53 protein-coding genes and 1 pseudogene (2 of these 54 cut by a window edge) are annotated in these 57,059 nt (G+C 71.2%); 41 read left to right on the forward strand and 13 right to left on the reverse strand.

Annotated elements, in window-relative coordinates:
• Positions 1-157 carry the 5' portion of an SDR family oxidoreductase gene (locus tag IEY86_RS16125; RefSeq protein ID WP_189132390.1) on the reverse strand. It extends 686 nt beyond the left edge of the window, so the window shows 157 of its 843 coding nt (coding positions 1-157); its start codon is at positions 155-157; its stop codon lies beyond the left edge, outside the window.
• A 96-nt stretch (positions 158-253) separates the two neighbouring features.
• Here IEY86_RS16125 and IEY86_RS16130 point away from each other — a divergent pair, with 96 nt between their 5' ends.
• A complete protein-coding gene (locus tag IEY86_RS16130) occupies positions 254-718 on the forward strand; it encodes a MarR family winged helix-turn-helix transcriptional regulator (RefSeq protein WP_189132391.1) in 465 nt (154 codons plus the stop codon).
• A gap of 121 nt (positions 719-839) precedes the next feature.
• Positions 840-2,210, forward strand: coding sequence for an esterase-like activity of phytase family protein (locus IEY86_RS16135; RefSeq protein ID WP_189132392.1), 1,371 nt, complete (start codon positions 840-842; stop codon positions 2,208-2,210).
• On the opposite strand, the gene IEY86_RS16140 is transcribed toward IEY86_RS16135, so the two are convergent.
• Positions 2,191-3,048, reverse strand: a complete 858-nt coding sequence (locus tag IEY86_RS16140; RefSeq protein WP_189132393.1) for an SDR family oxidoreductase — start codon at positions 3,046-3,048, stop codon at positions 2,191-2,193. The genes IEY86_RS16135 and IEY86_RS16140 overlap by 20 nt on opposite strands.
• A gap of 336 nt (positions 3,049-3,384) precedes the next feature.
• On the opposite strand from IEY86_RS16140, the gene IEY86_RS16145 reads away from it, so the two are divergent.
• The gene (locus tag IEY86_RS16145; protein WP_189132524.1) at positions 3,385-4,647 is read left to right on the forward strand and encodes a carbohydrate-binding protein; all 1,263 of its coding nucleotides are present in this window, start codon (positions 3,385-3,387) and stop codon (positions 4,645-4,647) included.
• Between the two features lie 237 nt (positions 4,648-4,884).
• Here IEY86_RS16145 and IEY86_RS16150 read toward each other — a convergent pair whose 3' ends face one another.
• Positions 4,885-5,895, reverse strand: coding sequence for a pirin family protein (locus IEY86_RS16150; protein ID WP_189132394.1), 1,011 nt, complete (start codon positions 5,893-5,895; stop codon positions 4,885-4,887).
• 146 nt (positions 5,896-6,041) lie between these two features.
• Between IEY86_RS16150 and IEY86_RS16155 the strand changes: the two genes are divergently transcribed.
• On the forward strand, positions 6,042-6,668 hold the full coding sequence (locus tag IEY86_RS16155) for a YceI family protein (RefSeq protein ID WP_189132395.1): 627 nt from the start codon (positions 6,042-6,044) through the stop codon (positions 6,666-6,668).
• 209 nt (positions 6,669-6,877) lie between these two features.
• Here IEY86_RS16155 and IEY86_RS16160 read toward each other — a convergent pair whose 3' ends face one another.
• The 4 genes and pseudogenes from IEY86_RS16160 to IEY86_RS16175 all read right to left on the reverse strand — a co-directional run.
• Positions 6,878-7,051, reverse strand: a complete 174-nt coding sequence (locus tag IEY86_RS16160) for a CsbD family protein (protein WP_189132396.1) — start codon at positions 7,049-7,051, stop codon at positions 6,878-6,880.
• Positions 7,052-7,187: 136 nt separating this feature from the next.
• Positions 7,188-8,420: an alginate lyase family protein gene (locus tag IEY86_RS16165; protein WP_189132397.1), complete on the reverse strand. Its 1,233-nt coding sequence runs from the start codon at positions 8,418-8,420 to the stop codon at positions 7,188-7,190.
• Between the two features lie 305 nt (positions 8,421-8,725).
• Positions 8,726-8,926: a hypothetical protein gene (locus tag IEY86_RS16170; protein ID WP_189132398.1), complete on the reverse strand. Its 201-nt coding sequence runs from the start codon at positions 8,924-8,926 to the stop codon at positions 8,726-8,728.
• Positions 8,927-8,997: 71 nt separating this feature from the next.
• A pseudogene (locus tag IEY86_RS16175) lies at positions 8,998-9,294 on the reverse strand (serine protease); the annotation flags it as partial.
• A 574-nt stretch (positions 9,295-9,868) separates the two neighbouring features.
• Between IEY86_RS16175 and IEY86_RS16180 the strand changes: the two are divergent.
• The 6 genes from IEY86_RS16180 to IEY86_RS16200 all read left to right on the forward strand — a co-directional run bounded on the left by IEY86_RS16180 (position 9,869) and on the right by IEY86_RS16200 (position 16,717).
• Complete coding sequence (locus tag IEY86_RS16180) at positions 9,869-10,930, forward strand: glycoside hydrolase family 6 protein (protein WP_229698479.1); 1,062 nt, start codon at positions 9,869-9,871, stop codon at positions 10,928-10,930.
• Positions 10,931-10,973: 43 nt separating this feature from the next.
• Positions 10,974-11,753 carry a hypothetical protein gene (locus tag IEY86_RS16185; protein ID WP_189132400.1) on the forward strand — a complete coding sequence of 260 codons (780 nt, stop codon included), beginning with the start codon at positions 10,974-10,976 and terminating at the stop codon, positions 11,751-11,753.
• A gap of 151 nt (positions 11,754-11,904) precedes the next feature.
• A complete protein-coding gene (locus tag IEY86_RS16190; RefSeq protein WP_189132526.1) occupies positions 11,905-12,897 on the forward strand; it encodes a hypothetical protein in 993 nt (330 codons plus the stop codon).
• A 125-nt stretch (positions 12,898-13,022) separates the two neighbouring features.
• A complete protein-coding gene (locus IEY86_RS16195) occupies positions 13,023-13,799 on the forward strand; it encodes a MerR family transcriptional regulator (RefSeq protein ID WP_189132401.1) in 777 nt (258 codons plus the stop codon).
• A gap of 378 nt (positions 13,800-14,177) precedes the next feature.
• On the forward strand, positions 14,178-14,978 hold the full coding sequence (locus tag IEY86_RS36490; protein WP_229698480.1) for a DedA family protein: 801 nt from the start codon (positions 14,178-14,180) through the stop codon (positions 14,976-14,978).
• Positions 14,979-15,079: 101 nt separating this feature from the next.
• Positions 15,080-16,717 (forward strand): threonine/serine exporter family protein, encoded by a 1,638-nt coding sequence (locus tag IEY86_RS16200; protein ID WP_229698481.1) that lies wholly within the window; start codon positions 15,080-15,082, stop codon positions 16,715-16,717.
• 100 nt (positions 16,718-16,817) lie between these two features.
• Here the strand turns inward: IEY86_RS16200 and IEY86_RS16205 are convergent, their stop codons facing one another.
• Positions 16,818-17,312: an inorganic diphosphatase gene (locus IEY86_RS16205; RefSeq protein ID WP_189132402.1), complete on the reverse strand. Its 495-nt coding sequence runs from the start codon at positions 17,310-17,312 to the stop codon at positions 16,818-16,820.
• Between the two features lie 229 nt (positions 17,313-17,541).
• Positions 17,542-20,715, reverse strand: coding sequence for an NACHT domain-containing protein (locus tag IEY86_RS37555; RefSeq protein ID WP_189132403.1), 3,174 nt, complete (start codon positions 20,713-20,715; stop codon positions 17,542-17,544).
• 173 nt (positions 20,716-20,888) lie between these two features.
• Between IEY86_RS37555 and dacB the strand changes: the two genes are divergently transcribed.
• The 11 genes from dacB (at position 20,889) to IEY86_RS16265 (ending at position 31,719) form a co-directional block, all read left to right on the forward strand.
• A complete protein-coding gene (gene dacB, locus IEY86_RS16215; protein WP_229698482.1) occupies positions 20,889-22,271 on the forward strand; it encodes a D-alanyl-D-alanine carboxypeptidase/D-alanyl-D-alanine endopeptidase in 1,383 nt (460 codons plus the stop codon).
• Between the two features lie 176 nt (positions 22,272-22,447).
• Positions 22,448-23,614: an Rv3626c family coenzyme F420 biosynthesis-associated protein gene (locus IEY86_RS16220; protein ID WP_189132405.1), complete on the forward strand. Its 1,167-nt coding sequence runs from the start codon at positions 22,448-22,450 to the stop codon at positions 23,612-23,614.
• Between the two features lie 232 nt (positions 23,615-23,846).
• Positions 23,847-24,938, forward strand: coding sequence for a tRNA lysidine(34) synthetase TilS (tilS, locus tag IEY86_RS16225; RefSeq protein WP_189132406.1), 1,092 nt, complete (start codon positions 23,847-23,849; stop codon positions 24,936-24,938).
• Between the two features lie 27 nt (positions 24,939-24,965).
• Positions 24,966-25,505, forward strand: a complete 540-nt coding sequence (gene hpt / locus IEY86_RS16230; protein WP_189132528.1) for a hypoxanthine phosphoribosyltransferase — start codon at positions 24,966-24,968, stop codon at positions 25,503-25,505.
• Between the two features lie 255 nt (positions 25,506-25,760).
• Positions 25,761-27,797 carry an ATP-dependent zinc metalloprotease FtsH gene (gene ftsH, locus IEY86_RS16235; RefSeq protein WP_189132407.1) on the forward strand — a complete coding sequence of 679 codons (2,037 nt, stop codon included), beginning with the start codon at positions 25,761-25,763 and terminating at the stop codon, positions 27,795-27,797.
• A gap of 161 nt (positions 27,798-27,958) precedes the next feature.
• Complete coding sequence (folE, locus tag IEY86_RS16240; RefSeq protein WP_189132408.1) at positions 27,959-28,567, forward strand: GTP cyclohydrolase I FolE; 609 nt, start codon at positions 27,959-27,961, stop codon at positions 28,565-28,567.
• Between the two features lie 44 nt (positions 28,568-28,611).
• A complete protein-coding gene (folP, locus tag IEY86_RS16245) occupies positions 28,612-29,466 on the forward strand; it encodes a dihydropteroate synthase (RefSeq protein ID WP_189132409.1) in 855 nt (284 codons plus the stop codon).
• Entirely contained in the window at positions 29,463-29,918 is a 456-nt protein-coding gene (locus IEY86_RS16250) for a nuclear transport factor 2 family protein (RefSeq protein WP_189132410.1), read from the forward strand. Before folP ends, IEY86_RS16250 begins: the two co-directional genes overlap by 4 nt.
• A gap of 328 nt (positions 29,919-30,246) precedes the next feature.
• Positions 30,247-30,606 carry a dihydroneopterin aldolase gene (gene folB / locus IEY86_RS16255; RefSeq protein ID WP_189132411.1) on the forward strand — a complete coding sequence of 120 codons (360 nt, stop codon included), beginning with the start codon at positions 30,247-30,249 and terminating at the stop codon, positions 30,604-30,606.
• The gene (gene folK, locus IEY86_RS16260; RefSeq protein WP_229698483.1) at positions 30,603-31,187 is read left to right on the forward strand and encodes a 2-amino-4-hydroxy-6-hydroxymethyldihydropteridine diphosphokinase; all 585 of its coding nucleotides are present in this window, start codon (positions 30,603-30,605) and stop codon (positions 31,185-31,187) included. The genes folB and folK overlap by 4 nt, the downstream gene beginning before the upstream one ends.
• 43 nt (positions 31,188-31,230) lie before the next feature.
• Positions 31,231-31,719, forward strand: coding sequence for a DUF3180 domain-containing protein (locus tag IEY86_RS16265; RefSeq protein ID WP_189132413.1), 489 nt, complete (start codon positions 31,231-31,233; stop codon positions 31,717-31,719).
• A gap of 36 nt (positions 31,720-31,755) precedes the next feature.
• On the opposite strand, the gene IEY86_RS16270 is transcribed toward IEY86_RS16265, so the two are convergent.
• Positions 31,756-32,916, reverse strand: coding sequence for an ABC transporter ATP-binding protein (locus IEY86_RS16270; protein ID WP_189132414.1), 1,161 nt, complete (start codon positions 32,914-32,916; stop codon positions 31,756-31,758).
• Positions 32,917-33,063: 147 nt separating this feature from the next.
• Here IEY86_RS16270 and IEY86_RS16275 point away from each other — a divergent pair, with 147 nt between their 5' ends.
• The 4 genes from IEY86_RS16275 (at position 33,064) to IEY86_RS16290 (ending at position 36,949) form a co-directional block, all read left to right on the forward strand.
• Positions 33,064-33,813 (forward strand): ABC transporter permease, encoded by a 750-nt coding sequence (locus IEY86_RS16275; RefSeq protein WP_189132415.1) that lies wholly within the window; start codon positions 33,064-33,066, stop codon positions 33,811-33,813.
• Entirely contained in the window at positions 33,810-34,532 is a 723-nt protein-coding gene (locus IEY86_RS16280) for an ABC transporter permease (RefSeq protein ID WP_189132416.1), read from the forward strand. Before IEY86_RS16275 ends, IEY86_RS16280 begins: the two co-directional genes overlap by 4 nt.
• Before the next feature lie 148 nt (positions 34,533-34,680).
• Positions 34,681-35,655, forward strand: a complete 975-nt coding sequence (locus tag IEY86_RS16285) for an ABC transporter substrate-binding protein (protein WP_189132417.1) — start codon at positions 34,681-34,683, stop codon at positions 35,653-35,655.
• A 238-nt stretch (positions 35,656-35,893) separates the two neighbouring features.
• Positions 35,894-36,949 (forward strand): hypothetical protein, encoded by a 1,056-nt coding sequence (locus tag IEY86_RS16290; protein WP_189132418.1) that lies wholly within the window; start codon positions 35,894-35,896, stop codon positions 36,947-36,949.
• A 148-nt stretch (positions 36,950-37,097) separates the two neighbouring features.
• On the opposite strand, the gene IEY86_RS16295 is transcribed toward IEY86_RS16290, so the two are convergent.
• On the reverse strand, positions 37,098-38,240 hold the full coding sequence (locus IEY86_RS16295; protein WP_189132419.1) for an NADH-quinone oxidoreductase subunit D: 1,143 nt from the start codon (positions 38,238-38,240) through the stop codon (positions 37,098-37,100).
• Positions 38,241-38,285: 45 nt separating this feature from the next.
• Here IEY86_RS16295 and IEY86_RS16300 point away from each other — a divergent pair, with 45 nt between their 5' ends.
• Both IEY86_RS16300 and IEY86_RS16305 read left to right on the forward strand, forming a co-directional pair.
• Positions 38,286-38,771 (forward strand): PH domain-containing protein, encoded by a 486-nt coding sequence (locus tag IEY86_RS16300; RefSeq protein WP_189132420.1) that lies wholly within the window; start codon positions 38,286-38,288, stop codon positions 38,769-38,771.
• Positions 38,771-40,156: a PH domain-containing protein gene (locus tag IEY86_RS16305; protein WP_189132421.1), complete on the forward strand. Its 1,386-nt coding sequence runs from the start codon at positions 38,771-38,773 to the stop codon at positions 40,154-40,156. The genes IEY86_RS16300 and IEY86_RS16305 overlap by 1 nt, the downstream gene beginning before the upstream one ends.
• An 84-nt stretch (positions 40,157-40,240) precedes the next feature.
• Here IEY86_RS16305 and IEY86_RS16310 read toward each other — a convergent pair whose 3' ends face one another.
• Complete coding sequence (locus tag IEY86_RS16310; protein ID WP_189132422.1) at positions 40,241-41,242, reverse strand: SAM-dependent methyltransferase; 1,002 nt, start codon at positions 41,240-41,242, stop codon at positions 40,241-40,243.
• Between the two features lie 103 nt (positions 41,243-41,345).
• On the opposite strand from IEY86_RS16310, the gene IEY86_RS16315 reads away from it, so the two are divergent.
• The 13 genes from IEY86_RS16315 (at position 41,346) to IEY86_RS16375 (ending at position 53,794) form a co-directional block, all read left to right on the forward strand.
• Positions 41,346-42,554 (forward strand): sensor histidine kinase, encoded by a 1,209-nt coding sequence (locus IEY86_RS16315; RefSeq protein ID WP_189132423.1) that lies wholly within the window; start codon positions 41,346-41,348, stop codon positions 42,552-42,554.
• 73 nt (positions 42,555-42,627) lie between these two features.
• Positions 42,628-43,314, forward strand: coding sequence for a response regulator (locus tag IEY86_RS16320; RefSeq protein ID WP_189132424.1), 687 nt, complete (start codon positions 42,628-42,630; stop codon positions 43,312-43,314).
• A 104-nt stretch (positions 43,315-43,418) separates the two neighbouring features.
• On the forward strand, positions 43,419-44,360 hold the full coding sequence (locus IEY86_RS16325) for a Rossmann-like and DUF2520 domain-containing protein (RefSeq protein ID WP_229698484.1): 942 nt from the start codon (positions 43,419-43,421) through the stop codon (positions 44,358-44,360).
• Complete coding sequence (panC, locus tag IEY86_RS16330; protein WP_189132425.1) at positions 44,360-45,298, forward strand: pantoate--beta-alanine ligase; 939 nt, start codon at positions 44,360-44,362, stop codon at positions 45,296-45,298. The genes IEY86_RS16325 and panC overlap by 1 nt, the downstream gene beginning before the upstream one ends.
• Complete coding sequence (locus IEY86_RS16335; protein ID WP_189132426.1) at positions 45,291-47,063, forward strand: L-aspartate oxidase; 1,773 nt, start codon at positions 45,291-45,293, stop codon at positions 47,061-47,063. The genes panC and IEY86_RS16335 overlap by 8 nt, the downstream gene beginning before the upstream one ends.
• On the forward strand, positions 47,060-48,085 hold the full coding sequence (gene nadC, locus IEY86_RS16340) for a carboxylating nicotinate-nucleotide diphosphorylase (RefSeq protein WP_189132427.1): 1,026 nt from the start codon (positions 47,060-47,062) through the stop codon (positions 48,083-48,085). The genes IEY86_RS16335 and nadC overlap by 4 nt, the downstream gene beginning before the upstream one ends.
• 212 nt (positions 48,086-48,297) lie before the next feature.
• Positions 48,298-49,095 (forward strand): type III pantothenate kinase, encoded by a 798-nt coding sequence (locus IEY86_RS16345; RefSeq protein ID WP_189132428.1) that lies wholly within the window; start codon positions 48,298-48,300, stop codon positions 49,093-49,095.
• Positions 49,096-49,320: 225 nt separating this feature from the next.
• Positions 49,321-50,133, forward strand: coding sequence for a hypothetical protein (locus IEY86_RS16350; protein ID WP_229698485.1), 813 nt, complete (start codon positions 49,321-49,323; stop codon positions 50,131-50,133).
• Positions 50,134-50,446: 313 nt separating this feature from the next.
• Positions 50,447-52,021, forward strand: a complete 1,575-nt coding sequence (gene lysX / locus IEY86_RS16355) for a bifunctional lysylphosphatidylglycerol synthetase/lysine--tRNA ligase LysX (RefSeq protein WP_189132429.1) — start codon at positions 50,447-50,449, stop codon at positions 52,019-52,021.
• A gap of 5 nt (positions 52,022-52,026) precedes the next feature.
• Positions 52,027-52,200: a hypothetical protein gene (locus IEY86_RS16360; protein ID WP_189132430.1), complete on the forward strand. Its 174-nt coding sequence runs from the start codon at positions 52,027-52,029 to the stop codon at positions 52,198-52,200.
• Between the two features lie 174 nt (positions 52,201-52,374).
• Positions 52,375-52,779, forward strand: a complete 405-nt coding sequence (locus IEY86_RS16365; protein ID WP_189132431.1) for a BlaI/MecI/CopY family transcriptional regulator — start codon at positions 52,375-52,377, stop codon at positions 52,777-52,779.
• Between the two features lie 9 nt (positions 52,780-52,788).
• Positions 52,789-53,292 carry an amino-acid N-acetyltransferase gene (locus IEY86_RS16370; protein WP_189132432.1) on the forward strand — a complete coding sequence of 168 codons (504 nt, stop codon included), beginning with the start codon at positions 52,789-52,791 and terminating at the stop codon, positions 53,290-53,292.
• 157 nt (positions 53,293-53,449) lie between these two features.
• Positions 53,450-53,794, forward strand: coding sequence for a histone-like nucleoid-structuring protein Lsr2 (locus IEY86_RS16375; RefSeq protein ID WP_189132433.1), 345 nt, complete (start codon positions 53,450-53,452; stop codon positions 53,792-53,794).
• Here IEY86_RS16375 and IEY86_RS16380 read toward each other — a convergent pair.
• On the reverse strand, positions 53,773-54,510 hold the full coding sequence (locus tag IEY86_RS16380) for an SCO3374 family protein (protein ID WP_189132434.1): 738 nt from the start codon (positions 54,508-54,510) through the stop codon (positions 53,773-53,775). The two genes, IEY86_RS16375 and IEY86_RS16380, sit on opposite strands and share 22 nt — an antisense overlap.
• A 381-nt stretch (positions 54,511-54,891) precedes the next feature.
• Here IEY86_RS16380 and IEY86_RS16385 point away from each other — a divergent pair, with 381 nt between their 5' ends.
• Positions 54,892-57,059 carry the 5' portion of an ATP-dependent Clp protease ATP-binding subunit gene (locus tag IEY86_RS16385; RefSeq protein WP_189132435.1) on the forward strand. 349 nt of this gene lie beyond the right edge of the window, so only the first 2,168 of its 2,517 coding nucleotides appear in the window; its start codon is at positions 54,892-54,894; the stop codon falls past the right edge of the window.

The raw sequence follows: 57,059 nt of genomic DNA on the forward strand, positions 1-57,059 counted from the left end.
GATCGGCCAGGGAGCACTTCACGGTTGGCACCGCGTCGGGCAGGGACAGTTCTTCGGGGGAGCCCGATGCCGCGCGGACATCGAGACCGCGGCTGTGCAGGAGGGTGACGAGGGAGCGGCCGACGCGGCCGCGGCTTCCGGTGACGAGGATGGTCATGGACGAGGTGGTCCTTCCCTAGAATGCGATCGTCGCGCATTCATTGCGCCACGCGGACATTGCGTCGCGCAAGTATTTAAAAGGGAAGGTGGCTCAATGCCGGACCGGTCAGCGCTGCTCGAGAGCGTCATCGCGGAGAGCCGGCAGCACTACGCGGCCTGGACGCTGTTCAACCAGGCCATGGCCGACCGCCTGGGCCTGCACCCCACCGACCTGCAGTGCCTCGGCCTGCTCGACCTCCAGCCGGAACCCCTCGGCACCGGAGAGATCGCCAAACTGACCGGTCTGACCCCGGGGTCCGCGACACGCCTCGTCGACCGCCTGGAGAAGGCCGGGATGGTGGTCCGCGCGGCCGACCCCGACGACCGCAGACGCGCCCTCGTCGCCCTGGCGCCCGGATCCCTGGCCGGGGTCGAGCAGGCCTGGGAGGGCCCGGGAAGGGCTTTCGGCGAGGTCCTGGAGCGCTACACCGACGACGAACTCACCGTCATCGGCGACTACTTGCGCCGGGTGTCCGCGGTGGGCCGCGAACAGGCCGCCCTGCTTGCACGCGAACGCTGACCACCCGCCGGAGTTCGCCTGCGCGTTACCCGCCGTACCGCCGAAGAACACGCGGTGCTCAGGCGTCGGCTCGAAGGTGAGGCTGGCCGGCCCGCGGCCCAAACCCTGAGGAGTCCGGTAGATGAGCACGTCGTCGTCCACCTCCACGCGCCGTCGCACCCTGATGGCGAGCACCGCCGCCGCAGCGGCGCTGACCGCCGCCGCCGTCACCGTCGTCGTCACCGCCCCCAGCGCCTTCGCGGACCGCGGTCCCACCGTGCCCGAGCACGAGGCGACCTACACCTACCGCGACCCCGCCGCGCTCGGCGGAGGCTCGGAGCTGAAGCTCGGCGGATTCAGCGACCTCTTCCCCGCGGACGACTCCGGCAAGGAGTTCTGGACGGTGACCGACCGCGGCCCGAACGCGGACGCGGCGGACGACAGCCACAAGGTCTTCCTCAAGCCCGACTACACCCCGCGCATCCTGCGGATCCGGCTCAAGGACCACGGGGACCGGATCGTCGTTAAGCAGGAGATCCCGCTGCGCACCCCCGCCGGGGTCGTGGATCCGGTGACCGGCGGCCGTGGCATCACCGGTCTGCCCCCGGCGTCGTTGACCGGCGAGGGCCCGGTCGACGTGCACGGCCGGCCGCTGCCGAACGACCCCTACGGCGTGGACTCCGAGGGCGTCGTGCGCGGCCGCGACGGCTCGTTCTGGATCTCCAGCGAGTACGGCTCGACGATCCTGCACGTGAGCCCCCACGGCACGATCCGCGAGGTGCTCGCCCCGGCCGGCTCCACCTACGAGGCGCCGGGTGTGAAGGTGCTCAAGGTGCTCCCGGCCATCGAGGCCAAGCAGAAGAACAACCGCGGTCTCGAGGGCCTGACCGTCTCCGCCGACGGCCGCACCCTCTACGCGGCCCAGCAGAGCCCGCTGGCCAACCCCAACCCCAAGGCCGGCAAGAAGTCCCGCAACCTGCGGATCTTCAAGATCGACGTCAGCCGCCCAGGTGCTCCCGCGGTGGCGGCGGAGTTCGTCAACGTCCGTGACGCGGACAGCGCCACCGACGGCGACTGGGGCACCTCCGCCCTGGTGTGGCTGGGCGAGGACCGGCTGCTGGTCGAGGAGCGGGACGGCAAGCTGCCGACCGTGAACACCAAGCTCTACGAGGTGGACCTCGGCGAGGCCACCGACATCCTGGGCTCGGCGTGGGACAACCCGTCGAGCACCCCGCTGGAGAGCGTCGCTCCGGAGAACCTGGCCGCCGCCGGTGTCGTCCCCGGCGGCAAGCGCCTCGTCTTCGACGCCGCCGCGAACGGCCTGGACAACGGCAAGGTCGAGGGCCTGTCCCTGCTGCCCGCCCGGCACGGCACCGTCCGCCTGTACCTGGCCAACGACAACGACTTCGGTGTCGCGGGAGTCGAGAACGGCGAGGTCGTCCCCAACGACGTGGCGACCCGCCTGGACGTCTACACCCTGCCGAAGGGCTCGGTCAGCCTCGACCGGCGGTGAGGGACCGGCCGCGCACCGCGGCCACCTTGCGGTCGAACCGGCGGTTCAGCACCGGGGCCAGCACACTGCCCCAGCGGGCCAGGGCCCGGGTCGCCGGGTCGGGGCAGATGAGGAACCGCCGGGACGCGATGCCGGAGACGATGGCCTCGGCCACCTTCTGCGGCGTCAGCGGTTTGACGGTGCCGCTGACGGCGAAGGTCTCGGCGGGCTTCCAGCGGTTCTCCTCGGCCAGTTGAGGGGTGTCCACGTCGGGCGGGAAGACCACGCCCGCGTGGACCCCCAGTGGGGCCAGTTCCGCGCGCACCGACTCCATCAGCCCCCGGACGGCGAACTTGGCCGGGCCGTAGGCGCTGTAGCCGAAGATGCCGAGCAGGCCCGCCGCCGACGAGACGGCCACCACGCTTCCCCGCCGCCGCTCGGCCATGCCAGGAAGGACGGCCCGCAGCGCGTACAGCGTGCCGAAGTAGTCGACCTCCATCATCTGCCGGAACACCTCGTCGGGCAGGTCGAGGAAGTGCCCGGGCCGGGCCAGGCCCGCCGACGCGACCAGGATGTCGCAGGGGCCCTGCTCCGTGACGAGACGGTCCAGCGCGGCCGTGAGCGCTGCGCGGTCGGAGACATCGGCCGGAGCGACCGCGACCTCGGCTCCCATCTCCGCCAACTCCGCGGCGGCGGACTCCAGCCGCTCGCTCCCCCTGGCGACGAGGGAGAGCCGAGTGCCGCGCCGCGCCAGTTCCCTGGCGGTGGCCAGCCCTATCCCGCTGGAGCCGCCCGTCACGACGGCATGGGCGTGCCCGAAGTCGACCCGTGGGCCCTTCGGTGAACCGAGACCGAGCATGCTTCTCCCCACCCGCGTCGCCCCGCGCGCCCCCAATGGGCGCCCCGGCGCACGACATTGTGCTCCGCGCACGCGGCTCGCGCATCAGGGCGACGAGAGACCGGGCGAGGGGACCCGTCGGAGCGGCGTTGGAGCGGCGAAGGGGTGCCTCAGGGCCGAGCGGCGGTGTCTTTCAGTGATTGGTCTAGCCCTAGGTCTAGTCCAATGTATTGACGGGCGCATGGCAGGCCGGTATTCCGGGATCAGGCGTTCGCAAGCCCCCCACCGCTCATGGAGGTCCCCGTGCCCGAATCCCCCCACACACCACCCCGTAGGCGCAGATCACGCCTGGTGGGAATGGTCGCGGCGCTCGCCTCGGCCGTCCTCGCCGGAGGCGGCCTGCTGGCGTCGTTCGCTCCGGAGAGCTCGGCCGCCCCGTCCGCCGCGGCGGCGGTCGGCAACAACTGGTATGCCGCGGCGCCGTATCTGATGCCGCGGGACAACAACCCGCCCGATGCCACCGAGATCATGAACGCCACCGGCCTGAAGGCCTTCCAGCTCGCGTTCATCCTCGCCCCCAACGGCGGTGGCTGTTCGCCCACATGGGACGGCACCGCCGCCGTCTCCAGCGACACCCAGGTGGCCGGTGCCATCAGGTCCATCCGCGCCGCGGGAGGCGACGTCTCCGTCTCCATCGGCGGCTACGGCGGCACCAAGCTCGGCCAGACCTGCGGCAGCCCCGAGGCCACGGCCGCCGCCTACCAGCAGGTGATCGACAAGTACTCGCTCAAGGCGATCGACTTCGACCTCGAGGAGCCCGAGTACGAGAACGCGGCCGCCATCCACAACGAGATCGGCGCCGCCAAGATCCTCCAGGGCGACAATCCCGGCCTCTATGTCTCCGTCACCACGGCCGCGACCGCCGACGGCACCGGCTGGTTCGGCAAGCAGATGCTGAACGAGGCCAAGTCGCAGGGCTTCACGCCCAACAACTTCTCCATCATGCCGTTCGACGGAGGCTTCAACGGCGCCTCCGCGCAGACCTCGGCCCTGGAGAACTTCAACTCGATCCTGCGCAGCACCTTTGGATGGGACGCGGCCACCGCCTACGCCCACGAGGGTGTCTCGATGATGAACGGCCGCAGCGACACCGGTGAGTACTTCCGGCAGGCCGACTTCCAGACGGTGCTCGACTACGCCACCTCGCACAAGCTGGCGCGCTACACCTTCTGGTCGCTCAACCGCGACCGGCAGTGCAGCCCGCCGGACAACAACGGCCAGACGTCCGGCACCTGCAGCAGCGTCACCCAGGCCTCGTGGGACTTCGCCAAGTACTCGGTGAAGTTCGCCGGAGCCACCCCGCCGGACGGCGGCACCACCGGCGGCACCACGGGGGGAACGACCGGTGGCACCACCGGCGGGACGACCGGTGGCACCACCGGCGGGACCACGGGCGGCGGTGGGCAGTGCTCCGGCCTGTCCCCCTGGAACAGCCAGACCGCCTACGTCGGAGGGCAGTCGGTGAGCTACAACGGCCACAAGTGGACCGCCAAGTGGTGGACCCAGGCGGACACCCCCGGCGGCGCCGCCGGTGTGTGGACCGACAACGGCGCCTGCTGACCCGGCCGCAGGACGGCTGCCCCGCCCACGGGCGCGGGCGGGGCAGCCTTTGCGCTTCCTCCGGCAGCTGTCCCGCCGCGGCCCCCGCCGAGGCCCTCTTCCAGCCATGACGGGGCTTTATGTGAAAACGAATGTCGTTCCGCTACGCTGGGGTCGCCCAAAGGCGGTTGGTGAGGAACTGCTGGAGGCGCAAGAAGATGCTGCGCGCAGCCGGCGCGCAGCATCTTCCCGTGTCCCTCACTCGGCCGAGCGCGCGTCTCCCGGAGCGGAAGCGCCGTCATGAGGAACCGCGGACGTGGCGGGTACGGATCCGAGCCGTCCGGCCCGGTAGTCGTCCATCGCCTGCGCGATCTCCGCCCTGGTGTTCATCACGAACGGCCCGTACTGCACCACCGGTTCCCGGATCGGCTCCCCGCCCAGGAGCAGCACTTCCAGGCCGTGTGCGCGGCCGGCCCGCCCGGCGTCGGCCGCCACCGTGAGTGAGCCTCCCTCGCCGAACACCGCGAGCTGCCCGCTCCTGACCGGCCGCCCCCGCGGCCCCACGCTGCCCTCCCCGGCGAGAACGTAGGCCAGCGCGTTGAAGTCGGTGCGCCAGGGCATGCGCAGCCTCGCGCCCGGACTGAGCGTCGCGTGGACCATGGTCATGGGGGTGAAGGTCGCCCCGGGACCGTCGTGCCCCGCCACGTTTCCGGCGATCACCCGAACCAGTGCCCCGCCGTCGTCGGAGGTCAGCAGCTTCTCCTGCCCGCCCCGGATGTCCTGGTAGCGCGGCGGGTTCCATTTGTTGGCCATGGGCAGGTTCACCCAGAGCTGGATGCCGTGGAACAGGCCCCCGGAGGCGACCAGGTGCTCCGGTGGAGCCTCGATGTGGAGGATGCCGGCCCCGGCGGTCATCCACTGCGTGTCGCCGTCGGTGATGCGACCGCCGCCGCCGTTGGAGTCCTGGTGCTCGAAGATCCCGTCGATGATGTAGGTGACCGTCTCGAACCCCCTGTGGGGATGCCACGGGGTGCCCTTCGCCTCGCCGGGGGCGTAGTCCACCTCACCCATCTGGTCCATGTGGACGAAGGGATCGAGGTCCCGCAGATCGACTCCGGCGAAGGCCCGCCGGACGGGGAATCCCTCGCCCTCGAGTCCGCTGGGAGCTGTCGTCACCGAGCGGACGGGCCGCTGGGCGGCCGTCTCGGTGTCGGAAAGGGGCGGCACCCGCGGAAGAGTGAGCGGGTTGTCCACGGTCACGGCAGGCATGGTGGCTCTCCTCGGATCGCCGTGCGGTGCACTCAAGACCACCGTACGCTCGGCATCGAAAGAAGTGGTTGAAAATCGGACCACCATCGTCTATCTTGGAAGTAGTTTAATTCTGAATCACTTTCTCCGTGCCCCCAGGAGGAGCCATGGGACTGTTCAACCGCACCAGGACCTCGGACGGGACCGCTTCCGCGAAGGCCTCCGCGCAGACGGCTGTCACTGCGAGGGCCGATCTCGCGGCGCTGACCGGCGACTACACGATCGACCCCACGCACAGTCGGATCGGTTTCTCCGTGCGTCACGCGATGGTCACCACGGTCCGCGGCGAGTTCACCGAGTACGAGGGCAGGCTGCACCTCGACGGCGAGGACCCGACCCGTTCCACCGCCGAGCTGGACATCAGGGTCGACAGCATCGACACCCATCAGGCCCAGCGCGACGAGCACCTGCGCACCGGTGACTTCTTCGACGCGCCGACCCACCCCGCCATCACCTTCCGCAGCACCTCCGCGGAGCAGCTGGGCGAGGACTCCTTCCGGATCGTCGGAGACCTGACCATCAAGGGCGTCAGCCGCCCGGTCACCCTCGACCTGGACTTCAACGGCGCGGCCACCGACCTCTACGGCAACCAGCGCGTCGGCTTCGAGGGCTCCACCACGATCGACCGCACCGACTGGGGCCTGACCTACAACGCCGCCCTCGAGACCGGTGGCGTGCTGATCGGCGAGAAGGTCAGGCTGCACTTCGACATCTCGGCCATCAAGGACGCGTGACCCGCCGCCGAGCGCCTCGGCGCCCACGGCGACCAGGCACGGCGAGCGCGAACGCGCCGGGGCCGACCACATCGTGTGGTCGGCCCCGGCGTGTTGTCTCCCTCCGGGCGCCGGTGTCCCGTCGGCGTTCGACGAGGCCGGCGTTGGAAGTGGTTCAGTCTTCTCCGATGACGTCGGTGTTCGTTCTGTGATGTCAGTGTTTGAAGACGTCAGTGTTTGAAGACGTCCTTGGCCTTCTCCTTCGCCTGGCGCGCGTCCCCCTTGGCCTGCTCGGTACGGCCCTCGGCTTCGAGGCGCTCGTCGTCCGTCATCCGGCCGACGGCCTCCTTCACCTTGCCCTTGGCCTGCGCGGCCTTGGCCTTGCTCTTCTTCTCGGTGCTCACGGGGGAGCTCCTCTCCGATCCGATGAGGGGCTCGGATCTTCGGCTAAGAGGGCGCGTGCCCGGCGATCGGGCCCGGAAACGTCATAAAACGCGACCCGGCCCTTTCGGGGGAACGCGGCTCACCCCCCCTTCCGGATCAGTACCGGTTGCCCGCGTGCGTGAGCGTCTCCCAGGCCACGAACAGGTTGTCCGTGCCCGCGGGCCGCTGCCGCATGGTCAGCCGCTTGGCGTCCGGAAGGGTGAGGCCGAGCCGCTTGTGCAGGTGGTGGTAGAGCACCTCGGTGTCGGGACCGAGCCCCAGTTCCGGCTTGCCGCCGCACAGCCACTGCGGCGCCGGAGCGCCGAGCTCGTAGTGGGCATGGAAGCCGAGCGCCTGGCGCAGCCGCTCCTTGACCCCGGAGTACAGGTCCACGCCCTGGTGCCAGGCGGTCTCCGCGATGTGGGAGGTGGCGGCGAGCGAGTAGCCGACGTGGGTGAAGTTGCGGCAGGTCTCCTGGGCGAGCCCGTTGGCGAAGGTGCGCTGCCCGAACCAGTACGTGGTCATCTGGTCGCGCGTCGTGACGCCCGAGCCCTTGCGCGTCTTCGGCCGGCTTCCGTCCTTCTTGAGGTAGAAGTACGCGGGCACCCGGGCGCGGAAGGTGGACACCGCCTTGTTGAAGGCCGACCGGTCGTTGAGGAAGACCGCGATGCCCATCGTGGCGTCGGTCATCGCCAGTTCCCAGTTGCCGTTGTACTTGGGGTTGCCCTTGCGCACGACCGGCAGGTAGCCGCGGCGCAGCATGGTGGAGAAACGGCGGACGTGGGAGGGGGACCAGCCCTTGTAGGTGTAACGCATGATCTCGGCTGCCCGTGCCCAGGTGGACCCCGCCCAGGCGGCCTGCAGGCTGGCGTTGTCCGAGGTGTGGTTCTTCAGCACGTCCGACCACGCGTCCATGATCGAGACGGCCTTGCGCGCGTAGGCGCGGTCCCGGCTGATCGACCAGACCAGCGCGTCGGTGTAGGCGGCGAGAGCGTCCTGGCGCTCCTCGACGCAGCCGTGGCCCGGCGCTTCGCCGAACGGGCAGTGCACGACGGCGCTCGGCGCCGGGTGGTACGCGAGGGAGGCGTACCTGCTCTCCCGCATCGCTCGGTAGGCGTTCTTCCACGGCTGGGCGCCCTTGTTGACCCGCCCGCGGACGAAGTTGAGCTGTCTCCCGCTCACCAGGACGCCGGGGTGCTTGAACGCGGGCGCGGCGTGGCGCACCCGCGCGGCGCTTTGGGCCCCTGCGGCGGAGGACGACGCGGGCCCTCCGGCCACGAGCAGCGGCACCACGACCGCGACGGTGGCGGTGGCGGCTGCCAACCCCTTGGAAACGCGTGCTCCGGGCATCGTTGGATCTCCTCGCGGCCGCGCGCTCGTAGGACCGCCGGCGGCTGGCTGGAAGGGACTACGGCTGACTGGCACTGACTACCAGCAGCCGCCGCGATATCCGGTGAGGGTCGGCCCGACGTGCCGCGGCCGCGCGGACTTTTGCGCCAATCGGCGCTGTCCGGCGCCCTGCGGGCAATGCTCGGAAACGTGCGGCGAGGCGGCTCTCGACGAGGCGGCTCACGGCGAGGCGGCCAACGGCGGCGAGACGGCTCACGGCGAGGCGGCCGGGAGCGCCCCGCGAGGAGGGCTCGGCTCGGCCGTGCCTACGTGCGCGGCGGCGGCCAGCGGTCGCCGCCCTCCCAGACCACCTGGTCGGGGTCGTCGAGGTCCACACCCCACTGGGCGGCCAGCCGCTCGAGCTCGGCGCGGTCGTGCACCACCTGGTGGGACTCGTCCGGCAGCATGACCAGGCGGTAGGGGTTGTGGCCGTCCCAGGCGTAGACGACGTAGGGATGCGCGCTCATACCCTCAGCATCCGTCATCGCACGTGGCGGCGCCCCCGGAGGGGAGTCCGGGGACGCCTGTCGTCCAGCGGTTACGAGATCGCGGACGGCTTGGGCAGAACGCACCCGGGCAGGCCGAGGCCGATCTTGTTCCCACTGCCGACGCACTTGGTGATCAGGTAGGTCTGCTGGGCGTAATTGAAGCCCCTGCGGACGGTGATGTCGCCGCTCTCGTCGATCTCGCACGGGTTGTTGACCGTGCGGCGCCGGCCGTCCTCGTCGCCCGTGCTGTCGATCGCCACGAGCCTGCCGGTCCTGCTGTCGCTCACGGGGGAGCCGGACGTCCCGCCGATGGTGTCGCAGGTGGAGGTGTAGCGCGGCGAGTCCTTCGGGGCATGCGCGGTCCTCGGGGCCTTCGTGGTGTGCCCGGCGGCGGACGCCGGGGCGGCGCTGACGCCCGCGACCGCGGCACCGGTCGGCAAAGCGGTCGTGAGCACACCGACGAGAGGTCGTTTCATGCGAGGAGTCCTCTCCGTGCAGAAGATCGTTCTTCCGGATTCGCCTTGCGAGGTGCTGGGCCCCCGCCCGTCGGCCGTGGTGAGGCGGCCGGGCGCTGTGCGGACGTGCTAAGGACGGGGAGGATCGTGGCAGCGAGACAGCGTCCGCAACAGACTTCGGGCGCGACTTGACCAAACTTTGCCCGATAGTGGCCATTTGACGTCCGGAAAGCGAACGGGGCCGACCTCGACTGGATCTCGGGGCCGATCTTCTGGCGGATCTTTGGGCGGATCTTTGGGCGGATCTTTGGGCGGGTCCCGGACGGCCGGGCGGATCTGCCGGCAAGGCGGCAGCGGGGCAGAGGGCGACACGCGGGTCCGAGGGGGGCGGGCAGCCTGAACTGACACCGCCTCATATGCCAGGATTGCGGCGACTGGTCCAGTTCGACCGCCCGAGGGGGAGTGGATGCCCGGCACAGGCGCCGCCGTCCGTGTGCCCGCCTGCCTGTGCGCGCTCGCCTGCGCCATGGCGGTGCTTGTGTCCGTCGGCGGCTGCGGTTCCTCCGCGAACCGGCCCGATCGCGGAGGCCGTGCGAAGCCGGCCGAGTCCTTCTGGGTGAACCCGCAGGGGACGGCTGCCCGGCAGGTCAGGCAGTGGCAGCGCCAGGGACGTGTGCGCGAGGCCGAGTCGATCAAGCGGATCGCGGACCACCCCGTGGCGGAGTGGTTCGCCCGTCCCCGTCCCGGACCGCGGGCGAGGGCTCTGGTCGAGGCGGCGGCACGGCAGCGCCGGACCGCGTTGTTCGTCGCCTACGAGATCCCGCACCGCGACTGCGGGCAGTACTCGACGGGCGGCGCCCCCGACGCCGTCGCCTACCGCCGATGGATCGACGAACTGGCGGCCGGCATCGGCGACCACAGCGCCACCGTCGTCCTCGAACCCGACGCCGTGGCCCACATGGTCGACGGCTGCACCCATGCCGCGTTCCACGAGGAGCGCTACGAACTCCTCGCCTACGCCGTGCGGCGGCTGAAGCGGCAGCCCGCGACCAAGGTCTACCTGGACGCGGCCAACTCGAGCTGGATCCCCGATCCCGACCGGATGGTGGGCCCCCTGCAGCGGGCGGGGGTCGCGGACGCGGACGGATTCGCCGTCAACGTCGCCAACTTCGAGACCACGGAGGCGAGCCGGAGCTACGGCCACCTGCTCTCCGGGGCGCTGGACGGAGCCCACTTCGTGATCGACACCAGCCGCAACGGCAATGGGCCCGCTCCCAGGTCGCGTCTGCGGGAGGCGTGGTGCAATCCGCCGGGCCGGGCGCTGGGCACCCCGCCGACGACCGACACGGGTGACCCGCTCGTCGACGCCTTTCTGTGGATCAAGCGGCCCGGTGACTCGGACGGGCAGTGCCGGGGCGGACCCCCGGCAGGACAGTGGTGGCCGGACTACGCATTGGGGCTGACACGTGACGCCAGGAACGGGAAGAGCGAGCAGGACGGCAGCAGCGGGCGTGCCGAGGCGGGCTGAAAGGGGCGGCGGCCGGAAGCCGGGGGGAGCGGGCGGCGCCCGGATGCGGACCGGAAGGGACGGCGGAGCGTGGAAGGCGGTCCTCCTCGGCCTGGCCGTCGCCTCGTTCGCCGTGGCCTCCGCGGCCGCTGAGGCCCCCTCACCGGCCCCCGCGCCGACGGCCCTCACCCGCTGCGCGCCCGGCACCCCGGTCGAGGACGCGGTGGTCGGCACCTGCGTGGAGACCGACGGCGCCTTCATGACCGTCTCCACGCCGGCCCACTGCAGCACCGCGTGCGACACCTCGGGGACCTGGCGGATGACCAGGAACGGGGAGGCGGTCGCCTCGGGCGTCCTCGCCGCGCGCGCGGAGTACCCCGGGCCGGGGACGTACGAGATCGTGGGCACGGTGCGGGTACGCACGGCCGACTCCGAACTGGCCGGCACCACCCGGCGCACGGTCACCCTCACCGCGCCCAAGCCGAGGCCCGGCTACCGCATCGACGTCGCCCGGGGCCGCGGGAGCCTGACCTACACCGTCGCCCGCGAGAGCACCGACGGTGACGGGAATCTGCGGTTCGGCCTGGTCGGGGAGGAGGGGACCGAGCTGAGGTCCTCCGATCCGCGCTGCGCCAACCCCCTGGCGAGCCCCGACTCCGCCACGAAGCGGCACGGGCACGCGTTGAACTGCACCTTCAACGACGTCCGGCCCGCGAAGCCGGTGAAGGTGAAGGTCGGCGTCCACGGGCACGGGTCCGTCGTCTCCAAGCTCGGCTACTGGGTGCCGAGGGGCCAGGAGATCTACACCGGGCGGATGCAGCAGGGGCCGACGGTCACCCTCTGAAAACGCCCTGTGAGAGCCCTGCGGGAAGCGACGCGACCCCATAACGGGAGGGCCGAAACACTAGCCGTGGGGATACACGGCTGAATATGGTGCCCGCCAGTGGCCGCAGGGAGCGGACATGGACCGCGGGCGGGGGCAGGGGAGGCAGGCAATGGTGGCGGATGCGGCGCGGGCGGCGGGACCCGCCGAACCGGACGACGACGAGTTCTACGTGCTCACCGCGGTGATGCTCACCCCCGCGCAGTTCCCCGCCGTGCTCGCCGACGACTACCCCGCGGCGTGCGAAGTGCTCGGTCTGGACCCGCACCCGGAGGGCTACGGGCTGGTGCTCGGGCAGGACGCCGACGGTGCCCGCTGGACGGTGGCCGTCACCGACACCGCGCTGGTCGCGTGCGCCGTGGCGGCCTGGGACTGCGGTCTGGACTACGACCTGTCGCCGCCCGAGAGGTCCGTCGTCGGAGCGCTGCCCGGCTGGCCCCTGGCCGTGGCGGTCGCCGCCCCGAACCTCGCCGCTCCCCATGACCCGGCCGACTGCGGCATCCCCGCGCTGCGGCCCCCGGACGCGAACAGCTGGAACTCCGCGGTGCGGCGGCTGGGCGCCGACGAGATAGCCCTCCAGTGGGCGCAGTTCCGTGCGCAGGTCGACGCCGATGTCACCTTCGTTGCCAAGGGCGGGAGCACGCAGGAGGAGAGCGGAGAGGGCGCCGCGAAGGGCGAGGCGGCGGCAGGCGCTGCCGAGGCCGGAGCGAGTGGGGCCGCCTCCGGTGTTTCCGGCGGAGCCCACGCCGGTGAGGCGGGTGAGGCGGGTGACGCCGGTGCGGTCGACGAGGCCGACGAGGCCGACGAGGCCGACGGCGGTGGGGCCGCCGGTGAAGGCGAGCCGGTCAGCGGGGTCAAGCGGGCGCTGCTCGACGCCGAGGAGTACATCAGGACGCCGCCTCCGCCCGGGCGGGTGCGCTCCTCCTTCGCCCCCGACGGCGCCAGGACCGTCAGGGCCGACGGCCCCGGCTGGAGCCTGGTGGGACGCACCGACGACATCGCCTTCGTGCTGCTCGACGACCGGCCCGGCGAGATCCTGCCGGTCGGGCGCGGGCCCGATCTGCCGAGGCTGCTGAGCGGGCTGGACGAGGTCGCCCGCCGGTAGGAGGCCGCCGGGCGAGCCGCGCCCGCCCGCAAATCCGTTCGCCACCTCTGCTTGCACCTCACGCGACGTGAGGACGCAGCCTGTTTCCCGTACCCGAAAACGAGAGGGAGCGGGGAGCACGCACCATGGAGTACTCCGTCGGACAGGTGGCCGCGTTCGCCGGGATCACCGTGCGCACGCTGCACCACTACGACGAGGTCGGCCTGCTCTCGCCGAGCACGCGCAGCCGAGCGGGACACCGGCGCTACAGCGACGCCGACCTGACCCGGCTCCAGCAGATCCTGTTCTACCGGGAGCTCGGCTTCTCCCTCGACGAGGTCGCGGCCGTCCTCGACGACCCGGTTGCCGACCCGGTGGCGCATTTGCGGCGGCAGCACGCGTTGCTGACCGAGCGCATCGAGCGCCTGCGGGAGATGGCCGCGGCCGTGGAGCGAGCGATGGAGGCGGAAAGAGTGGGCATCGATCTCACCCCCGAGGAGCGGTTCGAGGTCTTCGGCGACTTCGACCCCGACCAGTACGCGGAGGAGGCCGAGAGGCGCTGGGGCGGCACCGACGCCTACCGGCAGTCGCAGCGCAGGGTCTGCGGCTACGGCAAGGATGACTGGCTGCGCCACCGGGCCGAGCAGGCCGACTGGGGCGAGCGGCTGGCCGCCCTCTTCGACAGCGGCGCACCCGCCGACAGCGAGGCGGCGATGGACCTCGCCGAGGAGCACCGCCGGCAGATCACCCGGTGGTTCTACGACTGCTCCTACGAGATCCACACCGGGCTCGGCGAGATGTACGTGGCCGACCCGCGTTTCACGGCGTACTACGAGAAGATCAAGCCCGGGGTGGCCACGTATGTGAGGGACGCGATCCTGGCCAACGCCGTGCGGCACCTCGACGAGCCCGATCGGACGTAGGTCCTCCGGAAGGGCCGTCACCGGCGGGGCGGCGGGCTCGTGGACCATGGGACCTACGGAGTTACGGAGCTACGGACTTGGGGGCTGCGGGGCTGCGGGGCCCACTGCACCGGGGAGACCCGCGCGGCCGTCCCGTGTCCGCCGCCGCAATCGTCGATGCTCATGAGCGCATCGTGACTCCGCGCCGCGCCGCCCGCATGGGGGCGAGTCCTGCGGGCGCGGGCGGCGCTGCCGCGACGAAGCGCGCCTGTGGGCCGCGACGAAAGCGGGGCCTGCGGCCGGTGGGGACGACGGGAACCGAGGGCCGATCGCAGCCGTTGGTACGTTGGCCGTGTTGACCGAGCTGCCCCCCACCCGCCCCACAGGAGCGACCGACCCGTGACCACCCTTGCCCTCGGTACCAGCTGGCTGGATCCGAACTACCTGATTTCCCAGTTCGGGTTGATCGGCATCCTGGCCATCGTCTTCGCCGAGTCCGGGCTCCTGATCGGGTTCTTCCTCCCCGGCGACTCCCTGCTGTTCACCACCGGTCTGCTGTGCGCGGACCACACGTTCATCAAGCAGCCGCTGTGGGTGGTGCTGACGGGGGTGGCGGTCGCCGCCATCGCGGGTGACCAGGTGGGCTACCTCTTCGGCCGCAAGGTCGGGCCCTCGCTGTTCGGACGGCAGGACTCCAAGCTGTTCAAGCAGGAGAACGTCGAGAAGGCACACGACTTCTTCGAGAAGTACGGCCCGCGCTCCATCATCCTCGCCCGCTTCGTGCCCATCGTGCGCACCTTCACGCCCATCGTCGCGGGCGTCAGCCGCATGAACTACCGCACCTTCGTCGTCTACAACGTCATCGGCGGCATCCTGTGGGGCTGCGGTGTCACGGTCGCCGGGTACTTCCTCGGGCAGGTGGACGCCGTCCGGGCGCATGTGGAGCTGATCCTCGTCGGCATCGTGGCGGTCTCCGTGATCCCGGTCGTGATCGAGGTGCTGCGTGCCCGCCGCAAGGGCAAGGGCGCGAAGGCCGCCAACGGCGCAACGGGCAGCGCGGGCGGCCCGGCCGAGGGAACCGAGCGAACCGGGCGGGCCGAGGGCAGCCACCACACCGCGGACCACGGGGGCGAGGCCGACGGCCAGGACGCCAGGGGCTCCATACCCAAGCGCGGCCGCCACCGTGCGCGCTCGCGCTGAGCACGGACTCCTTCTCCCGGCCACCCTCGTGGCCATGCTCTCCGGCTGTCAGGCATTGTGGGAGCGGCATCGGTGGGACGGGAGGGACGAGGAGAGGCACGTTGGCTCACAGGAACGGGTCCGGGGAGGGCGCGAACACGGCGTCGGGCACGTCGGCGCTGGAGGACCACAAGCCCGTCCCGGACGAGGCCCATTCCGCCTTCACCCCGCCCCTGGGGGTTCCGCTGCCGCCCCCGCCACCGGTTGAGGGCTCGGCGTTCACGCTCCCCGGCGGCTCCACCACGGGCACCAACCCGCTGCCGCCGCAGCCCCCGGCGCAGCGGTCGGCGGCGTTCACCCCGCCCGGCGGCATCCCCGTCGTCCGCGCCACCGGCGGACCGTGGCAGGACCGTATGCGCACCCTCCTGCGCACGCGGACGCACGAGCGCAGCACCCCCGAGCAGAGTGCCCCGCAGGAGATCTCCGTCCCGCGTGTACTCGACCTCATCCTGCGCCTCGGCGAGCTCCTGCTGGCCGGGGGCGAGGGCGCCGAGGACGTCGAGGCGGCGATGTACGCGGTGGCGCACGCGTACGCGCTGGACCGCTCCGAGCCCAATGTCACGTTCACCCTGCTGTCGATCTCCTACCAGGCGTCCCTGGTGGACGACCCGGTCACCGCCAGCCGAGTCGTGCGGCGCCGGGGCACCGACTACACACGGCTGGCCGCGGTGTACCGGCTCGTGGACGACATCGCGCACGGTGAGCTGAAGGTGGAGGAGGCCTACCGGCGCCTCGCTGGCATCCGCCGCAACCGGCACCCCTACCCCGGCTGGCTGCTGTCGGCGGCGGGCGGTGTGCTCGCGGGAGCGGCGAGTGTCCTGGTCGGCGGTGGCCCGGTGGTCTTCCTGGCCGCGATGGTGGCCGCCGTGCTCGGCGACCGGCTGGCCTGGCTGCTGGCCGGACGAGGACTTCCGGAGTTCTACCAGTTCGTCATCGCCGCCATGCCCGCGGCCGCGATGGGCGTGATCCTGGAGCTGACCCGGCCCGACATCGAGGCCTCCGCCGTCATCACCGGTGGACTGTTCGCCCTGCTGCCGGGAAGACCCCTCGTGGCGGCGGTGCAGGACGGCCTGACCGGCTTCTACATCACCGCGTCGGCGCGTCTGCTGGAAGTGATGTACCTGGTCGTGGGCATCGTCTGCGGTGTCCTGCTCGTGCTGTACGTCGGCCTGCGCTTCGACGCCGAGCTCGACCCCGAGCAGGCGTTCCGGACGGTGGAGCGGCCGCCCGTGCAGCTGATCGCGGCGATGGTGCTGACGCTGGCGTTCGCGGTGATGCTCCAGTCGGAGCGGCAGACCCTGCTGATCGTGACGCTCAACGGCGGCATCGCCTGGACCGTCTTCGCCGTCCTGCACGACCAGGCGGACGTCTCACCGGTCCTGGCCACGCTGGTGGCCGCCGGCCTCGTCGGGCTGTTCGGGCAGTTGCTGTCGCGCTACCGGTTCGCGTCCGTGCTGCCGTATGTGACGGCGGCGATCGGCCCGCTGCTGCCCGGTAGCGCGATCTACCGGGGCCTGCTGTCGTTCGCGCAGGGCCACGCCGTCACCGGCTGGTCGGAGCTGAGCAAGGCGGCCGCGCTCGCGCTGGCCATCGCCGTGGGTGTGAACCTCGGTGGAGAGGCCAGCCGCCTGTTCCTGCGGGTACCCGGCTTCGAGGACCCGGCGAGGCGCCGGGCGGCGAAGCGCACCCGGGGCTTTTGAGCCTCCCCCACCACGGCGAGGGCGCCGCACCCCAGCCAGGTGCGGCGCCCGTCGTTGTCTGCGGGTCGGGACTCAGTGGGAGTGCCCGGAGTGTCCGGACTCAGTGGGAGTGCCCGGACTCGGCCAGTCGCTTGATCGAGTTCTGGATCTCGGTCTCGGCGTCGGTGCGGCCCACCCAGGAAGCGCCCTCGACGGACTTGCCGGGCTCCAGGTCCTTGTACACCTCGAAGAAGTGCTGGATCTCGAGCCGGTCGAACTCGGAAACGTGGTGAATGTCGCGCAGGTGCTCCATGCGCGGGTCGGAGGCGGGTACGCAGAGCACCTTGTCGTCGCCGCCGGCCTCGTCCGTCATCCGGAACATGCCGATGGCACGGCACTTGATCAGGACACCGGGAAACGTGGGCTCATCGAGGATCACCAGAGCGTCCAGCGGGTCGCCGTCCTCACCGAGGGTGTTCTCGATGTAGCCGTAGTCCGCCGGGTAGCGGGTCGAGGTGAAGAGCATGCGGTCAAGACGGATACGACCGGTCTCGTGGTCGACCTCGTACTTGTTCCGCGAACCCTTCGGGATCTCGATCGTGACGTCGAACTCCAAGGCTGGCTCCTCCATGATCGATAAGCACACTTGCGGCGATTAAGTGTCACAGATCTGGCGTCCAGCCCATCCGCCGGTCCGGCGGTGGAGAGAGAAAGGCCAGGTCAGAGTCGCTGTGTGCGGTGTATCACACAGCGCATATGAACGGATTCAGGACGAGTGGGCCCTGGCTCAATGGTAGTAACCCGGGCCATCGCTGTCCTGAGGGCCCCGAACCGGCCCCCGACGTTCAGGCTCGCAGGAGCTGAAGGGTTTCGTTCGGGGGGTTGATGCCCTCCGTCCGGTCCTGGAGGACGGTGACGGCGGCGGCGACGGCTCGTGCTTCGGCGGCGATCGACGGGGCTTCGAATTCGGCGACGGAGGCGACCGCGAGGACCGCGATCCGTGTCATGGCTGCCGAGGGGCGCTCGGCAGCCATGAGTGCTTTCGTGAGGCCGAGGAGAAGGCGCCACGTGGCCGCCTTCTCGGCATCGGCTTCCCTCAGCCCGTGAAGCTCGATCGCAGCCGTCAGTGACCGGACGCGGTCGGCCGACTTCTCGGGCGGAACGATGATCCAGTCGGTGCCCGCTCCGATGGCTGCCCATATCCACCTGGTCAGAAGGCGGGACAGGAAGTCCCCGGGAGCCGACGACTGGTCGCGGCGCAGGCGGACGGCGAGTTCGACGAGGTGCGTGGACACGAACGTCGACGCGGGACCCTCGCTCCGCAGAGCGTGCAGAGCGCCGTAGTCGTCCGTGCCGTTGCACCCCAGGAGTTCGAGCAGATGGTCGCATGTTGCGCCGATACCCGGTCGCCGCGCCACGGCCGCGCGGTGGGCCTCTTTCCTGAGGAAGCGTGCGGCAAGGACGGCGTGGACGAGGACGACGCGGAGGTCCTGCGGGGTGAGGGGGACGCCGAGTAGGACCCCGGTGTCCAGGCCGAGGCCTTCGACGTGGACACGTGCCCGGTGGGGATCGAGGGCGACCAGGGGGCTGAGCGAGTCGGCGAACATCCGCTGGCGGCCCTCGCTGGGGCTCAGGGGTGATTCCAGCGCCTCTCTGAGGGCGGGTTCGGCGCTGCCGTCGAGAACAGCGGTACGGATACGTCGGACAGTGCCGCGCGCCCTTGGCGAGGGGGTGCCATGGTCCCGCGCCGGCGCCGCCACCTCCCGGTGGTAGGCCACCGCCCTGGCCCGCTCCAGAAGATCCTCCAGCCCGGCCAGGAGCGCCGCTTCGCTCTCCTCCTCCCAGCGCGCGCGGGTCCGTTCCACCGTCGTGCTCCACGGATGGGTCACACCCTCCGGCACCCACAGTCTCGGCTCCGGGTTCTCGATGTCGTCCGCGTCGGACATCCACGTCGTGCGGCCCTCCTCCAGCACCGGGCGCGCCGCCGGGTCCTCCAGCTGGACCTGGTCCGGGAAGCGGTACAGGACGCTGTCCGAGGTCAGGTCGTTGACCCACTGAAGGAACGCCCGCGCGGCCGCGGCCGTCATGCCGACCGCCGTCGCGTCCTCGTCCTGCTCGCGCTCCCCGTCCTGCGGGCCGCTCGGCGGCAGAGCGTGCTCCGGGTTCTCCTCCGCGAAGAGCCGGTAGATCCCGTTGGTCACCGGCCGGGAGCAGATCAGGGTGTCGTCGGAGAGCCTGACGGCTTCGCGCAGATGCCGTGTCACCGTCACCGCGGTCATCAGCCGCCGCAGCGGCGTTCCCCGCGGCGACTGAAGCGCCTCCTGCCGGAAGCCGTCCAGGCGGCGCCGCGTGGCCGGGTCGAGGGTGGCCGCCTCGTCCTTGCAGTCGAAGGCCAGCGCGATCGCGGGCACGCTCCTGTCCTCCAGGCATGCCTCGACGATCTCGCTGGGGTCCGTGCGCGCCGCCCACAGCAGCGTCGTCTCCCGCCACCAGGGGTCCCTCACCCCCCTCACCAGGTCGGCGGTGAGGCCGTGGTCACGGATGTGGGCCGACGCCAGGTGCTCCTGGAAGGTCTGGTGGGCGAAGCAGTACAGGCCCGCCTCGCGTTCGAGCAGGAGCCCGCTCATCACGATCGGCGCCAGGAATTCCCGCGCCGGGCCCGAGGCGCCCACGCGCTCCAGCGCCGGGCGCAGCACGGACTCGGCCCGCTCAGCGGGAAGGTCGCGGGTCTTCTCGGCCATCATCCGGTACGCCAGCTCCCGCATGACGACCTCCTTCTTCGCCCCGGAGACCTCCGTGTCGGCCGTGACCAGGCCCTTGCCCTCCTCCTGGCGGCGCCACAGCAGCACCTGGCAGATCTCCGCGTACAGCTCGGCGCGGCTGCCGGGCAGCGCGTGGCGGTACTTGTGGACGTTGGCGATCATGGTCAGGAGCAGGGGGTTGGCGGCGAGGTCGTAGAGCATGGGGCGGTTGCGCAGGCGCCGCAGCAGGTCCTCGGCCGCGTTCGACGCCCGAAGTCGCACTCCCTCGTCGTCGAGGCCGGTGCTGATCCGTTCGACGGCCTGGTACCAGCCGTGCAGGAAGCGGCTGATCTGCTCGCCGGTGAAGCGGCGCACCCGCAGCACCTGGGCGCGGTTCAGCCGGGCGGACTCATAGCCCTGGGGCCGTGAGGTCAGCACCCAGTCGTTGCGCGGATAGCGGGCGATCTGGCGCTCCACCCAGCTCACGATGAGCTTGCGGTCCTGGGCCAGCGCGACCTCGTCGAGCCCGTCGAGCATGACGACGCAGCGGCCTTTGGAGAGCTGGTCCTCCAGCCATCCGGGGGGCTCGCCGTCGGGCAGGTCGGACAGGCAGTGGCGGATCCGCTCGGCCAGCGGGCGGTGGGGGTTCTCCACGACGGCGGCCACATGGTCGCGCAGGAACAGCAGGATGGGCAGGTTCCTGGGCCGGTCCTTGCCGCCGCGGGCGAGCCTCACGGCGGTGTGCTCGAGCAGGGTCGTCTTGCCGGTCCCCGGCTTGCCGATCACCGCGAGCACCACGGGCTCCGGCTTTTGCAGCAGATCGCCGATGGACAGCCGCCGAGGCACCGGCCGGGCGGCGCCCACGAGCGGTCCGTCGCCAGCCCGGTGCGGGGGGACGGCCCGCAGGCCGACGTCGACGAAGACCTCCTCCAGTTGCGGGGTCTGCTCGCCGATGGTGGCCATGCCCTTGAGGTCGGTGAAGCGGTGGGTCTGCCGCACGTACTCGAGGTACTGGCGCTCGAAACGGGTCAGCCGGCCGCGCAGCGCAAGGTCGACCCGGTCGGCCACCCGCTCGGCCCAGCGCCCCTCCAGGACCGTGAAGACCTTCCCCGCGAAGGCCACGACGGCAAGCAGGACCTCGCAGGCGAGGACGATCGCCACGGCCAGGGCCGGATGCTCGGCCGCCTGCGCCCGCAGGGCCACCAGCACTCCGGCAGGGACCAGTAACGCGAGGCCCAGGACCCCTGCCTGTGCCGCTTTCGAACCGCCACCCGCCACTGCCCGCCTCCCCCGATCGGATCCCAGGGTGCTACGGGCCTGCGGCGGTGGCAGGCGTTTGCCTGATTAAGTGTCTTCGACATCTTCAACAACGGGGAAAGGGCTGGTGGCCGGTGGCCAGGACATGGCAGGTGGCGGCTTCGTCGGCCGCTGTGGGGTTGGCTGTGGCCCTGGTGTCCGTTCTCGTCGCGGGACCGTGGGAGGGCGGCCGGCGGGTCGCGGAGCGCGATGCCGCCGCCGCCCGTTCGAATGCCGCCCCCGGCCGGGGTTCCGTCAGGGCCCTGCGGCCCGCGGCGGCGGTGCTCTCCGCCGTCCGGATGACGCGGAGCGACGCAGGTCCCGAACTGCCGCTGCCCACCCGCCAGGGGCTGGAGGAGGCTCTGGGGCCGCTCCTGAATTCCTCCGCGCTCGGGAGCGCGCACTCCGGCGCGGTGATGGACGCCGCCACCGGCAGGCTGATCTACGGGGCCGACGCCGACGCTCCGAGCACTCCGGCCTCGACGATCAAGATCGCCACCGCCGTGGCCGCCCTGGCGAGCGTCGGGCCGGAGCACCGCATCGCCACCACCGTCGTCCAGGGGGCGCGGCGCGACGAGATCGTCCTCGTGGGCGGCGGGGACCCCACGCTGACCGCCCGCGACCTGCCGACCGGGCCCGACGACCCGGCCTCCCTGCGCGAGCTCGCCGCCACCACCGCGCGAGCCCTCAAGGACCGCGGCACGAGGACGGTGCGGCTGCGCTACGACACCAGCGCCTACTCCGGACCCGAGCTGCACCCCATAGGGTTCGACGGCAACCTCGCGCGGGTGACACCCCTCATGGCCGACGAGGGCCGTGAGGACCCCGGGACCAGCCACAACGCCCGCAGGGTGCGCGACCCCGCCGGCGACGCGGCCGCGAGGTTCGCCGTGTTCCTGCGGCGGCGCGGCGTGGACGTCCAGGGCGACCCCCGCCCGGGCCGGGCGGCCCGCACCGCCGAGGGCACCATCGCGGAGGTCAGGTCGCCCGCCCTCGCCGTCCTGGTCGAGCGGATGCTGACCGACAGCGACAACGACATCGCCGAGGCCCTCGCCCGCCAGACCGCCATGGCCAGGGGCATGCCCGCGAGCTTCGACGGCGGCGGCAGGGCCGTCGAGTCCGTGCTCCGGAAGGCGGGTCTGCCCCTGGGCGCCGCCCGTTTCCTCGACGGCAGCGGTCTCAACAGCGGGGACCAGGTCTCCGCCGAACTCCTGGTCCGCCTGCTCGCCCACGCCGCCGCGCCGGACAAGCCCGCCCTCAGGCCCGCGCTGACCGGCCTGCCGGTCGCCGGGTTCAGCGGCACCCTGGCGAACCGTTACGGCGCCGGGGGCGGCGGTCCCTCCCATGCCGCCGCGGGCCTGGTACGTGCCAAGACCGGCACCCTCACGGGTGTCAACACCCTCGCCGGGACCCTCGTGGACGCCGACGGCCGCCTGCTCGTCTTCGCGTTCACCGCCAAGGGGACCACCTCGGCCGAGGCGGCGACCGATGCCCTCGACCGGCTCGCCGCGGCCGTCGCCAACTGCGGCTGCCGGTAGCGCGGGGGTCGTCCCGCGGCGGATGTCCTGGCCGTCCGCGGCGGATGTCCTGGCCGTCCCGCGGCCGATGCCCCGGCTCATTCCCCGGCCACCCCCTGGCCGACGGCCGGTGCAAGCGGCAATACCCGGGGCAATTCAGGGTCCCGTCCCCCGGCCGGGCAACGTACGGTGAAGCCATGACGAGCACCGGTGGAGCGGAGATGGTCGACTGGAACCTCGCGGTGGCGACCGCGACCCGGCTCGTGCGGCCGGGGCCCGAGGTGAGCCGGGACGAGGCCAGAGCGGTCGTGTCCGAGCTGCGCGGCCACGCCGAGGCGTCCGAGCGGCACGTGCGCGACTTCACGGCGATGGCGTCCCCGGACGGAGCCCCCGACCTCGGCGGCACCCCCGTCCTCGTGGTGGACCGGCCGGGCTGGATCAAGGCCAACGTGGCGGGCTTCCGCGAGATCCTCAAGCCCCTGTTCGAGAAGATGCAGTCCCGGCGTGAGGGCATCCCCGGCGGCTCCGTGATCAACGCCGTGGGCGGCAAGGTCACCGGCGTCGAGGTCGGCATGCTCCTGTCGTTCCTGTCCTCGCGCGTCCTCGGCCAGTACGAGACCTTCGCCCCGGCCACCCACGACATGCCCGCCGGACCCGCCGACGCCACGGCGGGCACCCCCCGCCAGGGCCGTCTCCTGCTCGTGGCGCCGAACATCGTCCACGTGGAGCGCGAGCTCGACGTCGACCCGCACGACTTCCGCCTGTGGGTGTGCCTGCACGAGGAGACCCACCGCACCCAGTTCAGCGCCGTGCCGTGGCTGCGCGACCACATCGAGGGCGAGATCCAGTCGTTCCTCGGCGAGACCGAGATGGACCCGGCCACGCTCCTCGAGCGCTTCCGCGAGGCCGTCCAGTCCATCGCCACCGGCGGCAGCGGGAGCAAGGACCCCGACTCCGAGGACGAGCCGGAGGGCGCCCGCAGCGTCCTGGACATCGTCCAGACCCCGGCCCAGCGCGAGATCCTCTCCCGCGTCACCGCCGTCATGTCGCTGCTCGAGGGCCACGCCGACTACGTGATGGACGGCGTCGGCCCCGAGGTCGTCCCGACCGTCGCCGAGATCCGCGAGAAGTTCCAGCGGCGCCGCCAGACCGGCGCCAGCCGGCTCGACGTCGCCCTGCGCAAGCTCCTCGGCCTCGACGCCAAGCTGCGGCAGTACAAGGACGGCGAACGGTTCGTCAGGGCGGTCGTCGACGAGGTGGGAATGGCCGGCTTCAACCGCGTCTGGACCTCGCCCAACACCCTGCCCACCCGCCAGGAGATCGGCCGGCCCCAGGACTGGGTGGCGCGCGTCCACTCCAAGTAGCTCGCGAGCACGTTCGGAGGTGTTGCCTCAAGGCTGTCCTTTTAGGGCCTTTCGGACGTCCACGTCAACCTCGCAGTCACCCGTCCGAGGGAGCGTGATCGGCGGGTCCGCGTGCGATGCTCGGGAATCACCCGACTTCTGCCACGATCGACCTACCCCCGTGCGCTCGCGCACGGACCCCTCCCTGCGGGCAAGCGGGCGGGTCGTGCGGCTTCTGAGGAGTGATCAGACTATGGGTCCACACCCCGCGGTGGCGGCGATACGCCTGGCGGTCCGCCGCGTCCTGCACGACGTACTCCGGGAACTGCCGCCGAGCCCCCTCGGGCCCGCCGAGGCCGCGCCCGGCAACAGGCCCGTCGTCCTCGTGGCGTGCAGTGGCGGCTCGGACTCCATGGCGCTCGCCTCCGCGCTCGCCTTCGAAGCCCCCAAGCTCGGTATCAGGCCGGGCGCGGTCACGGTCGACCACGGCCTCCAGGAGGGCTCGGCCACGCGTGCCGTCGAGGTGGCCTCGCACCTGCGCGACCTCGGCCTCGACCCCGTCGACGTCCTCGGCGTGACCGTGGGCCGCCAGGGCGGACCCGAGGCGGCCGCCCGGGACGCCCGCTACGCCGCGCTCGACTCCGCGGCGCAGCGGTACGGCGCCGTCGCCGTCCTGCTCGGCCACACCCGCGACGACCAGGCCGAGACCGTCCTGCTCGGCCTCGCCCGAGGCTCCGGCACCCGCTCCCTGTCCGGCATGCCCGCGGTCAACGGGCGCTACCGCCGCCCGTTCCTCCACCTCGACCGGGACACCACCCGCCAGGCCTGCCTCGTCCAGGGCCTGCCGGTGTGGGAGGACCCGCACAACGCGGACCCCGCCTACACCCGCTCGCGGGTCCGCCACGAAGCCCTCCCGATCCTCGAGAAGTCCCTGGGCAAGGGGGTCGTCGAAGCCCTCGCCCGCACCGCCCAGCTCTCCCGTGACGACGCCGACGCCCTCGACGGCTGGGCCACCCGCGTCGAGTCCGAGGTACGCGACGCCGACGGAAGCCTCGACGCCACCCGCCTGCGCGAGCTGCCCCCCGCGGTGCGCCGCAGGGTGATCCGCCGCGCGGCCGTCGCCGCGGGCAGTCCTGCCGGGTCGCTGTTCGCCCGGCACGTCGAGGAGGTCGACCGCCTGGTCACCGGCTGGCGGGGCCAGGGTCCGCTCCACCTGCCCGGGGGCGTCGAGGCGGACCGGCAGTGTGGCAGGCTGTTGTTCCGGCGTCGTTGCTCCAGTGACACCCTCGGTGGCACCCAGAAGCCAGCGGGCGCCCGGCAGCCGACACCGGATCCGACCTTGTAGGAAGTAGCGCGGGTGGACGAGAAGGACATGGGCAGCGACCTGAAGTCGGTGCTCATCACCAAGCAAGAAATCGACGACAAGCTCGCCGAGCTCGCGGCGCGCATCGACGCCGACTACGCCGGGCGGGACCTGCTGATCGTCGGTGTCCTCAAGGGCGCCGTCATGGTCATGGCGGACCTGGCCCGGGCCCTGAGCCACCCGGTCAAGATGGACTGGATGGCCGTGTCCTCCTACGGCTCCGGCACCAAGTCCTCCGGCGTCGTGCGCATCCTCAAGGACCTCGACACCGACATCGCCGGCAAGGACGTGCTGGTCGTCGAGGACATCATCGACTCGGGCCTGACCCTGTCCTGGCTCCTGACCAACCTCGGCTCGCGCGGCCCCGCCTCCATCGCCGTGTGCACCCTGCTGCGCAAGCCGGAGGCGGCCAAGGTCGCCATCGACGTGAAGTACGTCGGCTTCGACATCCCCAATGAATTCGTGGTCGGCTACGGCCTCGACTACGCCGAGAAGTACCGGAACCTGCCGTTCGTCGGCACCCTCGCCCCGCACGTCTACGGCGGCTGAGGGCCCGGGGACGCCCGGGGGAGGCGGCCGGGGGACTTTGGTCCCGCCCCTTTCACCCCTGGGAACACCGGTCGGTTTCCCCTCGTTGGAGCAGGGGAAGACGAGTTTGTTAACGGTCGGGTCCGCTTCGGGTCACAATGGCTGGGGTACCGTCCGACAAATAACTGGTGCTCCCGGGGTTACGGCAGATGCCGAGCGACCCGGGGGCCTCTCAATCTGGCAGGAGGGACGGGGCGGATACATCGCCCCGCATGGATGGACGTGAAGCGCTACTTCCGTGGGCCGGTCATGTGGATCGTGCTGGCCGTCCTCGCTGTGATCGTGTTGATGCAGGTCGTCCAGAGCTCTGGCGGCTACAAGACGGTGGACACCGGCGAGGTCGTCAAGGCGATCAATGACAACAGGGTCAAATCCGCAGAGCTGACCACCGGCGACGAGCAGGTCATCAAGGTCCAGCTCAAGCCCGGCGTGAAGATCAAGGGCAGCGACAAGATCAAGGCCTCGTACATCGGGGACCAGGGCGTCGCCCTTGCCCGGGATCTTCAGACGAAGTACCAGGCCAAGGACCCGAACGCGAGGATCACCGACGGGTACACCGTCGCGCCGTCGAAGCAGAACCCCTTCGTCGGGATCCTGCTCTCGCTGCTCCCGTTCGTCCTGATCGTGATCGTGTTCCTGTTCCTGATGAATCAGATGCAGGGCGGCGGCTCCCGAGTCATGAACTTCGGGAAGTCCAAGGCCAAGCTGATCACCAAGGACACGCCGAAGACGACGTTCTCCGACGTCGCGGGCGCCGACGAGGCCGTCGAGGAACTCCAGGAGATCAAGGAGTTCCTCCAGGAGCCGGCCAAGTTCCAGGCCGTCGGAGCCAAGATCCCCAAGGGTGTGCTGCTGTACGGGCCGCCCGGCACCGGTAAGACCCTGCTCGCGCGTGCTGTCGCGGGCGAGGCGGGTGTCCCCTTCTATTCGATCTCGGGTTCCGACTTCGTCGAGATGTTCGTCGGTGTCGGTGCCTCCCGGGTCCGCGACCTGTTCGAGCAGGCCAAGGCGAACGCCCCGGCGATCGTGTTCGTCGACGAGATCGACGCCGTCGGCCGGCACCGCGGCGCGGGCCTCGGCGGCGGCCACGACGAGCGCGAGCAGACCCTGAACCAGCTGCTCGTCGAGATGGACGGCTTCGACGTGAAGGGCGGCGTCATCCTGATCGCCGCCACGAACCGCCCCGACATCCTCGACCCCGCGCTGCTGCGTCCGGGCCGCTTCGACCGGCAGATCGCCGTCGAGCGCCCCGACATGCAGGGCCGCCTGGCGATCCTCAAGGTCCACCAGAAGGGCAAGCCGATCGCCCCGGACGTCGACCTCGAGGCCGTGGCCCGGCGCACCCCCGGCTTCACCGGCGCGGACCTGAGCAACGTCCTCAACGAGGCAGCGCTGCTCACCGCCCGCTCGGACAAGAAGCTGGTGGACAACTTCACCCTCGACGAGGCGATCGACCGTGTCGTGGCCGGACCGCAGAAGCGGACCCGGATCATGAGCGACAAGGAAAAGAAGATCACCGCGTACCACGAGGGCGGACACGCCCTGGTGGCCGCCGCCTCGCCGAACAGCGACCCGGTGCACAAGATCACCATCCTGTCGCGCGGCCGGGCCCTCGGCTACACGATGGTCCTGCCGGACGAGGACAAGTACTCCACGACGCGCAACGAGATGCTGGACCAGCTCGCCTACATGCTGGGCGGGCGCGCGGCCGAGGAGCTCGTCTTCCACGACCCGACCACGGGCGCGGCGAACGACATCGAGAAGGCCACCGCGACCGCGCGGGCCATGGTCACGCAGTACGGCATGACCGAGCGGCTCGGCGCGATCAAGTTCGGCACGGACAACGCGGAGCCCTTCCTCGGCCGTGAGATGGCTCACCAGCGCGACTACTCGGAAGAGGTCGCCGCACTGGTGGACGAAGAGGTCAAGAAGCTGATCGAGACCGCGCACAACGAGGCGTGGGAGATCCTTGTCGAGAACCGTGACGTCCTCGACAACCTCGTTCTGGCCCTCCTGGAGAAGGAGACGCTGAACAAGGAGCAGATCGCCGAGATCTTCAAGCCCGTCGTCAAGCGTCCCAGCCGCCCGGCGTGGACGGGTTCCTCGCACCGCACCCCGTCGACGCGGCCCCCGGTGCTCTCGCCGAAGGAGCTCGCGCTCACCAATGGCGCGGGCACGGCGAGCAACGGCAGCACGCCGACGGACACGGTCCAGCTCCCGAAGACCGCCGAAGAGCAGTCGGACGGCAACTGACCGGTGCCTGACCCGTGACCTCCTGAGGTCGCAGCGGCTGAAGGGATGCCGCGCCCCAGCGTTAGCCTGGGGTGCGGCATCTCCGCTTTTTCGGCATCTCCGCTTTTCGCTCCGTGAACGGCGTGCCCCACAGCAACATGCTCCACAGGAAGAGGCAGTACATGACGAACCCGGTGACGTTGGACGGCCACGAGGGCGCCATCGGCGAGTTCGACGAGAAGCGCGCCGAGAACGCCGTGCGGGAACTGCTGATCGCCGTCGGCGAGAACCCGGACCGCGAGGGCCTGCGCGAGACTCCGGCACGAGTGGCCCGCGCCTACAAGGAGATATTCGCGGGGCTCTGGCAGGAGCCGGAAGAGGTGCTGACCACGACGTTCGACCTCGGCCACGACGAGATGGTGCTCGTCAAGGACATCGAGGTCTTCAGCACCTGCGAGCACCACCTGCTGCCGTTCGTGGGAGTCGCGCACGTCGGCTACATCCCGGCGACGTCCGGCAAGATCACCGGCCTGTCCAAGCTGGCCCGCCTGGTCGATGTCTACGCCCGCCGCCCGCAGGTGCAGGAACGACTCACCACGCAGATCGCCGACTCGCTGATGACGATCCTCGAGGCGCGCGGTGTCATCGTCGTCATCGAGTGCGAGCACATGTGCATGTCCCTGCGGGGCATCCGCAAGCCCGGCGCCAAGACCACGACGTCCGCCGTGCGGGGGCAGCTGCGCGACGCGGCCACCCGGGCCGAGGCGATGAGCCTGATAATGGCCAAGTAGCTCCTGGTGAACCCGGCTGGTCCCCACCGCCTACCCTGGACGGCATGACGACGACGCGCGGCCGGGTGGCCGGTCTGGACGACTACGACCGGTGCGCGGTGATGGGTGTGGTGAACGTCACGCCCGACTCGTTCTCCGACGGCGGGCACTGGTTCGACACGGATGTCGCCGTGAAGCACGGGCTCGACCTGGTGGCCGCGGGAGCGGACATCGTGGATGTGGGCGGGGAGTCGACCCGGCCCGGCGCCACCCGCGTGGACGAGGCCGAGGAGCTGCGGCGGGTGGTGCCCGTGGTGCGGCGTCTGGCCGCGGCCGGGGTCGTGGTGAGCGTCGACACGATGCGGGCCGTTGTCGCCGAGAAGGCGGTCGAGGCCGGGGCGCGCCTCGTCAACGACGTCAGCGGCGGGCTCGCCGACGAGGCGATGGTGCCGGTGGTGGCAGCGGCCGAGGTGCCGTTCGTGGTCATGCACTGGCGTGGGCAGAGCCTCGACATGAACAGCAGAGCGGTCTACGCGGACGTGGTCGGCGAGGTGCTCGCGGAGCTGCGCACCCGTTTCGAGGCCGTGGTGGCCGGGGGAGTGGATCCCGAAAGGGTGATCATCGACCCGGGGCTCGGCTTCGCCAAGGAGGCGCAGCACGATCTTGCGCTCGTGGCGCATCTGGACCGCCTGCACGAGCTGGGACGGCCCCTGCTGGTGGCGGCGTCGCGCAAGAGGTTCCTGGGGCGCGTGCTGGCCGGCGAGGAGGGTGCTCCACCGCCCGCGCGGCAGCGGGACGCCGCGACAGCCGCCGTCTCCGCTCTGGCGGCCCGTGACGGCGCCTGGGCGGTGCGGGTCCACGAGGTGGCGGCGTCGGCGGACGCGGTGCGGGTGGCCAGGGCCGTCGGGGGAGCGCGGTGACCGAGGCCGCCGACGGCGTCGAGCTGGCGAACACGGAGTTCTACGAGGCCATCGAGAGCGGTGACCTGGACCGGATGTCGGCCCTGTGGCTCGACGACGAGGTCAGCTGCGTCCACCCGGGGTGGCCGGTCCTGCGCGGACGGGCCGAGGTGCTGCGCTCATACGCGTTGATCATGGCCAACACCGAGTACATCCAGTTCTTCCTCACCGACGTGGAGGTCGCCGTCCTCGGTGAGACCGCGCTGGTCACGTGCACGGAGAACATCCTCAGCGGCGGTCCGGCGGAGGAGGACGGCTCCACGGGGCCGCTGGTGGGCGGCCTGGTGGTGGCGACGAATGTGTTCCGCCGCACACCTGGCGGCTGGAAGCTGTGGTCCCATCACGGCTCGCCCGTGATGGCCGACGGCGAGGGCGACGAGGACGGGGAATCGGGCGACACCGCGGTCGGTTGATCCGACGTGTGGTGGACCCCACTCTCATTCGGTCACCCGATCGAGCCAACACCCGGTGCGGGCATGCGTGGACCTTGTGGCAGGCGGGTAAGGCGGCCACGTGCGGGCGTGCTCATGGCTCCGCGGGCGGGGTGATCGGCCCTTCAATGCCCGCTTTTGCGGAGCTGCTGGGGCAGTCGGAACTGTCGGTATTCGCAGGTAGATTCGAGTGTGGGTGGGCCCTCGCGGGCTCGCCCGAGCACGCCCGCTCGGAGAACGGCCGGGACGGTGGCTCGGGCAAGGGCTCGGGCGACGACAAGGACAGCAGAAGGACAGCAGGAGGTATCTCGTGGACCGTGTCGCGCTGCGCGGCCTGAAGGCGCGCGGGCACCACGGGGTGTTCCCCAGGGAGCGCGCCGAAGGCCAGACCTTCGTCGTGGACCTGGTGCTCGGCCTGGACACTCGGCCGGCCGCGGCAGACGACGACCTGGGCAGGACCGCGCACTACGGCCTCCTCGCCGAAGAAGTCGTCGCGGTCGTCGAGGGCGAGCCGGTGAACCTCATCGAGACCTTGGCCGAGCGCATCGCCCAGGCATGCCTGAAGCACGACCCGGTGCAGGAAGTGGAGGTGACCGTGCACAAGCCGGACGCCCCCATCACCGTCCCGTTCGACGACGTGACCGTCACGATCACCCGGAGGCGCGCATGAGCTCGGATCCGACCACCCAGCCGGTACCGGCCGCCGTCGAGCGGCAGGTCGACGCGGCCGACACCACCTTGCACAACCCCAAGCGCGCCGTGGTCTCCCTCGGGAGCAACCTCGGCAACCGCCTGGAGACCATCCAGGGCGCGGTCGACGCCCTGGAGGACACCCCCGGGCTGCGGGTGAAGGCCGTCTCCCCGGTCTACGAGACCGCGCCGTGGGGCGTGGAGGACCAGCCGAACTACTTCAACGCCGTGGTGCTGATCAAGACCACGCTGCCGCCGTCCTCGCTCCTGGAGCGGGCGGGCGCGATCGAGGAGGCGTTCCACCGTGTGCGCACCGAGCGATGGGGCGCCCGCACGATCGACGTCGACATCGTGGCCTACCAGGACATCGTCTCCGACGACCCCCTGCTCACGCTGCCTCACCCGCGGGCACACCAGCGGGCCTTCGTTCTCGCACCGTGGCACGACGTGGACCCGGACGCCGAACTGCCGGGCCTCGGCCCGGTGGCGAAGCTGCTCGAGGGCGTCGGCCGCGGCGGTGTCACCCCCCGCGAGGACATCGAGTTGAGACTGCCCGAGTAGGGTCGCCGGAACAGGTGTCGCGAGAGCTAAGGAGCCCCCAGCGGTGAAGCAGCTTCGAGTGAGGGTGCTGATCGGGCTCGCCGTCGTCGCGGGCGTCCTGTCCTGGGGCGCGGCCGGGCTGTGGGACTCACTCGGCACACTGCCCAAGGTGCCGGTCGCCGCCCCCATCGTGCTGGCGATCATCGCGGTGGTCCTGGCGGCGACGGCCCTCTCGCTGCGCGCCCGGCTCAAGGCCCAGCGCGAGCGGGAGCCCGACGCCAAGGGCGTGGATCCCCTGGTGGCCGCCCGCGCCGTGGTCTTCGGGCAGGCGAGCGCGCTCGTGGCCGCGCTGGTCTCCGGGATCTACGGCGGAGCGGGGGTCTTCCTGCTCCGCGATCTGGATGTGCCCGCCCGCCGGGACCAGGCGGTGTACGCGGGCTTCGCGGTGCTCGCGGGGATCGGGGTGGTGGTGGCCGCGCTCTTCCTGGAGCGGGTGTGCCGCCTCCCGGACGACCACGACTCGGACGACCCCGAGGCCACCGCGCCGGCGTGAGCGTCCCTCGCGTCCGACCGGCTCGGGCGGGCCGGCTCAGATGGCGCTGATCGAGTCGAACTCCACCTCGGCGCGGCTGACGCCCTCGGTGTCGGCGTCGATGGAGCGGCGCAGCGCCTCGTGCAGGCGGGCGGGGGTCAGGACCCCGAGGAAGCGCTCCCCGTCGACGACGGCTATCCATCCGGCGTCGTGCTGGAGCATGACGCTGAACGCCTGCTTGAGATTGGAGCCGACGGGCAGCCATGCCTCCATACGGCGCGCCTGCTCGCCAACGGTCTTGACCGTGGCGCCGCGCAGGGCGTCGGCGGAGACCCAGCCGTGCAGAGTGCCGTCGCGGTCGAGGACGACGGCCCAGCGGGCGCCCTCGGCGTCGAGCCGCTCGACGGTCGCGGCGACGGGGTCCTCGATCCGCACCACGGGCGGCTGCTCGAGGTCCCCGCTCTGGATCTCGGTGACCGACAGCCGCTTCAGACCCCGGTCCGCGCCCACGAAGTCCGCTACGTAGGGGGTGGCGGGAGCACCGAGGACGGTGGCGGGCGGGTCGAACTGCTCGATCCTGCCCTCCCCGTAGACGGCTATCCGGTCGCCGAGCCGCACGGCCTCCTCGATGTCGTGTGTGACGAAGAGCACAGTCTTGCGGACGGCGGCCTGGAGCCTGAGGAACTCGCTCTGCAGCCGCTCGCGCACCACCGGGTCCACGGCGCCGAAGGGCTCGTCCATCAGGAGGACGGGCGGGTCGGCGGCGAGCGCCCTGGCCACGCCGACGCGCTGGCGCTGGCCGCCGGAGAGCTGTTCGGGGTAGCGGTCGCCGAACGTCCCGGGGTCGAGCCCGACGAGGTCCAGCAGTTCCGCGGCGCGGGCGCGGGCCTTGGCGCGCTTCCAGCCGAGCAGGGCCGGAACGGTGGCGGTGTTGTCCAGGACCGTCTTGTGCGGGAAGAGTCCGACCTGCTGGATCACGTATCCGATGCGGCGGCGCAGGCGCACCGGGTCGACCGTCGCGATGTCCTCCCCGTCGAGGAGGATCCGGCCCGAGGTGGGCTCGATGAGGCGGTTGACCATCTTCATCGTCGTGGTCTTGCCGCAGCCCGAGGGCCCCACCAGGGTGACCAGTTCGCCCTCGGCGACCTCGAAGGACAGGTCGTCCACGGCGGTGGTGCCGTCCGGGTAGCGCTTCGTCACGTGCTCGAACCGGATCATCGTTCCCCATAGGGTGCGGCTGGGCCCCGGAGGGCGGCGTTGTCGTCGACCGTACCGTGACCGCTTCGGGCGGTTGTCGGTGCCGCACGCTAGTCTCTGGCTTTCACGAGCCGAACGGCATCCGAACACACGGGGAGGTGGTGCCGCGTGGTCCTCGCTTCCGCCTCGGCGCGTCCTCTCGCCGCCTCCGGCAACTGCCTCGTCACCAATGAGTGGGTCTGCCCCGAATATGTGCGCTCGCGCAAGCAGGAGTTGATCGACGCCACCGTGCAGCATTTGCAGCTGTCCTCGGTGTCGGTGCTGATCGGCCTCCTCCTGGCCTTCCCGCTCGCGCTGGTCGCCCGGCGCTGGCGCGCGAGCGCCGGTCCCGTGCTGGGCGTCACCACGATCCTCTACACGATCCCGTCGCTGGCGATGTTCTCGATCCTGGTGCCCTTCCTGGGGCTGGCGGCGTCGGTCACCGTGACGGGCCTGGTGCTCTACTCACTGACGATCCTGGTGCGCAACATCCTCGCGGGCCTGCAAGGGGTGCCCGAGGACGTCCGCGAGGCCGCGCGCGGCATGGGCTACGGGCCGCTGCGGCTCCTGCTCGGTGTCGAGGTGCGGCTGGCGCTGCCGACGATCTTCGCCGGGCTGCGGATCGCCACGGTCTCCACGATCTCCCTGGTCACCATCGGCGGGATCATCGACCACGGCGGTCTGGGCAATCTGATCTACGAGGGGAATCAGAGCCTGTTCAAGGCCGAGGTGCTCACCGCCTCCGTGCTGTGCGTCGTCATCGCGATCACCGCCGACCTTCTCCTGCTGGGAGTGCAGCGCCTGCTGACCCCATGGGCGAACGCCGGAAAGCAGTCGCGCTTCCGGCGCCGCGCCACGACCGTCGAGGCGATGCCGTGAACAAGATCACCGGAGCCTGGAGCTGGCTGACCACGAGTTCGCACTGGTCGGGTGTCGACGGGGTGTGGAACCGGCTGGGCGAGCATCTGTTCCTCACCGTGGTCTGCATGCTGATCTCCTGCGCCGTCGCCCTGCCGATCGGGCTCGCCCTCGGGCACCTCGGCAAGGGAGGCACCCTGGCGATCAACGTCTCCAATGTCGGCCGGGCCGTGCCCACCTTCGCCGTCCTCGTCCTGCTCCTGATACTGCTCGGCACGGGCTCGCAGTGGCCGACCATCCTCGCGCTCGTGCTGTTCGCCGTCCCCCCGCTGCTGACCAACACCTATGTGGGGATGCGCGAGGTGGACCGCGATGTCGTGCAGGCGGCGCGCGGCATGGGGATGACCGGCGGCCAGATGCTGTGGCGGGTCGAGCTTCCGCTGGCCATGCCGCTGATCATGACCGGCGTGCGTTCGGCGGCCGTGCAGGTCGTGGCCACCGCGACGGTCGCAGCCATCCCCGGCGGCGGAGGGCTCGGAAGAATCATCACCGCGGGCTTCTCCAACTTCGACACCCCGCAGGTCTTCGCGGGCGCCGTCCTCGTGGCCGTGCTCGCCCTGCTCGTCGAAGCCCTCTTCGTGGGCGGCCAGTGGCTGCTGGATCCGGCGCGCCGCCGCAGGCGCCGGACCGCGGTCTGTAGCGGCCCGGCGGGCGCAGCCCCGGCCGATGCGCCCGCGTGATCCACGGGTGCCCGCCGGAGCCCGTCGGGGATTCCCTCGGGCGCAGCCCGCTTTTCGCCAGTCCTGTCCATCCGCGGGGAATCACGAAGACGTGGCACCGCGCAGGCGTGGAACTACCGAAGACCTCGAAATGAATGGTGACTTGAGCATGAGCGCAATCACAGCCGGTACAGCGAGAAGGCGCGGCGCGGTCGCGGTGGCGGCAGGCATCGCCCTGGCGCTGACCCTGGCCGGATGCGGCGGCGGTGACGACCTGGAGAAGAAGGGCGGCTCGTCGGGCGGCAGCGGCGAGAAGGGCGATCTGGTGATCGGCTCCGCCGGATTCACCGAGAGCGCCATCCTGGCCGAGCTGTACGCGCAGATTCTGAGCAAGGACGGCTACAAGACGTCGATCCAGAAGGCCGCCACCCGCGAACTCCTCGAGCCCGCCCTGGAGAAGGGCCAGATCGACATCACCCCGGAGTACGCCGCCACCCTCGCCGAATTCCTCAATGGCAAGGCCAATGGGCCCAACGCCAAGCCCGTCGCCTCGCCCGACGTCAACGTCACGATGAACGAACTGCGCAAGCTCACCGAGCCGCGCGGTCTGCGGGTACTGGCGGCCGGGCAGGCCGTGGACCAGAACGCGTTCGCGGTGCAGAAGGAGTTCGCCGACAAGCACCACCTCAAGACCCTCTCGGACCTGGGCAAGTCCAAGCTGAAGATCAAGCTGGCGGCGGGCGACGAATGCCCCAAGCGGCCGTTCTGCCAGCCGGGTCTGGAGAAGACCTACGGCATCGACATCACGCAGGTCGACCCCAAGGGCGTCGGCACCCCGCAGGCCAAGCAGGCGGTCAAGGACGGCACGGACCAGCTGGTGCTGACCACGACGACCGACGCGACGCTCGACCAGTTCGGCCTGGTGGTGCTCGAGGACGACAAGAAGCTGCAGAACGCCGACAACATCGTGGCGGTCGTCAACGCCAAGGACGCGGGCAGCGCCAAGATCGCCGCCCACCTCGAGAAGCTCACCAAGGCCCTCACCACCGCGGATCTGACCGAGCTGAACAAGAAGGTCGACGGCGAGCGGCAGAAGCCGGCGGACGTCGCCAAGGAGTACCTGCAGAGCAAGGGCCTGATCTGACGCCCGCGCCCTGGATTTGATCCCTGGCTTGATCCCATGACCCGATCCGAGGCCCGTCCAGGGCCTCAGTGAGGGGCCGGCCGAGTGCCTGAGCGTGGGCCTGAGCGAGGGGCCGGGCCTGTGGGGGAGGACGCCTCCGTTTAACGGAGGGTGTCCAATCGAACGCGTGGTGTAATAGTCGTGTTTCGAATGGGCCGCCATCCCCCACAGGCCCCTTTTGCACGCTAAATTTCAGGCCATGCCACGTGGACGACACCGCAACTCATCGACGCTGCGCAGGTACCTTCCCTCGCTGTCGGCTGCAGCGCTGGCTACCACCTGCGCCGGTGGCGCCTGGCTCATCGCCGATCCGCTGGTGCTCCGCGTGTTCGTGGCGGCGGCAGCGGCCGCCGCCTGCACAGGCGCGGTCCTGGTGCGTGAGCGGGACCGCGCCGCAGAACTGGAGCTGAGTCGGCTTCAGACCCTGCGCACCCGCGACGAGTTCCGCTACGACGAGCGGATCGCGGAGCTGGAGTGCGATTTGGAGGAGTTCCGCGAGATCCGCGCCCGCTACGCGCGCAAGCTCAATGGCAAACGCTCCGAACTGGCCAAGCTGCGGGGCGAGCACGCCGGCCTGCTGAGGCGCTACGCGACCGCCGAGGCGGATCGGGCGACCGCTTTGGAGTCGGTGCGGCTGGCGCTGGGCCCGGGGCCCTCGGCGTCCCCGCTGTCCCCGTCCGCGTTCCTCAAGGCCAACGCGGCCCTCAACGCGCTCGAGCACAATGCCGCGGTGCAGAGCGCCGTCGCCGAGCAGCACTCCCGCGCGGAGTCCGAGGCGGATTCGGCCGACATCGAGGCCATGTCCGAGGCGTCCGGGGCGTCGGCGTCGTCCGGGGCTCCCGTCGGCGGGCAGCCGCAGGCCGGTTCGCCCTCCGAGGCGGAGCCGCCGTCCGGGAGCGAGGACACGCGTGAGTCCGCGGGCGAACAGGGCATCGGTGCGGACGCGCTCCGGCCGACCCGTCCGCAGGCCCCCGTCAACACGGCCGTGGCCATCGTTCCGCCGTCGGCCCAGCGCGGGCGGCGCACAAGGTCGCCCGAGCCCGGCTTCGACTACTTCGGCACCCAGCGGGCACTGCCCGCCGCCGCCCGCCCGGCGGGGGAGCTGACGAGCGGCAAGTCGCCGCGCATCGAGGAGGAGGACCTCGCCGACGTCGTCGGCGAGGAGATCAGCCGGGCCGAGGCGTCCCTCATCGACCTCACCGAGCACGACGAGACGGAGACCATCGACGTGCGGGAGCTGCGCGCTCTGTCGTAGAGCCGGCGGTCCCAGCGCCAGTGCCCCCCCGTGATCGTGGTCGCAGTGCTCGGGGCTGTTGCGCTCGTTGCCGTTGCCGTTGCCGCGGACCACGCGCCGCCCGCGCGCTCGTACGCGCGCCGTCACTTGTCGACGTCACTTGTGGACGTCACTTGTCGACGTCGCCGACGACGAAGAACATCGACCCGAGGATCGCCACCATGTCGGCGACGAGCGTGCCGGGCAGGAGCTCGGTCAGCACCTGGATGTTGTTGAAGGAGGCGGAGCGCAGCTTCATCCGCCACGGCGTCTTGTCGCCCTTGGAGACCAGGTAGTACCCGTTGAGGCCCAGGGGGTTCTCGGTCCAGGCGTAGGTGTGGCCCTCGGGTGCCTTGAGGACCTTCGGCAGCCGCTGGTTGATCGGGCCGGGCGGCAGCTCCGCGAGGCGGGCCAGGCAGGCGTCGGCGATGTCCAGGGAGTTGTGCGTCTGCTCCAGCAGGCATTCGAAGCGGGCCAGGCAGTCGCCCTCGGTCCGCGTCACCACCTTCAGCACGTCCCCCAGCTCGCCGTACGCCAGATAGGGCTCGTCGCGGCGCAGGTCGAAGTCGACGCCGGAGCCGCGGGCGATGGGTCCGCTGACCCCGTAGGCGTGCACGGTCTCGGGGGGCAGGACGCCGACGCCGCGGGTGCGGCCGCGGAAGATCTCATTGCCCATGACCAGGTCGTCGAGGCGGTCCATGTGCGCGCGGACCTCGGCGACGGTGGCGCGGGCGCGGCCGGTCCAGCCGTTGGGCAGATCCTCCTTGAGGCCTCCGACGCGGTTGAACATGTAGTGCATCCGGCCGCCCGAGACCTCCTCCATGAGGTGCTGGAGCTTCTCGCGCTCGGTGAATGCGTAGAAGATCGGGGTGATGCCGCCGAGCTCGAGCGGATAGGACCCGAGGAACATCAGGTGGTTGAGCACCCGGTTCAGTTCGGCCAGGAGCGTGCGCGTCCACACCGCGCGCTCGGGCACCTCCATGCCGATCATGCGCTCGACGGCCAGGACCACGCCGAGCTCGTTGCAGAACGCCGACAGCCAGTCGTGGCGGTTGGCGAGCATGATGATCTGCCGGTAGTCACGAGCCTCGAAGAGCTTCTCCGCGCCCCGGTGCATATAGCCGATCACCGGCTCCGCGCTGATGATCCGCTCGCCGTCCAGGACGAGCCGGAGCCGCAGCACCCCATGGGTCGAAGGGTGCTGGGGGCCGATGTTCAGCACCATGTCAGTGGTGTCCGCGGCCCCGCCGATGCCGACTGTCGTCTCCGTCATGGCGTTAAGTCTGCCACTGCCGGGTCGCGGCCCTATGGTGGCCGCATGGATGCCGCATTCGCACCTCCTGGAGCGCACTGGACGGGCCTTCCTGATGTGCTGCTGCGCATGCGGCGACTGCTCCTGCTGGCGGTGGCCGTTCCGGCGACCGCGGTGGTGGGCGCGCTGCTCGCCGGGCTGGCGGGGCCGGGATGGGCCGCGCTCGTGCTCGTTCCCCTGGCCGTGACCGCGTGGTGGTGGCGGGCGCTGGGGCGGAACTGGAGCTCGTGGGGTTACGCCGAGCGCGAGGACGATCTGCTGCTGCGGCACGGTGTGCTGCGACGCACTCTCACGGTGGTGCCCTACGGGCGGATGCAGCTCGTGGAGGTCGTCTCGGGGCCGCTGGAGCGGCGGTTCGGGATCGCGGCCGTCGTCCTGCACACCGCCGCCGCGGCGACGGACGCCCGCATACCCGGCCTGCTGCCGCAGGAGGCGGCGCGGCTGAGAGACCGGCTGACGGCGTTGGGCGAGGCCCGCTCGGCGGGTCTGTGATGGCCAAGGAATTCCGCAGGCTCCATCCCATCACGCCCTGGCGCAGGGCGTGGGCGGTGCTCGCGGGAGTCGCCGCGGCCTTCCTGCACGACCTCCACCAGGCCGAGGAGTACCGCGACGCCCTGTCCACCGTCTGGGGGCTGGCCGCGCTGCTGGCGCTGGCGCTGGCGGCGTTCGGCTACGGATTCACCTCGTGGTGGTTCACCAGCTACCGGATCGACGAGACGGAGCTGCGGGTCGCCACCGGGGTGCTGTTCCGCCGCACCAAGCACTTCCGTATCGACCGCCTCCAGGCCGTGGACATCAACCGCCCGCTCGTCGGGCGGCTGCTGGGAGTGGCCAAGCTCCAGCTCGACCTCGCGGGCGGCAAGGACGAGCTCGCCTACCTGACGGAGCGGGACGCGCGCGAGCTGCGCTCGGAGCTGCTGGCACGGGCGGCCGGGGTGGCGCCGGACAGCGGTGAGGCTCCGGAGCGGGAACTGGTGAAGGTCCCGCCGAAGGAACTGATGGTCTCCATCGGGCTCAAGCTCACCACGTGGTGGGCCGTGATCGGATCGCTCGCGCTGGCGCTGATCCCGGCGCTGCTCTCCGGCAACTGGCTCCTGGTGCTGTTCGCCGTGCCCGCCCTGGCCACGGCGGCGCGGGTGACATTCCTGAAGTACATGCGCGAGTTCGGCTGGACCGTCGCCGAGTCGCCGGACGGGCTGCGGATCGACTACGGCCTGCTGGACCGGTCCCACGAGACGGTGCCGCCGGGGCGGGTGCAGTCGCTGTGCTTCCAGCAGCCCCTGCTGTGGCGCGGGCGCGACTGGATGCGGGTCCACATGGCCGTGGCGGGCAGTCGCAACAACGTGCTGTTGCCCGTGGCCCCGAGGGAGGTGGCGCTGGGCACGGCGGCGAGGATCCTGCCGGGGGTGGACATCGCCGCGGTGCTGACCCGCCCGGTGCCCAGGCGCGCGCGATGGCGTGCGCCTCTGTGGTGGCGGGGGCTGGCGTGCGGGGCGGACGGGGACGTCTTCGTGGTGCGGCACGGTGTGCTGGGCCGCACGGTCAGTGTGATGCCTCACGCGAAGGTCCAGAGCGTGCGCCGCACGCAGGGGCCTTGGCAGCGCGGCCTCGGCCTGGCGAGCGTCCACCTCGACGCGGCCGCGGGCTCCACCCTGACGGCTTCCCACCGCGATGCCGAGGAGGCGGACCGCATCGTCTCCGCCCAATCCGAACGCAGCAGGATCGGCCGCCGCAACGCCCTCCCGGAACGCTGGATGTCCACCCCGGTCCCCGCCCCGGCCCCGGACGACTCGAGGGAGGGTCGGCCCGACCCCGGAACCGACGGCCGGCCCCCGGACCGTCCCTCGGAGAAGGACGGCCTGGTTCCCCCGAACTGAGCGAGCGCGGCCCGCGCCGGGCCCGCGTGCGAGGGGCGCGCCGGGCCCGCGTGCGAGGGGCCCGCGGCTCAGCGCGGCACCCGACTACGCCCGCGCCCCGAACTCCTCCGGGATCTCCATCCCCACGCTCTGCATCAGCCAGCCGAACGCGCCCAGGCCCGAGGACGACGTCAGCTCCGCCGCCTCGCCCGCGCCGGCCAGGGCGCGGACGTAGGCCGCCGGGTCCGACGTCGCCAGGGACAGTGGGGGGCGGGTGCCCGAGATGCCCACAGCGTGGAGGGCCGAGCGCTGCGTGGTCAGGGTCGTCTCCCGGGCCCGCGCCGCCGCGGCCGACGCGCAGGCGTCCAGGGCCACGTGGGCCGTCAGGTCGCAGGAGCCGTCCGGGACCGGGCGGACCTCCCGGCCTTCCCGGTATCCCGCCAGTGTGCCGAACGGCGGGCGGGAGCCACGGTCGTGGGCGTAGTCCACCGCCACCGCCAGGCCCCGGCGCAGGGTGCCCACCGTCCGCGCCCAGGCCTCGTCCCTCGGCAGGCCGATCTCCGCCCGCGTGCCCGGCTCCTCCAGGGGCCACCACCGCCGGAGCCACCGGGCGTCCTCGCCGAGGACCACCCCGCCCAGGCGCTCCTCGCCGTCCCCCGCGACCTCGACCACCCGGGGAATGCCCTCCGGGTCCACCTCCGCGATCTCCACCGGAACGTTGTCCAGCCATTCGTTGGCGAAGACCAGACCGGTCACCGACTCCGGAACCCGGGCCGTCCACCTGACCCGCGGGTCCAGCCCCGCCGGGCGGTCCGCCCGCTCCACCGCGTGCACCCGCAGCCGCCCGTCCAGGCCCCCCAGCGCTTTCACCAGGCCGAGCGCCAGCTCCCCGCGCCCGGCGCCGACGTCCACCACATCCAGCACGGTCGGCCGCCCCAGTGCCGCGTCCACGCGGCGCACCAGCTCCGCCACCGCTCCCGCGAACAGCGGGGACGCGTGCACCGAGGTGCGGAAGTGCCCGGCCGGGCCCTCCGCGCGCCGGAAGAAGCCCTGTTCGCCGTAGAGCGCCCGCTCGGTCGCGGCCCGCCAGCCGGTCCATTCGTTCATCGTTGGATTACAGTACTGGTCACACCTCTCCGACCTGGGGAGTAGGCGGGATCGCTCTACCGGTTGACCCCGGGACGTGTCTTCCTTGCCTACTCTGGGTTACGTGCAACGTCTCTACGCCTTCATCCGCAAGCACCCCACCGGAGTGGACGCCTTCTGGGCCGTCCTCCTCTTCGGTGCGTCGGCGCTCTCCGGCATCGGCTTGTACAGCCAGGGCAAGGGGACATGGTGGGGCTGGATCCCCATCGCCGTCGCCCAGACCCTCGTGGTGACGCTGCGGCGTCGCTGTCCCGAGAAGATGCTCCTGCTGGCGATGGCGCTGGGGCTCGGCCAACTCGTGCTCGACGTCCAGCCCAACGCGGGCGACTTCGCGATGCTGATGATCATCAATACCGTCGCCAGCGGTGACAACCGCAAGTACTCGCGGATCGCGCTCGTCGGCGGCCTGGCCGCCTCCACCATCGCCACCCTTCGCTGGCCCAACGGCCCGGACGGCGTACACGCCACCCTCGTCCAGTCCGTCTTCCAGACGGTCGTGATGACCATCCCCTTCGCCCTCGCGTGGGTGCTGGGCGACTCCTTCCGCACCCGCCGCGCGTACTACGCCGAGCTGGAGGAGCGGGCCGCGCGGCTGGAGCGCGAGCGCGAGGCGCAGTCCAAGGTGGCCGTCGCCGCCGAGCGGGCCCGCATCGCCCGCGAGCTCCACGACGTGGTGGCGCACAACGTCTCGGTCATGATCGTTCAGGCGGACGGTGCCGCCTACGTTCTCGACGCCTCCCCCGACCAGGCCAAGCAGGCGCTCGAGACCATCTCCTCCACCGGCCGCCAGGCCCTGGCGGAGATGCGGCGCCTGCTCGGCGTGCTGAGATCCTCCGACGGCGACGGCGGCGAGTACGTCCCGCAGCCCGGCGTGGACCAGCTCACCGACCTCGTCGAGCAGTGCCGCGGTGCCGGGCTGCCGGTGAACTTCCAGGTGGACGGAGCCCCCCGCCCCCTGCCCAAGGGCGTGGAGCTGACCGCCTACCGGATCGTTCAGGAGGCGCTCACCAACACCCGCAAGCACGGTGGCCCGGCGGCGCGCGCCATGGTCCGCCTGACCTACGGAGACGCCGATCTCGGCATGCTCATCGAGGACGACGGCAGGGGCGCGGAGCACGCGCTCTACAGCGCGGGCGGGGCCGACGGCCTCGGTCACGGCCTGATCGGCATGCGGGAGCGGATAGGCATGGTCGGCGGCACCCTGGACGCCGGGCCGCGGCCGGGCGGGGGCTTCCGGATCACCGCCGTGCTCCCCTTGAAGGCCATCCGCTGAACCCCCGCCGAGCCGCCGCCCGACCCCCTCGCCGACCGCCGCGATCCGAACCACGACAGGAGTTCCGAGTCCCATGACGATCCGCGTGATGCTCGTCGACGACCAGGTGTTGCTGCGCACCGGTTTCCGTATGGTGCTGCAGGCCCAGCCCGACATGGAGGTCGTCGCCGAGGCCGGAAACGGCGCCGAGGCCCTGGAGGTGCTGCGTTCCACCGCCGTGGACGTCGTGCTGATGGATGTGCGGATGCCGCGCATGGACGGGGTGGAGGCCACCCGGGCGATATGCGACGGGCACGGGGGCGATCCGGAGCGGCCGGGGCCGCGGGTGCTGATCCTCACCACCTTCGACCTCGACGAGTACGCGTTCTCCGCGCTCAAGGCGGGGGCGAGCGGCTTCATGCTCAAGGACGTCCCGCCCGGTGAGCTGCTGGCCGCGATCCGCTCCGTGCACTCCGGCGACGCCGTGGTCGCGCCGACGACGACCCGCCGCCTGCTGGACCGCTTCGCCCCGATGCTGCCCAGCTCCAAGGAGCCAGAACGCCCCGAGCTGGGACGGCTCACCGAGCGGGAGCGGGAGGTGCTCATGCTCGTCGCCCAGGGCCTGTCCAACGGGGAGATCGCCAGGAAGCTGGTGCTGTCCGAGGCCACCGTGAAGACCCACGTCGGCCGCATCCTGACCAAACTGGGCCTGCGCGACCGCGTCCAGGCCGTCGTCCTCGCCTACGAGACCGGGCTGGTCCAGGCCGGAGGCGCTCGCTGACGCGCCGTGCCCGCCCAGGGCACCGCCCTCCGCCCGCGCTCCGTACGATGGGGACCTGAGACGTCCGGTACCCCTCGCGGACTGGAACGGAAGGTCAGACTGAGGTGAACGCCATTCCCGGGTCCCCGAGGCCGTCCGGCGGCCGACCGCCGAGAAGCGCCGGCGACCGGCCCGCAAGGCTCGATGTCGGTGTCGTCGGCGCGGGCCGGGTGGGGCCCGCGCTCGCCGCCGCGCTCAAGCTCGCCGGGCACCGCCCCGTAGCCGCGTCGGGGGTCTCCGACGCCTCCCGCCGCCGGGCCGACGAACTCCTGCCCGATGTGCCCCTGGTCGAGCCCGCTGAGGTCATGGCCAGGTCCGATCTGGTCCTGCTGACCGTGCCGGACGACGCCCTTCCCGATCTGGTCTCGGGCCTCGCCTCCACGGGGGCGGTGCGGCCCGGACAGATCGTGGTGCACACCTCGGGCCGCTTCGGCGTCGGCGTCCTCGAACCCGCCCTGCGCGCGGGCGCCCTGCCGCTCGCCCTGCACCCCGCCATGACGTTCACCGGCACCTCGGTCGACGTCGCCAGGCTCGCCGGGTGCCCCTTCGGGGTCACCGCCCCCGAGCAGCTGCGGCTCGCGGCCGAGGCGCTCGTGGTGGAGATGGGCGGCGAACCCGAGTGGATCGAGGAGGACAGGCGCCCGCTCTACCACGCGGCCCTCGCCCATGGCGCCAACCACCTCGTCACCCTCGTCGCCCAGTCGATGGAGCTGCTTTCCGAGGCGGGTGTCGCCGCGCCCGGCCGCATGCTGGGCCCCCTGCTCGGCGCCGCCCTCGACAACGCCCTCAGATCCGGTGACGCGGCCCTGACCGGCCCGGTCGCCCGCGGCGACGCGGGGACCGTCGCCGCCCATGTGGAGGAGCTGCGCCGCGTCTCGCCGCAGGCGCTGAGCTCCTATCTGGCGATGGCCCGCGCCACCGCCGACCGAGCGCTGGCCAACGGCATGCTGAAGCCGGAGCTGGCCCAAGACCTGCTGGAAGTGCTGGCGGACGGAGGGGCACGCTGATGGCCGGGGAGCTGGTTCTGGCGCGGACGAAGGAAGAGCTGGGCGGCCTGCTGGGCCGCGCACGGTCCGGCGGCGACACGGCCGTCGTGATGACCATGGGCGCCCTGCACGAAGGCCATGCCACGCTCATCAGGAGCGCCCGCGAGCGCGTCGGGCACGTGGGCAGGGTCGTCGTGACCGTCTTCGTCAACCCCTTGCAGTTCGGTCCCGGCGAGGACCTGGACCGCTACCCGCGCACCCTGGACGCCGACCTCGCGCTGGCGGGGCAGGCGGGCGCGGACATCGTCTTCGCCCCCGCCGCCTCCGAGATCTACCCGGACGGTGAGCCGCAGGTGCGCATCTGCGCGGGCCCGATGGGAGAGCGGCTGGAGGGCGCGCACCGCCCCGGGCACTTCGACGGCATGCTCACCGTGGTCTCCAAGCTCCTCCATCTCACCAGCCCCGACCTCGCCTTCTACGGACAGAAGGACGGCCAGCAGCTCGCGCTGATCCGGCGGATGGCCACCGACCTCGACCTGCCCGTCGAGATCGTCGGCGTCCCCACCGTCCGCGAGCCCGACGGCCTGGCGCTGTCCAGCCGCAACCGCTACCTGTCCGCGCGGGAGCGCGAGAGCGCGCTGGCCCTGTCCCGCGCCCTGTTCGCGGGCCGGGACGCCGCCGAGGGCCGCGGCGCCGCCGAGGCGGGGGCTTCGGCCGGAACGGACGCGGGCGGGCCCGACGCCGTGCGCGCCGCCGCCCGCGAGGTGCTGGACGAGGAGTCCGGCATCACCGTCGACTACCTCGCCCTCGTCGACCCGCGGGACTTCACGGACGTCACGGGCGACCACAGCGGAGACGCCGTGCTCGCCGTTGCCGCGAGGGTCGGCGCCACCCGGCTCATAGACAACACCCCCGTGACTCTCGGACCCCAAGGACCCGGACGGCGCCACGATGCCTGACACTCCCGCGATACCCCTGCGGCTCAACGCTCCCGCGCACGGCTGGGCCGCCCGGGCGGACGTCGTCGTCATCGGCTCCGGAGTCGCCGGGCTCACCGCCGCCCTGCGCTGCGCCGCCGAGGGCGCGAAGGTGCTCATCGTCACCAAGGCGCTGCTGGACGACGGTTCCACCCGCTGGGCGCAGGGCGGGATCGCCGCCGCGCTCGGTGAGGGCGACACCCCCGCGCAGCACCTGTCCGACACCCTCGTGGCGGGCGCGGGCCTGTGCGACGAGGAGGCGGTCCGGACCCTGGTGACCGAGGGGCCGGACGCGGTGCGGCGCCTGATCGCCACCGGGGCCACGTTCGACACGGGCGAGGACGGGGCGATCCTGCTCACCCGCGAGGGCGGCCACCACCGCCGCCGTATCGCCCACGCGGGCGGTGACGCCACGGGCGCGGAGATCTCCAGGGCGCTGGTCGAGGCGGTGCGCGCCGCGGGGATCGAGACGATCGAGAACGCCCTCGTCCTGGACCTGCTCACCGACGCCGACGGCCGCACCGCCGGGGTCACCCTCCATGTGATGGGCGAGGGCCAGCGCGACGGTGTCGGCGCGGTCCGTGCCCGCGCCGTGGTCCTGGCCACGGGCGGTATGGGCCAGGTGTTCTCCGCGACCACCAACCCCGCCGTCTCCACCGGGGACGGCGTCGCTCTGGCGCTGCGCGCGGGGGCGGAGGTCTCGGACCTGGAGTTCGTGCAGTTCCACCCCACGGTGCTCTTCCTCGGCGCCGGCGCCGAGGGTCAGCAGCCGCTCGTGTCGGAGGCCGTGCGCGGCGAGGGCGCCCACCTGGTGGACGCCGACGGGGTCCGGTTCATGGTGGGGCAGCACGAGCTCGCCGAGCTGGCGCCGCGTGACATCGTGGCCAAGGGCATCATGCGGCGGATGCTGGAGACGGGCGCCGAGCACATGTACCTGGATGCCCGGCACTTCGGCGCACGGATGTGGGAGGAGCGCTTCCCGACGATCCTGGCCGCGTGCCGCTCGCACGGCATCGACCCGGTGACCGAGCCGATCCCCGTGGCGCCCGCCGCCCACTACGCCAGCGGTGGCGTCCGCACCGACCTGCGCGGCCGCACCACCGTCGCCGGGCTGTACGCGTGCGGGGAGGTCGCCTGCACGGGTGTGCACGGGGCCAACCGGCTCGCCTCCAACTCCCTGCTCGAAGGCCTCGTCTTCGCCGAGCGCATCGCCGCCGACATCGTCAACGGTCTCGACGACGGCACCCTCCGTCCGGGTGAGCCGGCGCCCGCCGGACCGACCGCCGCCGGGCCGACCGCCGAGGCGCCGCTGCCCGAGGCGCCCGTCCGCTACGAGATCCAGCGGATCATGACCGCGGGCGCCGGGGTGCTCCGCAGCGCCGACAGCCTCAGCAAGGCAGCCGACGGACTGCGCCGCATCGCCGAGCAGGCGCGGGAGGACCTTCGGCGTGACGGCAAGACCGCCCAGCCGTGCGTAGAGACCTGGGAGGCCGCCAACCTCCACCTGGTCGCGAGCGTCCTCGTGGCCGCCGCGTCCATGCGGGAGGAGACCCGGGGCTGCCACTGGCGCGAGGACCGGCCCGAGCGCGACGACGACAACTGGCACCGCCACATCGTCACGCGGCTCACTCCTGTGGGCGGTCTGTCCTCGACGATCACCGCCTCCGAGACCTTTCCGGCGGTAACCTCCACCACGCCCGCCGCGACCGCCCCTTCCACCTCCCAGGTTTCCAAGGAGCTCCAGTGAGTACCTCCGACCGCCCCCAGCCAGTGGACCTTCCGCTGCTCCGGATCGGTGCCCCGTCGAGCGGGGGCGGCGGCTGCGGCGACGCGTGCGGCTGCGGGGACTTCGGCGACGACACCGAGCTCAGCGCCCTCGAGTGCGGCCTCGACCCGGACCTGGCGCGGCTGCTGGCCGAGGCGGACCTGGACCCCGTCCTGGTCGAGGACATCGCGCACATGGCGATCGAGGAGGACCTCGACCACGGGGTGGACGTCACCAGCGTCGCCACCGTCCCCGAGGACGCCGTCAGCACGGGCGACTTCACTGCCCGCGAGACCGGAACGGTCGCCGGTCTGCACATAGCCGAGGCGATCCTGTCGGTGGTGTGCACGGACGAGTTCGAGGTGGAGCGGCACGTCGAGGACGGCGAGCGGGTCGAGGCCGGGCAGGTGCTGCTGTCCGTGACCACCCGCACCCGTGACCTGCTGACCGGTGAGCGCAGCGCGCTGAACCTGCTGTGCCGCCTGTCCGGCATCGCCACCGCCACCCGCGCCTGGGCGGACGTCCTGGAGGGGACGAAGGCGAAGGTGCGCGACACCCGCAAGACGACCCCCGGCCTGCGCGCGCTGGAGAAGTACGCGGTCCGCTGCGGCGGCGGCGTCAACCACCGTATGTCGCTGTCCGACGCGGCGCTGGTCAAGGACAACCACGTGATCGCGGCGGGCGGGATCGCCGAGGCGTTCAAGGCGGTGCGCGAGGAGTTCCCCGACCTCCCCGTCGAGGTCGAGGTGGACCGACTGGACCAGATCCCCCCGATCCTGGCCGAGGGCGCGGACCTGATCCTGCTGGACAACTTCACACCCGAGCAGACCCGCGAGGCCGTCGAACTCGTCGCCGGCCGCGCGATCCTGGAGTCCAGCGGCCGCCTGTCCCTGGACAATGCCCGCGCCTACGCCGAGACCGGCGTGGACTACCTGGCCGTGGGCGCCCTCACGCACTCCTCGCCGATCCTGGACATCGGCCTCGACCTGCGCACGGTGGACTGACCCCATGCTGCTGACCATCGACGTGGGCAACACCCGCCCGCCCGTCTCCCCGCCCACCACCCCAGAGGTGGCCCGTCTCCGCGAGACCGACCGGAAGCGGTCCTTCCCATGCTCCTGACCATCGACCTTGGCAACACCCGCCTGCCCGTCTGCCCGCCCACCACCCCAGAGGTGGCCCGTCTCCGCGAGACCGACCGGAAGCGGTCCTTCCCATGCTCCTGACCATCGACGTTGGCAACACCCACACCGTGCTCGGCCTCTTCGACGGTGAGGACATCGTCGAGCACTGGCGGATCTCCACCGAGGCCCGGCGGACCGCCGACGAACTGGCGGTGCTGCTCCAGGGCCTGATGGGCATGCACCCGCTGCTCGGCGAGGAGCTCGGGGACGGCATCGACGGCATTTCCATCTGCTCCACGGTCCCCTCCGTGCTGCACGAGCTGCGCGAGGTCACCCGGCGCTACTACGGGGACATCCCCTCCGTCCTGGTCGAGCCCGGCGTCAAGACTGGTGTGCCGGTCCTCACCGACAACCCCAAGGAGGTCGGCGCCGACCGGGTCATCAACGCCCTGGCCGGCATCCACCTCTACAACGGCCCCTGCATCGTCGTGGACTTCGGCACCGCCACCACCTTCGACGCGGTCAGTGCGCGCGGTGAGTACGTCGGCGGGGCCATCGCGCCCGGCATCGAGATCTCGGTGGACGCGCTGGGCGCGCGCGGTGCGCAGCTGCGCAAGATCGAGCTGACCCGGCCGCGCAGCGTCATCGGCAAGAACACCGTCGAGGCGATGCAGTCCGGCATCCTCTACGGGTTCGCGGGCCAGGTGGACGGTGTGGTCACCCGGATGGCCACCGAACTGGCCGACGATCCGGAGGAGGTCACCGTGATCGCCACGGGCGGCCTGGCACCGCTCGTCCTCGGTGAGTCCTCGGTGATCGACGTCCATGAGCCCTGGCTGACCCTGATCGGCCTCCGGCTGGTCTACGAGCGCAACGTCTCCGTGCCCTAGCCGCCCCGCCGCCGGTGGCCCGAGGCGGGCCGCCGCCGACCACATGCCTCCCTCCCCACCCAAGGGCCCCACCCACCCCTTGGTCCCCACCCTGGTCCCCGCTCTCGTCCCCGCTCGTCGTCCTCGCTCCCGGCTCTGGTCACTGCCCCGGGCACACGATCAGCAAATCGTGACGCGCCGTCTGATTCGCCGGTATTTGTCCTGATTTGACGTAGAGTCGGAACCATGCCCACGCCACACGGGTCCAGGGGCGGTATGGCGTTCAGCGCGGACGAGCTGCGCGTGCTGCGGCGCGCCCTCGCACGGGCCCTCCACCCCACAGAGACCCCCGCGCCCTCCGACGCACCGCGCCGTCACGGTCCCTGCGGCCCACCGGTGCGCGAATCCGGCCGGGTCGAGGACATCCAGGAGTACCTGCGCCTGTCCGAGGCCATGGACGAGGCGGTGCGCGAGGGGGGTCGGCTGCGGGCGTTCCTCCTCGCCGACCTGCGCCGCTACCGCGACGCCCTGCCCGGAGGCGCCCCCGGCTACCTCGACCGGCTCACCCGCGCTCTCGAGGACGGCTATCCGCCCACCCCGGACGACCTGGCGGCGCTCCGCTCGCTGCGGGCGCTGCCCTGCGCCCGCGAGGAGCGCGCACGGCGGACCGCGCTGCTGCGCCGCTGCCACGACCTGGCCGAGCGGGAGGTGCGGGCGCGGCTCGGCGGTGCCCGCCGCCCCGTTCCCGTCCCGGCCACCCCACTGCTCGGCGGAGTACTGAGGAGGTCCAAGGTGCTTGACGTCCTGTTCCCCGAATTCCCCGAATTCCAGGAATTCCCCGCGCCCTCCGAGGCCGCGGACGAGCCCGCGCGCCCCAAGCGCCCCGCTCCCAAACCCGCGGACGAGCCGACGGAGGAACCAAACCAAGGCCCCAAGCCCGAGGAGCCCGAGCGCGAGCGCCCGCGCTTCCCCACCCCGGCCGAGATCTTCCCGCCGCGCCGCCGCTCGCAGCCGCAGCCCCCCGAGCCCGACGAACGGCTCGAACTGGCCACCGGCTGAGAACCCGGCCCGCCGCCGCACCGGATCGGGGCCGGTGCGGCGGCTTCATGTCCGGTCGCCATGTCCGGTCGCCCCAGCCGACATCCCATCCCGTCCCGGTCCCCGTCCCCACCCTGTCGCCATCCTGTCCAGGTCCCCATTCCGTTGCCCCCATCCCGCCCCCATTCCGGCGTCCCCATCCCGTCCTGGCCCCCGTCCCCTCCCCCGTCATGGCCGCTTCCACGGCCGTCGCGTGCGCGCTCCGGGCCCCTCCCCGCCGCCCGCGGGGGAATCGCTTCGCGGGCCGCTCGTCCGCATCGTTACCCTTGTCCCCGTGACAGAGCAGAATGCCGCCCGCCCTTCCTCCGCCGACGCCCCTTCCCGCAAGGGCTCCGGCCCCGTGGAATCTGCGCCCGCCGACGACCTTCCGGAGCAGATGCGGATCCGGCGCGAGAAGCTGGACCGGCTGCGCGCAGCCGGTGTCGACCCCTATCCGGTCGGTTTCCCGCGCACGACCACCCTCGCGGACCTGCGCGCCAAGCACCCCGACCTCGCCCCCGACGCCGCCACCGGTGAGCGGGTGGGCGTCACCGGCCGGGTCGTGCTGAGCCGCACCGGCGGCAAACTCTGCTTCGCCACCCTGCGCGACGGCACCGCCGACCTCCAGGTCATGCTCTCGCTCGACAGGCTCGGCGAGGAGCGCCTGGGCGCCTGGAAGCGTGACATCGACCTCGGCGACCACGTCGGCGTCGAGGGCGAGGTGATCACCTCCAAGCGCGGCGAGCTGTCGGTGATGGTGGACCGCTGGGAGCTCACGGCCAAGTGCCTGCGCCCGCTGCCCGAAAAGCACAAGGGCCTGACCGACCCCGAGGCCCGGGTGCGCCAGCGCTACGTCGACCTGATCGTGAACCCCGAGGCGCGGGAGCTGCTCTTCCTGCGCAGCAAGGTGGTGCGCTCGATCCGCTCCACCTTCGAAAGCCGGGGGTTCGTCGAGGTCGAGACCCCGATGCTGCAGCCGATCCACGGCGGCGCGAACGCCCGCCCGTTCATCACGCACATCAACGCCTACGACATCGACCTCTACCTGCGGATCGCCACCGAGCTGTATCTGAAGCGGCTCATGGTCGGCGGTACGGAGAAGGTCTTCGAGATCAACCGGAACTTCCGGAACGAGGGCGCGGACGCGACCCACAACCCCGAGTTCACGGCGCTGGAGTCCTACGAGGCCTACGGCGACTACAACACCCAGGCCGAGCTGACCCGGGCGATCATCATCAACGCCGCCAGGGACGCCCTCGGCACCACGGTCGTGCGCGGCGTCGACGCCCACGGCGACGAGCGCGAGATCGACCTCGCCGAGCCGTGGAAGGAGGTGACCGTCTACGGCGGCATCTCCGAGCGCCTGGGCACCGGGGTCACCCCGGACACCACCGTCGAGGAACTGCGCAAGCTCGCCGACGCGGCCGGTGTGCCGTACGAGAAGAACTGGGGCCACGGCCAGATCGTGCTCGAGATGGTGGAGCGCCTTCTGGAGGAGAACGCGGTCGAGCCGACGTTCATCAAGGACTACCCCGTCGAGGTCTCCCCGCTGACCCGGCAGCACCGCACCCAGCCGGGTGTGGCCGAGAAGTGGGACCTGGTGATCTTCGGGACGGAGCTGGCGACGGCCTACTCCGAGCTGATCGACCCGATCGAGCAGCGCGCCCGGCTGACCGCCCAGTCCCTGCTGGCGGCGGGGGGCGACCCCGAGGCCATGCAGCTGGACGAGGACTTCCTGCGGGCCCTGGAGTACGCCATGCCCCCGACGGGCGGCATGGGGCTGGGCGTGGACCGGCTCATCATGCTCCTGACCGGCAAGAACATCCGAGAGACCGTACTGTTCCCGCTCGTCAAGCCCGAAGGGGTGTGAAAGACGTGGATTACATCGCCGCGCTCGTGCCGCCGGTGGTGATGGCCGTGGCCTTCACCTTCGTGATCCGCGCGATCATCAAGAGCCAGGGTGGCGCCAACAAGGGCAAGGAGGACGCCGCCGTGGACGCCGCTCTCGCGGAGGCGGACCGCGCCCGTCAGGCGCAGCCCCAGCGGTAACCTCCTCGGGCCCCACAGACGGCCCACGTGCCGCCCACGCGGCTCGTCCGGTGGCTCGCAGCCCCGGCGGAAGGTGACACGGCCCAATCGGGCAGTGGCCTTCTCGCCGGGGCTTTGTCATTATTCGCCCTAGTAAATGTCGCATTCGCCACAATTTTGAAAGGGGGTGCCCGTATGCCGCGGCGTCTGGGTGAGCTGGAAGACGCGGTCATGACCCGTGTTTGGCAGTGGAACCGTCCGGTCACGGTTCGTGAAGTGCTCGAAGATCTTCAGCAGTCACGGACGATCGCGTACACGACGGTGATGACGGTAATGGACAACCTTCATCACAAGGGCTGGCTCCGCAGGGAACGCGAAGGCCGCGCCTATCGGTATGAGGCAGTTTCCACTCGTGAGGCTTACACGGCCGCTCTGATGAACGAGGCGTGGGCGACGAGTGACAACGCTGCCGCGGCCCTCGTCCACTTCTTCGGCATGATGTCCGCGGAACAGCTCGAAGCCCTCAGGGACGCATTGCGAGTAGTGCCGGCGGCCACTGTGGAGCCTCCCGCCGAGCCGGGTGAGGAGCCCGGGCGATAGCGTCCAGGCATGGAAATCACCATCCGTCGAGCCAGGACGAGCGATGTGCGGGCCGTGCGTCGCCTGGTGGACTCGTACTCGCGCGACCGCATCCTGCTCGACAAGCCCACGGTGACCCTTTACGAAGACGTCCAGGAGTTCTGGGTCGCCGAACGGGACGAGGACGGTGAGGTCATCGGCTGCGGCGCACTGCATGTGATGTGGCAGGACCTGGCCGAAGTGCGGACCCTCGCCGTGGACCCCGTCTACCGGGGCCACCGCGTCGGGCACCGGCTACTCGAGAAGCTCTTGTCGACTGCTCGCTGGCTGGGCGTTCGGCGGATTTTCTGTCTGACCTTCGAAGTCGAGTTCTTCTCCAAGCACGGCTTCGTGGAGATCGGTGAGACCCCGGTCGACGGGGATGTGTACTCCGAGCTGCTCCGTTCCTATGACGAGGGCGTTGCGGAGTTCCTGGACCTCGAACGAGTGAAGCCGAACACCTTGGGTAACAGCCGGATGCTGTTGCAGCTCTGAGCGGTCGCTTGGAGCCGCATCATGAACGCTGAACTCCGCTTGTGCACAGCGGGTATGTCCATGTTGCTCCCACGGATCCGGGCGAAGGGTTTGAGTTTTCCCGGCAAAAGCGGTTTCCTTTTCCCAGGTAATCCGTTTTGGATGAAAGGGAAGCCCGGTGGCACAGAAGGTTCAGGTTCTTCTAGTCGATGACCTCGACGGTGGCGAGGCCGACGAGACGGTGACGTTCGCTCTCGACGGTGTTTCGTACGAGATCGACCTCACGACGGACAACGCGGACAAGCTCCGCAAGCTGCTCACGCCCTACGTGGACAGTGGACGCAAGACCGGCGGCCGGGCCGGCCGCGGCCGCAGCCGCGGCGCTCGGGGTGCCGCCGCCGGCAGCTCGGCGCAGGACACCGCCAAGATCCGCGCCTGGGCGAAGGACAACGGATACGAGGTCAACGACCGCGGCCGTGTGCCCGCCACCATCCGCGACGCCTACGACAAGGCCCACGCCTGATCGTCGGGGTGACCGTCCGCTCGCTCCGCGGCCCCGTACGGCGGGACCGCAGGGAAGAGCCGGGCCCGGTGGCAGGCATTGGCGGCCGCCACCACGAGACGCGCCAGGTCGGGGGACTGGGCGCTTCTCGTCCCCGGAACGCCGAGCACGGGCAGTGCGGCGTCGGATCCCGGGCTGGGAGGCCGCAGCCAAACCGGCAGGATCCGGTCGGCGGCCTCCCACCGCTCGTCTGCAGCGCGCCGCCGCCCGGCGGGCCACCGCTCCCGCGGCTCCCCCGTCTCCGTAAACTCCTGAAACTGCCGGGACTCCAGGCACTCCTGGAACTCCCGGGACTCCCGGCACTCCCGAAACGGCATCTGCGGTGCCCGGAGCCGTCCACCGGGGCCATGGGCAACGATGTCGAGGGCGATCCCGCCCCACTCCAGCCACTCCAGCAGCCCGGGCAGATCGGCCGCCCCTCCCGGTGCCACCAGGAAGTACGCGCGGCTGTCCCAGGCGGCCACAGGGCCCGTGCCACCGGGGCCCAGTCGGCGCAGCACCGCCCGTCCCGCGCCCAGCGGCATCTCCAGGGCGTCGAAGCTCGTCCCGGTCAGCAGGTCCACCGAGCCGTCCGCCCGCTCGGCCACCGGCCAGCCCAGTTCGGCGCGGTACCGGTCCACCGTTCTCGGTGCCGCGCCCAGCGCCGTGCCCGGTGCCGTGACCGGTGCTCCGCTCATGCCGGGAGCAACGGTCTCCAGGGGTTGAGGTTACGCAACGTAACAGCCCCCTACTTCTTGTTGCGATAGGGTCGCAGCGGTGGTACCGCGAGGCTGGACGGGTAAGAGTGGGGGTAGTGAAGACCTTTGAGGAGACGCATTTACGAGACGGTGTGAACGCGGCGTTCGCCATGGGCGTACTACAAACAAGTGCATCTGCCTGGCCTGCGGGAACATCGTCTCTCAGGATCGGGTTGGAGCTGTTGTCGGCTGTCTCGGGCAGAAGTCCACAGGCAGGAGTCGACGGTTGAAGTGAGCTGTCCCTTCGCCGGGACTAGCATGCGGAAGGACAGGGAGGGGACCGTCCCCGATCTGCCCGACCGCTCTGAGGAGCGATTAACGATGTTCGAGAGGTTCACCGACCGCGCGCGGCGGGTTGTCGTCCTGGCTCAGGAAGAAGCCCGGATGCTCAACCACAACTACATCGGTACTGAGCACATCCTCCTGGGCCTGATCCACGAGGGTGAGGGTGTCGCTGCGAAGGCCCTGGAGAGCCTCGGGATTTCGCTCGAGGCGGTCCGCCAGCAGGTGGAGGAGATCATCGGTCAGGGCCAGCAGGCCCCGTCCGGCCACATCCCCTTCACACCCCGTGCCAAAAAGGTGCTGGAGCTGTCCCTGCGTGAGGCGCTCCAGCTCGGTCACAACTACATCGGCACCGAGCACATCCTGCTCGGCCTGATCCGCGAGGGCGAAGGCGTCGCCGCCCAGGTCCTCGTGAAGCTGGGCGCCGATCTCAACCGTGTGAGGCAGCAGGTCATCCAGCTGCTCTCCGGATACCAGGGCAAGGAAGCGGCCACGTCCGGCGGCCCGGCCGAGGGCACTCCCTCGACCTCGCTCGTCCTGGACCAGTTCGGCCGCAACCTGACTCAGGCCGCTCGTGAGTCCAAGCTCGACCCGGTCATCGGGCGCGAGAAGGAGATCGAGCGGGTCATGCAGGTCCTGTCCCGCCGTACGAAGAACAACCCCGTTCTCATCGGCGAGCCCGGCGTCGGCAAGACCGCCGTCGTGGAGGGCCTGGCCCAGGCCATCGTCAAGGGCGAGGTGCCCGAGACGCTCAAGGACAAGCAGCTCTACACGCTCGACCTCGGCGCCCTGGTCGCCGGGTCGCGTTACCGCGGTGACTTCGAGGAGCGCCTGAAGAAGGTCCTCAAGGAGATCCGCACCCGCGGCGACATCATCCTGTTCATCGACGAGCTCCACACCCTGGTGGGTGCGGGTGCCGCCGAGGGCGCCATCGACGCCGCCAGCATCCTCAAGCCGATGCTGGCCCGCGGCGAGCTGCAGACCATCGGCGCCACCACACTCGACGAGTACCGCAAGCACCTGGAGAAGGACGCGGCGCTGGAGCGCCGCTTCCAGCCCATCCAGGTCGCGGAGCCGTCCCTTCCCCACACCATCGAGATCCTCAAGGGCCTGCGGGACCGGTACGAGGCGCACCACCGCGTCTCGATCACGGACTCCGCCCTCGTCGCGGCCGCCACGCTGGCGGACCGGTACATCTCGGACCGGTTCCTGCCGGACAAGGCCATCGACCTCATCGACGAGGCGGGCTCCCGGATGCGCATCCGCCGGATGACCGCTCCGCCGGACCTGCGCGAGTTCGACGAGAAGATCGCCGACGTGCGCCGCGAGAAGGAGTCGGCCATCGACTCCCAGGACTTCGAGAAGGCGGCCTCCCTCCGCGACAAGGAGAAGCAGCTGCTGGCGGCGAAGGCCAAGCGGGAGAAGGAGTGGAAGGCCGGCGACATGGATGTCGTGGCCGAGGTCGACGAGGAGCTGATCGCCGAGGTCCTCGCGACCGCGACCGGTATCCCCGTGTTCAAGCTGACCGAGGAGGAGTCCTCGCGTCTGCTGCGCATGGAGGACGAGCTCCACAAGCGGGTCATCGGCCAGAAGGACGCCATCAAGGCGCTCTCGCAGGCCATCCGCCGTACTCGCGCCGGCCTGAAGGACCCCAAGCGCCCCGGTGGCTCGTTCATCTTCGCCGGCCCGTCCGGTGTCGGTAAGACCGAGCTGTCGAAGACGCTGGCGGAGTTCCTCTTCGGTGACGAGGACGCGCTGATCCAGCTCGACATGTCGGAGTTCAGCGAGAAGCACACGGTCTCGCGGCTGTTCGGCTCGCCGCCCGGATACGTCGGCTATGAAGAGGGCGGGCAGCTGACCGAGAAGGTCCGCCGCAAGCCGTTCTCCGTCGTCCTGTTCGACGAGGTCGAGAAGGCCCACCCCGATATCTTCAATTCGCTGCTGCAGATCCTGGAGGACGGTCGCCTGACCGACTCCCAGGGCCGGGTCGTGGACTTCAAGAACACGGTCATCATCATGACCACCAACCTCGGGACCCGGGACATCTCCAAGGGCTTCAACCTCGGCTTCGCGGCCACGGGTGACGCCCGCACCGGGTACGACCGGATGAAGGCCAAGGTCGGCGAGGAGCTCAAGCAGCACTTCCGCCCCGAGTTCCTCAACCGCGTGGACGACATCGTCGTGTTCCACCAGCTGTCCGAGGAAGA

This window comes from Wenjunlia tyrosinilytica, from assembly GCF_014646055.1.
In the GTDB taxonomy this organism is placed as follows: Bacteria; Actinomycetota; Actinomycetes; order Streptomycetales; family Streptomycetaceae; genus Wenjunlia; species Wenjunlia tyrosinilytica.

Coding starts and splice junctions, on each gene's coding strand:
- IEY86_RS16345 (WP_189132428.1), top strand. CDS start 48,298: ATGCTCCTGACCATCGACGTTGGCAACACCCACACCGTGCTCGGCCTC.
- IEY86_RS16305 (WP_189132421.1), top strand. CDS start 38,771: ATGGCCAAGGAATTCCGCAGGCTCCATCCCATCACGCCCTGGCGCAGG.
- IEY86_RS16165 (WP_189132397.1), bottom strand. CDS start 8,420: ATGCCCGGAGCACGCGTTTCCAAGGGGTTGGCAGCCGCCACCGCCACC.
- IEY86_RS16295 (WP_189132419.1), bottom strand. CDS start 38,240: ATGACGGAGACGACAGTCGGCATCGGCGGGGCCGCGGACACCACTGAC.
- IEY86_RS16180 (WP_229698479.1), top strand. CDS start 9,869: ATGCCCGGCACAGGCGCCGCCGTCCGTGTGCCCGCCTGCCTGTGCGCG.
- folK (WP_229698483.1), top strand. CDS start 30,603: ATGAGCTCGGATCCGACCACCCAGCCGGTACCGGCCGCCGTCGAGCGG.
- ftsH (WP_189132407.1), top strand. CDS start 25,761: ATGGACGTGAAGCGCTACTTCCGTGGGCCGGTCATGTGGATCGTGCTG.
- IEY86_RS16170 (WP_189132398.1), bottom strand. CDS start 8,926: ATGAGCGCGCATCCCTACGTCGTCTACGCCTGGGACGGCCACAACCCC.
- IEY86_RS16185 (WP_189132400.1), top strand. CDS start 10,974: ATGCGGACCGGAAGGGACGGCGGAGCGTGGAAGGCGGTCCTCCTCGGC.
- IEY86_RS16290 (WP_189132418.1), top strand. CDS start 35,894: ATGCCACGTGGACGACACCGCAACTCATCGACGCTGCGCAGGTACCTT.
- folE (WP_189132408.1), top strand. CDS start 27,959: ATGACGAACCCGGTGACGTTGGACGGCCACGAGGGCGCCATCGGCGAG.
- IEY86_RS16350 (WP_229698485.1), top strand. CDS start 49,321: ATGCCCACGCCACACGGGTCCAGGGGCGGTATGGCGTTCAGCGCGGAC.
- IEY86_RS16150 (WP_189132394.1), bottom strand. CDS start 5,895: ATGCCTGCCGTGACCGTGGACAACCCGCTCACTCTTCCGCGGGTGCCG.
- IEY86_RS16365 (WP_189132431.1), top strand. CDS start 52,375: ATGCCGCGGCGTCTGGGTGAGCTGGAAGACGCGGTCATGACCCGTGTT.
- tilS (WP_189132406.1), top strand. CDS start 23,847: ATGGGTCCACACCCCGCGGTGGCGGCGATACGCCTGGCGGTCCGCCGC.
- IEY86_RS16155 (WP_189132395.1), top strand. CDS start 6,042: ATGGGACTGTTCAACCGCACCAGGACCTCGGACGGGACCGCTTCCGCG.
- IEY86_RS16285 (WP_189132417.1), top strand. CDS start 34,681: ATGAGCGCAATCACAGCCGGTACAGCGAGAAGGCGCGGCGCGGTCGCG.
- IEY86_RS16320 (WP_189132424.1), top strand. CDS start 42,628: ATGACGATCCGCGTGATGCTCGTCGACGACCAGGTGTTGCTGCGCACC.
- hpt (WP_189132528.1), top strand. CDS start 24,966: ATGGGCAGCGACCTGAAGTCGGTGCTCATCACCAAGCAAGAAATCGAC.
- IEY86_RS16190 (WP_189132526.1), top strand. CDS start 11,905: ATGGTGGCGGATGCGGCGCGGGCGGCGGGACCCGCCGAACCGGACGAC.
- IEY86_RS16130 (WP_189132391.1), top strand. CDS start 254: ATGCCGGACCGGTCAGCGCTGCTCGAGAGCGTCATCGCGGAGAGCCGG.
- IEY86_RS16380 (WP_189132434.1), bottom strand. CDS start 54,510: ATGAGCGGAGCACCGGTCACGGCACCGGGCACGGCGCTGGGCGCGGCA.
- IEY86_RS16310 (WP_189132422.1), bottom strand. CDS start 41,242: ATGAACGAATGGACCGGCTGGCGGGCCGCGACCGAGCGGGCGCTCTAC.
- IEY86_RS16335 (WP_189132426.1), top strand. CDS start 45,291: ATGCCTGACACTCCCGCGATACCCCTGCGGCTCAACGCTCCCGCGCAC.
- IEY86_RS16145 (WP_189132524.1), top strand. CDS start 3,385: ATGGTCGCGGCGCTCGCCTCGGCCGTCCTCGCCGGAGGCGGCCTGCTG.
- IEY86_RS16140 (WP_189132393.1), bottom strand. CDS start 3,048: ATGCTCGGTCTCGGTTCACCGAAGGGCCCACGGGTCGACTTCGGGCAC.
- IEY86_RS16300 (WP_189132420.1), top strand. CDS start 38,286: ATGGATGCCGCATTCGCACCTCCTGGAGCGCACTGGACGGGCCTTCCT.
- IEY86_RS16370 (WP_189132432.1), top strand. CDS start 52,789: ATGGAAATCACCATCCGTCGAGCCAGGACGAGCGATGTGCGGGCCGTG.
- IEY86_RS16220 (WP_189132405.1), top strand. CDS start 22,448: ATGACGAGCACCGGTGGAGCGGAGATGGTCGACTGGAACCTCGCGGTG.
- panC (WP_189132425.1), top strand. CDS start 44,360: ATGGCCGGGGAGCTGGTTCTGGCGCGGACGAAGGAAGAGCTGGGCGGC.
- folP (WP_189132409.1), top strand. CDS start 28,612: ATGACGACGACGCGCGGCCGGGTGGCCGGTCTGGACGACTACGACCGG.
- IEY86_RS16270 (WP_189132414.1), bottom strand. CDS start 32,916: ATGATCCGGTTCGAGCACGTGACGAAGCGCTACCCGGACGGCACCACC.
- IEY86_RS16195 (WP_189132401.1), top strand. CDS start 13,023: ATGGAGTACTCCGTCGGACAGGTGGCCGCGTTCGCCGGGATCACCGTG.
- IEY86_RS16135 (WP_189132392.1), top strand. CDS start 840: ATGAGCACGTCGTCGTCCACCTCCACGCGCCGTCGCACCCTGATGGCG.